This is a genomic window from Phytobacter massiliensis JC163 (assembly GCF_000321045.1).
GTDB classification, from domain to species: domain Bacteria; phylum Pseudomonadota; class Gammaproteobacteria; order Enterobacterales; family Enterobacteriaceae; genus Phytobacter_A; species Phytobacter_A massiliensis.
Genome location: NZ_HE578946.1, coordinates 628,233 through 684,619, shown reverse-complemented (window position 1 = coordinate 684,619; position 56,387 = coordinate 628,233). Strand labels below are relative to the sequence as shown.

The following is a 56,387-nucleotide window of genomic DNA, read 5'->3' as shown; positions in this document are numbered from 1 at the left end:
CGAGAATACGCTGCTTTGTCGATTTTCTTGCCGAGTCAGGCCTCTCTTTATAATCCTTATCGGCAGGCCGTGCTGGCTGAAATAATATGTTCGTTCGTGTCTGGCACAGAGCCAGCATTGCGCGGGTGAATCCAGTTTGCTAAAAAGGACTATTCATCTTTTTTTAAAGCCGGGCGTATGATGTTGAGCCAGTTCTACTCTGTGCCTTTTCCTGGTCACGCACTTTGTGCCGAAAGCACCTTCGGGCGCAATGGGCATATTTTGATGCTGCATGGCGGCGGAAAAGATCGAAAGGTTTTTTACAAGTACCGCGTCCTTATGGACCAATTAGGTTTTGGCACCACTCTGTTTGATTTTATAGGCCATGGCGAAACGGGCGGCGACATTCACGAATCGTCTCTTTACAGTCGCACGCTGCAGGCGGAAGCGGTGATTGCTCACCGGGGGCTGGCGGTTACAGGATGTATGGGCACGAGTATGGGGGCGTACAATGCGCTGCAGCTGAGTCAAAGGCTTCAACTGAAATCCCTCATACTTATGGTGCCAGGGGTCTATGCCGCCTCAGCCGGTCAGGTTAAGTTTGGCGCGGATTTTTCAAAGATCATACGCAAATTCCGCAGTTGGGAGGAAACAGACGCATGGGATATGGCCGCAGCATTCACCGGGAATTTACTGGTTATTGCCGCCGGGAAAGACGCAATCATTCCTCCTGAAATCCCGCAACGGCTTGTTTCATCAGCCATTCACGCTTCTCACAGTCAGCTTCTGACACTTCCCGAGGCGGGTCATAATAATGTCTGGGAACAGCTGATGGCCTCAGAGACATTATACGAGAGTGCGCACTCTGCCTTTGAACGGTGCTTATCCTGCTGAAATAAGTTAGGCGGCTGCCCTTTAGGGTAAACGGCCGCGATGATAGCGCGTGAACCCTATCCTCCCGCGCCGGTTTTATCGCCAATATCCCAACCCTGCGGTAAAGACGCCCGTAAAAGTTTATCTGCAACTTTGTCTTCCCGCATCCAGGTATCCAGCTTCCGTCGATCCTCAGGGGCAAGAACCGGGGTGCTGAGGCACATTTCCATAAATACAGCGAAAGGCGTGTCATGCTTTGTTCACTCATCGCCGCCATCATGGCTATTCAGAAAAGCGAATGGTACGGCAAACGCCTCCTGTCCATTGGCACGCAACCGACGTTTTACGCTACATAACGTCGCTTGCTTGAGCCGGGCACGAAGAATTATTCCCTTGCAAACCTATACAAAATACAAATTTTTGTATAAGTTTATAGTATTGCCTGCCGTGCTACGAAATTACCCGAGGAAAGTATGCCGCGTAAACCGCTACAGTTCACCGATCCCGCTCTTTTTGACGATTCACGGACCCTGAGTCAAAAAAAGATCGTGGGTTCCATTGTTCGGGAGATTCTGTATTCTGGTCTGGCATTAACCCGAAAAAATATCTGTATCAAGCTCGTTGCCTACAGTGCCAGGGCCACCACCCGGGAAGAAAAACACGCTACCGAGAGTTTACTAAAGCTGCTGTTTATAAAAAGCTGAACGTAGACCGCTTTCATTCAGAGACCGCCTGACAGCGTACTGTGATCTAATAACGATTGAGTCCGCGCATCTTCCTGCGATGAACTACAGTAAATGTAGGTAACTCATAGCAGTGGAGACGACGGTTTTGTTAAACGAAGAAAATGAGCGCCAGACCATCATAGGCGAAGCATCCCTGAGACTCGCTGTTGGCACGAAAGAAATTACAGTGACTTCACTTATTGCCGAACTGGCCATTATGGCTCGTAACGAGTTCAGTGAAGAAAAACTGGTGGGTATCGCCTCTGCCAGGCAGTGGCTGAACGCATTACGCCCACGCTTATCCGGGGGACAGCAGATTCCTTCTCTGAACATCATGCCCAGCTATAACGATAAACCGGCATGACTATGCTATGTATTACTCCTGTTGCTTCTTCTGGTGGCAGATAAAGGAGCTGTTTCACCTTTATTATTGCGAACAAAGGAGCTTTCTTACCATTAGAGCACAAGCTCCACCAATTGCACCTAAACCTGCCCCTGTCAGTACACCTTCAAGGAGTAAAAGATACTCATTTTGATTTACCCCCGAGACTAAATAAGTAAACATAACGCCTGAAGCCACAGCCAATGAGGAATGAAATAGAGATTTTTTATGTACTAAAAAACCCGTAAGGTATCCGCACAAAAACATCACGGAATAAGACTGCGAATTAAATAAAATAATTAACCAATGATTACTTCATTACCATAACCTGCATTTATTAATTATTTTTCTTAAGTTATCCCCCTTTAAGTATTGTTCTTTTTTCACTCCACAAGCAAATGCCCGCCTGAAGGCCAGGTAAGTTCTTACACATCTCGTCATCCGGCCAGACGTTGGCGAACCGGTGACCAGCGCCCGGCGTCGATTCGTCGACAAACCACGCCGCACGGCTGCGGTTGCCGTTTGCCGCGCGAGAGGCAATTACAGGTCGTGATTATTTCAGGCAGGACGTTTTACGCCTGGCTAGCCCGCAAAAAAAAGTGGGGCCATAAGGCCCCACGCGGTACAGAGTGGTTATGCCAGACGGCTACTCAGGAAGCGCGTACACCACCACCTGATCGCCCACCTGATCCTTGAGGATGGTGTTCCCGCCAGCGACGAAGGCGACATACTGACGGCCTTTGTACTCATAGACCGACGGGTTCGCTACCGCAGGCGCTTCGACCTGATCGGACCACAGCTCTTCACCGCTCTCCACCGAATAGGCGCGGACTTTGGCATCCATAGAAGCGCCGATAAAGATCACGCCGCCTGCCGTAATAGCCGGGCCGCCGATAGTGGGCGAGCCCCAGCTTTCCGGCATAAAGAAGCCATACTGCTGCGATGCGCCAACCGGACGACGCCACTTCACATCGCCCGTGTGCATATCCAGCGCGACGATTTCACCAAACGGCGGCTTCCAGCACGGCATGCCCAGCCAGTTATCCGCGACCAGCAGACGCATACCGTAAGGCGCGCCTTCCTGCGGCGCAAAGCCGCTCTCGTTGCCAGCGTTTTTATCCGCTTTATCGTAATCCTCACGGCTATAGAGCTTCACGTACTGCACAATATGCGAGGTGTTGACGATAGCGATTTGTTTTTGCGGATCGAACGCCACCCCGCCCCACTGCACGCCACCGGCGCTGTCCGGGTAGGTCAGCGCGCCTTCGCCTTTCGTGGTAGGCGGCGTGTACATACCTTCATAGCTCAGGTTATCCCACAGGCGCGAGCACTGTCCGGCCCCTACCATATCCGCCAGCTTCCAGATCTCTGGCTTCTTCGACTGATCGAGCAGCGGCGCAGGCTTCGTCGGGAAAGGCTGCGTTGGCGAGAGCGCTTCGCCCTGCACCGAACCATCGCCCTGCGGTACAGGACGCTCCTCAATAGGCCAGACATCCTCCCCTGTCAGGCGGTTCACCACAAACAGGAAGCCCTGCTTGGTAGCCTGAACCAGCGCCGGGATCTGCTTGCCGTTGACGGTGATGTCCATCAGCGTCGGCGCAGAGTTGATGTCGTAATCCCATACGTCGTGATGCACCCACTGACGAGACCAGACCACCTTGCCGGTATTGATGTCCAGTGCGGTAGTGGAGGTGCCAAGCGGAATGGGTTTAACGCGGTTGCCGCCCCAGTAGTTAGGTGACGGGGAGGAAACCGGCAGATAGACCAGACCGTTTGCCTCATCGGCAGACATGTGGGTCCAGACGTTAGCCGTACCGGTGCGTTGACGAACGTCTGCCGGAATCGCGTCAAAGGTCCACTCACGCTCGCCGGTCTGGGCATTGATCGAGAAAACCGTGCCCGGAGGCGCTTCGGCGTAAGCCCAGTCTTTACCTGCCCAGCCCACCAGCAGATGGTTACCGACCACGGTAGGCGGCTGCAGGATTGACAGCGGGAACTTGGCGTTGACCGTGTTCCACTGGTTCACATCGAGCACGCCGTTGTCAGCAAAGCCGCTGCATGGCTTACCGGAATCCGCATCCAGCGCATAGAGCTTGCCGTCCACGGTGCCCATGTAAACAATTTTCTGGCACGCCTCGCCGGCGACCGGATTTTTTGCCTGCCAGTACGATACGCCACGGTTTTTTAGCACCGGTTGGGTCAGCGCTTTGCGCGGCGATTTGGTGTCGTAGTGCCACTTCTCTTTGCCGGTACCGGGATCGAGGGCAATCAGGCGATCGAAAGGCGTACCGATATAGAGCGTTTCGTTGGCGAAAATGGGCGTAGCGGACCAGACGGTGGCCGGGGTATCACCTTTGCCGTCAGAGACGTCGCCGGTATGATACTCCCAGACTTTTTTTAATTTACTGACGTTTTCCGCCGTAATTTGCGTCAGCGGGCTGTATTTCTGCGCGTTGAGCTGGCCATGAAAACTGTCCCACGTGGCGGTTGAAGGCACCAGCGGCGTCGCCGGTTGGGCGGCAGAGGCGACTTTCTGTCCATCATTGTTGCCCGTTGAGGCCTCGTCAGTGGTTTTGGTGGTGCCCGGCGCCTGTTGATCGGCCGCATCCACGTTCAGCTTCTCCTGGGTTCCCTGCGATGCCTCAGCGGCTTTCTCCTCTGCATGTAGCGTAAGCGGAGCGACCAGCAGCGCCAGCGCCGTCATGCTGACTTTCAGTAAGGGTGAATGATTACTATGCACGGGCGGCTCCTCAGGCTCTTACGCGATGATCGGGACGAACGGAATTGCTGCTCAGCGCAATCAGACCGATAAGGCCGACTACCATTGCTGCGGGAATGGCGTACTGATGCAGCAGCGCACCGGCAAAACCAATACCGAACAACACCACGAGGGTGATAACAATCAGGAAAACGCGCATTCCTCCGCGGGAAGCACGACGCAGGAGTAAGGTCAGCAGCGCCAGCAGTACGCAGGCGACCGCCACACCCAGGGCGCCGATAGTACCGGTAACGCCGGTAAGCGGGGTCAGCCACGCATATAAAGCCACCGCGAAGCCAACCACAGCGGCCAGCAGCAGCAGAATACTGCCGAGGCGTGAGGGTTGAGATTGCAACATACCAGGAAATCCCCTATCAAAAATAAACAATTATTTATGGCGTAAAAGTGAGCGACGCGGCTGTGAATCACGCAGGGCAACCGTGGCCGCACAGCTCACTAAACGTAACTGAGTATAGAAGAAGGATTTTTGTCTGGGCGATTAGTCGTGTCTGGCCTGCACCAGCAGGAAAAAGGGATGCCCCTGCCGGGTTTCAGAGCAGCCCCTGCATATCCCAGCGGGCGGAGCCCATGACATCAAAGATATGCTGGTCGGTAAAAGGCGGGAATTTCCTTTAAAGAAAAGAGTTTGCAGTAATATGCTATGAGAATTACCTTACTTAAAGCCATGTATTTTTTATTACCCGCAGATAAAAAACAATTTTTTTAACAGCGTCACAGGGCTCTTTATTTATTGAATGAGCCTTCTCATCTGCGCTGGCGTTTTCCCGAAACGTTGCCGGAAAACGTCTATATATGCGCTGACGTTACTGTAGCCGCTCAGGGCTGCAACCTCACTGACCGGCAGATCGGCAAGCACCCACTGAAGGGAAGCCACAACTTTTGCCTGCTGTCGCCACTGGCTGAAACTCAGGCCGGTCTGCTCTTTAAACAGTCGGCTAAGGCTTCTGACGCTAAGTCCCCATTGCTGTGCCAGCTGGCTTTGATCACGCGTACTTGCCGGATTTTTTAATAGCTCGCTGGCCACATTCCGGGCGCGACGATCGGTCGGTAACGTTAACTCAAGCGGTAACGCAGCGCGCTGCGCCATCTCGTACCCTAAGAGTTTCACCAGCAGGGCGGGATACTCTTCTGCGGAGTGCGCCTGGCTATTCCGGCACCGATCCAGTAAGGCAATAATAAAGGGATCGGCGCCATACACCCCCGCATGACCCGGAAAGCGAGCGCAGGCCATAGCGTCGGGATAAAGGCTGTTTCCCGTCGCGTTTGCTGGCACCCAGGCACGGTGATGCAAACCGGGGGGAAACCACCCCACCGACCCGGGCGTAACGGTCCACTGGGCGCGCGCAGTTTCAATGATCATCATGCCCTGGCTAAGCCAGTAGAGCTGCCCGGTAGTGTGTTTATGCCAGGACGTGGTGTGCCGGGCGCTATAGCTGAATAATTGCGTTTCCATCATTATGGCCGGTTAGCCGTAAAAAGTGTCTTTATACGGATATTACCCCGTTCAGCCTTTCCCGTAGAGTGTTTCTTCTTTAAGAGGAGAGACAAATGAACAACGCAAGTAAAACGGTTATTGAGGTACTGGAAAACGTAGTCTGCCATGCAGAACATGACGAGGGCCGCATCGCCCGCTATTTTGACCCCGCTTACCAACAGACAGCGGACGGGCACCAACTGGGATACCGGGACTTTGTTAAACATATGGCGACCCTGAAGTCGTTAACCACCATGATTAACATCACCGTGAAGTCTGTTATTGCAGAGGGCGATACGGTATTTACCCACCATGTTGTCGATGTGGCAAAACGCCAGGGTGAAAAAAGCGAGTTTGAAGTCTTCGCTAAGTTCACGCTGTCGGCAGGGAAAATTATCCGCTGTGAAGAGTTAACCCGGATGATAACAGGGAACACCGCCGACCGGGATTTTGCCACAAAGCGGTAATATCCAATCGCCTACCGGGCTTTGCATATTACGCTGCAACGCTACTTATTTTTGGTATTAACAAACTGATAGTCGACGATATAGCTGCCTAAATGATTCGTCCGGGCCGTGACCCTTACCGCATTCATCCCCGGCTTGCGCCCGGACGCTAAGGCTTTTTTATTGGTGCACAGCTGGATCCAATTGCGGGTAGGCGCATCCTTGATCCACAGCCCTGCTTCGCAATGGCTGAATCTGGCGACAGCAGGCCCGGGAAAGGTAATTTCATATTCCGAATCATAGTGAACGATTTTACCGGGTGACAGGTAACTCCAGACATCAAAAATATTCAAAGAAAGCACCAGCCCCAGGCAGAAACCGCCAAAAAACACCTGAAAAATGTACCCTGACGTCTTACCAACAGGGCGAAACCAGGCCACTCTGCCTGCCGGGATAAGCCCAAAAATGCACCCCACCGTTATACTGGTCAGCCAGTCGGGAATGGATTTCATCAACACCATGCGCATGCCGATATGCGAGGCCCAAAGCAGATAACTGAATCCGCCCCCCAGAACCACGAAAAGCCCCAGCACAAAAATGTACTTTCTTGCCTTGTTTTCAAATGAGTAGTAAACCATGCACCCAGGCTCATTTATTATTGTTGGTGATGATTTTAGGAGATTTATCAACAATATTGTAGCAAAGGGGCCGGCAGTGACAGGCTGTTAAGCGAGGCCCCTCTTTGGCAGGCCATTCTGCCAAAGAGGGGGGGCGGTTAATCCCGCATATACTGGTGCATCTCGGCCGCCGTCAGGTTCCAGCGGCTGCCATCAAATGGCGGCATATAGCTTCCGTCATCCTGACCGATTTCATCGGCAATCAGCTGATTCAGCTTTTCATTCATCTCCATAATGATCTGCTGATGTTTCTGCGGCTCCATTGCCAGGTTAATGTTCTCATCCGGGTCATTAATGATATCGAACAGCTCGACATCATTATTCGCCAGCAGCGCCTCCAGCGTCTTCGGCGTATTGTGTTGCTTGAGGGAGAAGTAACGCGCGAATTTATAGCGCCCGTCGTTGATCATCCTGATGCCCGACCGATGCGAAAAATCAGGGTGCAGCTTCGCCATCTCTTTTTTGAATTCCGCATCCGGCAGCTTCTTCGCGCTCAGCGCTCTGAACTTCCTGATGTACTGTGCATCCATATATAAAATCATGCCGTAGCAATAGAGCGAGCCGGGACGAAGCGCGTTTACCCCTGCCTTTTCCGGCTGCGCCAGCAGGCGACTCATATCACGTCCTTTTCTGCCCGCCAGCACCTTATCGCGCGCGGATTTATCGCAGCCGGTTAACCCCACCAGCGTCGGCACTAAATCCAGGTGGCTGGTAATGCTGTTACAGCGAACGTTACCGGGATAAGCCGGATGGCGAATGATCATCGGCACATGGATCTGCTCTTTATAAACCGACGAGCCTTTACCGTGCAGCTGATGCGCTCCGCCTAACTCACCGTGGTCCGAGGTAAAGACAATGATGGTCTTGTCGGTGAGGGCCAAGTTATCCAGCTCATTGAGAATCGCCTCAAGGTGCTGGTCATTATCGCGGATACAGTTGAAATAATAATCCAGCAGCTTACGCCAGCGTCGATCTTCGTCGGGGAATTGCCCTTCCGTCGCCGCCCTCGCCTCCTGGTATATTTTATGGGCGGCAGGCCTGCCGGGTTCGTCCAGCGGCTGGTGGCGGTTAGCGGGCAGCGGGTAGCCCGGCCAGCTCTTTTGATAAAGCCGATTATGGGGCGGCTGTGTTGGCAGCAGCGTATGGTTTTCCGCATCCATTGGCCCTTTCCACTGAATTTTGTCGCCGGGCTCATCGGTATCAATAAACATCACGTCGTGCGGATTCACCAGATTAACGGCGGCAAACCAGGGCTTATTATCGTCATTTAATGTTCGCCCCGTATTACGCAACCAGCTTATTGTCTGCCCGGCGGTCACCGAGTCAAAAAAATAGCCCCCCTTGCTCTTGCCAATCACATCGCCAATACCGTGATAGTCAGAGAAACCATATTTATCCATAATCTGGTGCAAACGCGGCACCGGGATATCGCCGGTATCCACATCCTCATCTCGTTTACCCGCAACAGGGCTCTCTATCTCCTGCGTTAAATGCCACTTTCCTTTATAGGCGGAGTAGTAGCCTAGCTCACGCATCATATGGCCTACGGTGCGTAATTGCGGGTCGAGATCGTACTTCATCCACGGGAATCCAAGGTTATCGAACATTCGGGTCTGCGGCATATGCAGGCCGGTATACATCACCGAACGCGAAGGGGTGCACACATTGGCGGTATTTTGATGGTTGGTAAAGGTCACGCCCGTTTTCATCAGCCGTTCCCGCCCCGGCACCGGGAAGGGGTAGCGGTCGAAGAAACGCTCCTGATCGCAGGTTATCAGTAAAATGTTGTACCCCTCCGGCAGCGTTTCCGGGACAGGGCCGGTAAAAGGCACATCCCAGGCGGGTTTCTCTTTTGCGCACGCTGGCGCGGCGTTGCCTGTCTCGGGTAACAGGCTGGCAGCGGCGGCAATACCAAAGACTTTTAAGAGATCGCGACGGTTTTCGTTAATTTCGTTTTTTTGTTTCAACGTTCAAGCTCCGTTAATTTACTCACATGCTCCCGAATCTCCGGGATAAAATTCATCACCAGCGCCGGAGGTTGCTGGTTTAATAAAAGCTTTCGCATGACATTCATATAAGGGGTGATATGGCGGAAAAAGGATAAATAGCCTTCACACAGGTAATTTTGATATTCGCCGTCCTGCAAAAGCGTACGGTGTTTAGGGCACCCGCCGTGGCAGGCAAACCGCCACGGGCAGGCTTGACAGCGTGCTGAAAGCTGCGCTTTCGCCAGGCCAAACCGCTGCTGGAATGGCGAACCGGCTAACGTCGCCAGCGGGTCCTGCGTCAGGTTGCCGAGTTTGTATTCAGGTGAGACATAATGATCGCAGCTGTAGACGTCGCCATTTTTCTCCACCAGCAGGCTCTGGCCGCAGCGAGGCTGCATGGTGCACAGGGTGGCGGGCTCTCCTGCCCACACGCCAAGAAGGTCGTCGAAAAACTGAATAAAGACCTTCCCGACATCGTTTTCCAGCCACTGGTCGAAAATATCGCGCAGGAAACGTCCCCACCCCTCTGGCGTCACCGTCCAGGGCGTTTGGGCTTCTACCAGCGGAATAAACTGCAGATGACGGAGATTGAGCTCGCGGGTTAACGCGTGATACACCTCTTTCGCAAGCGGCGTTGACTGGCGGCTCACCACCACCATGGCGTTGACCGGCACCTCATGCCGCCGAAGCGCGTGGAGGGCGCGAACCACCTTGTGCCAAGTGGGTTTCCCCGCCCGGCTCTTGCGCCAGGCATCATGCAATATTGCGGGGCCGTCAATGGACAGCCCTACCAGAAAGCCGTGCTCGCGCAGAAAGCGCGCCCAGCTATCGTTAAGCAAAATGCCATTGGTTTGCAGGCTATTGTGAACCGTTTTATTGCCGCGATACTGCTGCTGTAATTCAACAACTTTTTTAAAAAAGGGCAGTCCGCATAATGTTGGTTCGCCCCCCTGCCAACAAAAGGCGACATGTTCCCCGGGCGTCGAAATAAGGGTATTGCGGATATACGCTTCTAGCGTTTTATCATCCATGACGGGATTCGCTGGCCGCGGAACAGTGTTTTGCAGATAAAAACAATATTCGCACTGCAAATTACAGAGATTACCGCCGGGTTTCGCCACGGTATTAAAAATATTTATCATCGGCCATGCTACTCGCTACTTACTATGGCGGGATAATAAGGCGATTTTCATTACCGATATAATTTCAAGTGTAACTAATAGCCCTCTAACCTGTTTTGCGTCAAACAACCTTTTTTTATGTCAATTATGTAGAGAAAACACAGGCTTACTGGCAAAAAAGTGGTCAATGCGGATAAAAAGGCGCCCGGCAGACCGGCTATTGCGCACCGGTCTGCCGTGTTGTCAGCGCCCGGCGTCGCCGCACAGAGGCTGACCATAGTGGCTGACGGCTTTTCCCAGCGCCGCAATAGCCAGCGCGACATCCGCCGCCGTTACCGACTCCGCAGGGTGGTGGCTAACGCCGCCCTTACAGCGCACAAATAGCATCCCCACCGGCCAGCGTTCGGCAATGGCGATGGCGTCGTGGCCCGCGCCGCTCGGCAGCGACAGCGATGCGCCCTGTACCGCCTGCACCGCCCCGGTCAGCAGCGTTTGAAGGCTGGCGTCGCAAGGGGTAGCGGCGATACGGTAGAACTCTTCGGCAGCGAACGTCAGCCCGCGACGCGCGGCTATCGCCTGCCCCCGATCAAGCAATGCGTTCAGCAGGGCATCCAGCGGCGCATCCTGCGGCCCACGGATATCCAGGCTTAAGGAGACCTCCCCAGGGATCACATTCACTGCGCCAGGCAGGCAGCGCAGATCCCCGACGGTGGCGACCAGGTTGCCCGCCTGCTCCAGCGTGGCGCGTTCAATGACCGTCATCCACTCGGCGGCGGCGGCCAGCGCATCTTTACGCTGGGCCATCGGCACCGTGCCCGCGTGCCCGGCCTCGCCGGTAAAACGGCAGTTCAGCCGCCGCGCGCCGTTGATAGCCTCCACCACGCCCAGCGCCAGCCCCGCCTGCTCCAGACACGGCCCCTGTTCAATATGCAGTTCCAGATAACAGCTGAATGCCTCCGGCTGGCGCGCCGCATGATGGATGCGCGCCGGATCGAGCCCGGCGGCGACCATCGCCTGCGCGACGCTGACGCCGCTGGCGTCCGTCTGCGCCAGCCAGCCCTGCGGCCAGCTCCCCGTCAGGCCGCGGCTACCGAGCAGCGTAATACCAAACCGGGTGCCCTCTTCATCGCAAAAGCCCACGATTTCGATAGCCTGCGCCAGGCGCAGCCCCTGCTGATGCAGGCTCGCCACGACCTCAATCGCCGCCAGCACGCCAAGCATCCCGTCGTAGCGCCCGGCGTTGCGCACCGTGTCCAGATGGGAGCCGAGCAGCACCGCCGGCGCGCCCTCCTGCGCGGCTTCATAGCGTCCGCAAATGTTGCCGACGCTGTCCTGCCAGACGACCATTCCCGCCTCGCTCATCCACTCCCCGACCCGCTGATTCGCCTGCAGATGCTGCGGGGAGAGGTAGACCCTGGTCAGGGCATCGGGCGTTTCGCTGATGGCCGCCAGCGCATCCGCCCGCGCCATTACGCGTTCTGCCGCCGCAAGAGAGCTAACTGGATTCATTCGGCGGTCCCGTTGCGATAGTGATCCCATGCGGCCTGCATCGCCGCCCCCTGGGCGGTGGCGAAGCCCAGATAGTGGAGCACCGACTCCAGGGCGCTGAGCGTGGTCATCACGCAGTCTTTGCGCGCGTTGTAGCCCATGGTGCCGATACGCCACACCTTGCCGTGTAGCGGGCCGAACGAGGTGCCAATCTCAATGGCGAAATCCTCCAGCATCAGCTTGCGCACCTGGTCGCCGTTGATCCCGGCGGGAATGACCACGCCAAGCACGTTATTCATTTTGTGTTTCAGGTCGCCGAAGGTCTCCAGCCCCATCGCCTGAATGCCTTTAAGCAGCGCATCGCCGTGCAGTTTGTGGCGGGCGATGCCGTTATCCAGCCCCTCCTGGAGGATTAGCCGGGCGCATTCGCGCGCGCCGAACAGGGCGGTGGTGGCTTCGGTATGGTGGTTAAGCCGCTCCGGCCCCCAGTAGTCCATTACCATGCCGAGATCGAAATAGTTGGAGTAGATCATCTCCTCTACGCCGTCGTGATGCGCGTCGGTGCGAATCCCCTCCTCCACGCATTTGCGACGGCGGATCGCCTCCTCCATGCGCGGACTCAACGTAATGGGCGACGTACCGGACGGCCCGCCCAGGCATTTCTGCATCCCGGCGGAAACGGCGTCCAGCCCCCAGGCGTCGGTTTCCAGCGGGTTTCCCCCCAGCGAAGCGGTGGCGTCGGTATAAAACAGCACGTCGTAGCGACGGCAGATCTCCCCCAGCTCCGCCAGCGGCTGCAGCATGGTCGTGGAGGTGTCCCCCTGCACCGTCAGCAGCAGACGCGGACGCACGCGTTTGATGGCGTCTTCCACCTGATCCGGGGTAAAGACTTCCCCCCACGGCACCTCAATGGTGTGCACCTCCGCCCGGCAGCGACGGGCGATTTCACACAGCAGGTGACCGAAGCGGCCAAAGACCGGCACCAGCACCCTGTCGCCAGGACGGATAGACGAAACCAGAATTGCCTCGATACCTGCGCGCGACGTCCCGTCCACCAGCATCGTCCAGCGGTTTTCCGTCCGGAACACGCCGCGATAGAGGGCCATCACCTCGTTCATGTAGTGGGTCATTGCCGGGTCATACTGGCCAAGAAGCTGGCTCGACATGGCGCGCAGCACGCGCGGGTCGGCGTTGATTGGCCCCGGCCCCATCAGCAGGCGCTGCGGCGGATTAATTTGTGCAAATTGCGTGATATCCATATGGCATTCCTCAGGTACTGGACAATGAACGGGCTACGTCGGGATGAAACAAAAGGTTCTATAAAAACGTTTCTGCAACTAATGTGCCACACATCGCGCAAGCTCACCACTGGTTAACCGTAAGAGATAGCGGGAAAAAGCCAGATCAACCGCCTGTTCGAGCGCACCAATTTAGTGCACCTTCACCGCCGTGACGCCCCATTATCGCTGCTCCAGTTCATCCAACTGCTGATACAGGTCGGCAATGCGGTGGATCCGCGGGCGGCCCCGCTCAAGCGTTTCATGTAAGAAAGCATTGGCCAGCAGATTAATCAGGCTGTTTACCGCCGCGTAGCTGTCGAAGGCCGACACGCTATCCAGCGGCGCGCAGAGCCGCCAGCGGGCGAGCGGCAGCAGGGCGTGCGCCTGCGGCTCGCACATCAGCAGCACCGGAATGCCGTCGCGCTGAAGCTGCTGGAGCAGCGGGCGGATAATGCGCGGGCGGCGGCGAAAGGCCATCACAATCACCACATCATCCGCGGTCAGGTCTACCAGTTCCTCGCTCAGGCTCTGCCCCGGCTGGGGCAGCACCTGTACCTGGCCCCGTGCCTGCAACAGCTGCTGGCGCAGGTGTAGCGCCGCAGGCCAGGAGTTACGCATGCCGATAACCACTAACCGCCGGGCCTTTACCATCCCCGCTATCGCCCCGGCAAACTGCTGCGCGTCCAGCGCGTTGACCCACTGAGTGAGGTTCGCCATCTCCTGCTTATAATGGCGGGCCAGCAGCGTATTGCCCTGCACCGCGTCCCGGTGGTCGGCAAGGGGCATCCCGCTCTGGCGCAGGGTACGCAATTCGTCGCGCATGTCCTTATACTTCTCATAGCCCAGCCGTTTAAACAGGCGGCTGACGGTGGCTTTCGAAACGCCGCTCAGCTGCGCCAGCTCTGCGCTGTTGTAACTAATGAGGTCATCAAAATGGTCGAAAATAAAATCAGCCACCCGCTGCTCCTGGGGTGATAAGGCGGCATACTGCCCCTTCAGACGTGCATCAAGCTGTTCCATAAAACCTCTGTAACTTTCGTTTCATCGCACTATACCGTTTTCTCTTTCACAATGTATGCCAGCTCCGCTCAAAATGGGCCGTGCTGGCGCAGTTGAAACTTTCGGTTCAGTTATGGAACAGCTTTTGCAACCTGCCGTTACCCGGTCTGGTTATAAGGAAGCTCAATGCAAAGTAACATCTCCACCCACGGGATGGCGGTCGCTCCCCACCATCTCGCCAGCCAGAGCGCGCTGGCAGTTCTGCGCGAAGGGGGCAGCGCCATCGAAGCGATGGTTGCCGCCGCCGCGACCATTGCGGTGGTCTACCCCCATATGAACAGTATCGGCGGCGACGGTTTCTGGCTGATTGTGCCGCCGGAAGGCGAGCCCATCGCCATTGACGCCAGCGGCGCGGCAGGTTCGCTGGCCACCCTTGCCGCCTACGGCGACGTGCGGCAAATCCCCCATCGCGGCCCGCGCTCGGCGCTCACCGTCGCCGGCACCGTCAGCGGCTGGGACGAGGCGCTCAGGGTTTCACACTCGCTTACCGGCAAGGCGCTGCCCCTGCCCCGCCTGCTGGCCGACGCCATCGGCTACGCCCGTGACGGCGCGCCGGTGACGCACTCCCAGGCCCTGGCGACCGTCGGTAAGCTGGCTGAACTGCGCGACGTGCCGGGCTTCGCCGACACCTATTTAATCAATGGGGAACCGCCTGCGGCGGGCAGCCTGTTTCGCCAGCCAGCCCTTGCCGCCACGCTACAACAGCTGGCTGAGGAGGGGCTGGACAGCTTCTATCGCGGGCCGCTGGCACAGCGCCTGGCGCGCGGTATGGCGCAGTTCGGTATGCCGGTGACGCAGGAAGATTTACAGCAGCACCGGGCGCGCCACGTCACGCCGCTGCATCTGCGCCACTCCCACGGCGACGTGTGGAACCTGGCGCCGCCCACCCAGGGGCTGGTCTCGCTGGCGATACTTGGCATCACCGATCGTCTGGCGATGGCGCAGGCCGATGACGCCGCCACCATCCACCGCATTGTTGAAGCCACCAAGCTGGCGTTTAGCCTGCGCGACAGCCATATCACCGACCCGCGTCATCTGAAAACCGACATGCAGAGCCTGCTTAGCGAAGCGGCGCTACAGGGCCTTGCGGAACAGGTCAATGAGCAGCAGGCCGCCCCCTGGGGCGCAGGCAAAGGGCCAGGGGATACCGTGTGGATGGGCACTATGGACAGCAGCGGGCTGGCCGTGTCGTTTATCCAGAGCATTTACCACGAGTTTGGCAGCGGGGTGGTGCTGCCCGATACCGGCATCGTCTGGCAAAACCGGGGGGCGTCATTCAGCCTGACCCCCAGCCACCTGCTGGCGCTGGCGCCAGGTAAACAGCCGTTCCACACCCTCAACCCCGCCGCCGCGCGGCTGAACGACGGGCGGGTGATGGTCTACGGCTCAATGGGCGGCGACGGCCAGCCGCAAACCCAGGCGGCGATTTTTACCCGCTACGTGATGCAGGGCGTGCCGCTACAGGAGAGCATCTCCCGCCCGCGCTGGCTGCTGGGGCGCACCTGGGGGCAAAGCTCGGACGCCTTAAAACTCGAAGGCCGCTTCTCTGCGCAAACCCTTGATCGCCTGCGGCAGCTGGGCCATGAGGTGGAACAGCTCGCCGATTTTACCGAGGCGATGGGCCACGCTGGCGCCATTGTCCGCCATCCTGCGGGCCTGTTTGAAGGCGCGTTCGATCCACGCAGCAACGGCGCCGCCGCCGGTTTTTAAGGAGAGCGACATGGATAACCCACAGCCCGACTGGGCAATATACCTGGCGCAGATGACCGCCATCCACGGTATTACCCTTGATGACGCGCGGCGGGCGGAACTGGTCATCCAGTTCACCCGCATTGCGGCAATGGCCGAACCGCTAATGGCCCTTGAACTGGACGACCGCCTGGAGATAGCCGGAGTGTACAGCGCATGAAGCTACATGAGATGAGTATTGCCAGCGTGCGCCAGGCGCTGGCCGCCGGGGATCTGAGCGCCCAGGAGATAGCCCGTCAGACGCTGGCGTCCATTGCCCTGGCCAACCCGCAACTCAACGCCTGGACGACGGTGACCGAATCGCGGATGCTGGACGAGGCGAAGCGTATCGATGCCCTGCGCCAGACGGGGCAGCCGCTGCCGCCGCTGGCGGGCATTCCCTGGGCGGCGAAAAACCTGTTCGACGTCGCGGGGCATACGACGCTGGCGGGGGCCGAACTGTTCAGCCAGCGCCCTGCCGCCGAACAGGACAGCTATGCCGTGCGCCAGCTCCGGCGTTCGGGCGCGCTGCTGTCGGGAATGGTCAATATGGACGCCTACGCCTACGGCTTTACCACCGAGAACAGCCACTACGGCGCAACGCGCAACCCGCACGATCTGACGCGCATTGCCGGGGGATCGTCGGGCGGCTCAGCGGCGGCGGTGGCCGCAGGGCTGGTGCACTTCTCCCTGGGCACCGACACCAATGGTTCTATCCGCGTTCCCGCCTCGCTGTGCGGCATCTTTGGCCTTAAACCCACCTTTGGCCGCCTGTCACGCGCCGGTAGCCATCCGTTCGTCGCCAGCCTCGACCATATCGGGCCGTTCGCCCGGCGGGTCAGCGACTTGGCAGCCGTCTATGATGCGCTGCAGGGCCGGGACGCCAGCGATGCCTTTCAGGCCAGCCATCCCGGTGAGGCGACGCTGCCGTTGCTGACCCGCGGGCTGGACGGGCTACGCTGCGCGGTGCTTGGCGGCTTCTTTACCCGCTGGTGCGATGACGACGCCAGAGCGGCCCTCAGCCGGGCGGCGCACGCGCTTGACGCAGGCGAAGAACTGGCGTTTGCCGAAGCGGAACTCGCCCGTTCGGCGGCCTTTATCCTCAGCGCGTCAGAAGGGGGCAACCAGTATCTTCCCGCCCTGCGCCGCGAGCCGCAGCGCTTCGAGCCGCACTCCCGCGAGCGGCTGCTGGCCGGAGCGATGATCCCGGCGGCCTGGTATATTCAGGCCCAGCGTTTTCGGCGACAAGCGCAGCAGGCAATCAGGGCGCTGTTCGACCATGCGGATGTGCTGATTGCACCGGCCACGCCGCGCTGCGCCACGCGCATTGGTGAACAGACGATGATGATTAACGGTGAGACGCTGCCCGTTCGCGCCAGCATGGGAATGCTGACGCAGCCCATCTCGTTTGTCGGCCTGCCGGTGGTGACCGTGCCGCTGCGCACCGCCTCCGGGCTGCCGATTGGCCTGCAGCTTATCGCCGCCCCCTTTAATGAACAGGCCTGCCTGCGCGCCGCCCGCGCGCTGGAAGAACAGGGCATCGCCGATGCCCGCCCTGCGGAGGTCAACTGATGCATCAGGAAATAAACCGCCCGCAGGTGCTGGCGGAGGTGACGGCGGCCTTTTACCGTTACGAAACGGCGCTGGTCAGTAATGATATTGCGGTGCTGGACGCGCTGTTCTGGCATGACCCCCGCACGGTACGGCTGGGGGCGGGTGAAAACCTTTACGGAATAGAGGAAATTCGCGCTTTCCGTGCGGCGCGCCCCGCCGCCGGGCTGGCAAGAACGCTGCGCAATACCGTGATCACCACCTTTGGCGATGATTACGCGGTGTGCAGCACCGAATTTACCCGCGAAGGCAGCGAACGCACTGGCCGCCAGCAGCAAAGCTGGGTGCGCTTTCCCGACGGCTGGCGCATCGTCGCGGCGCAGGTGAGCCTGATGGAATAACCCGGATGCGCTACGCTTATCCGGGCTACCATCTGACAGGATGTTACGTAGCCCGGATAAGGCGCAGCCGCATCCGGGAAAACAGCCTATCCCTATCTTTACGTCATTCGGGAATAAAGGTTTGTGCATTTAACCAATAAAACGGCGTTATTCCCCGCTAATATTTGGAAAATAAAATCACCCCCTCAGTTATTCGTCTACAAATAATTTCAAAGTTTTTCTTTTTTGTGAATTTATTAAAGGTTAGGTACATGCTTTAGACATACATGTTTAGAACGTTATCCTTATGTATAACGGTAAACATGCATGTATATATCAGGAGGTGTGAAACATGCAGTTGGAAGTTCTGCAAAACCTGGTCTGCCCTCAAACAAAATGCGGATTCGCTCTCGCCATCAGCGCCAATAATTTTAAATTGATCTTCTGCTACCAGGGGCCTTATTTTTTGCAACCCGGCGACACCCTGTGCACGGCACAGTTCGGGCTGGTTGTTAACGGTAAAATCAGTAGTTTAGCGATTATCCATATCTTTCCCCACTCGATTGCCTTCTGGTCTCTTCTGCGCGACAAGCTCGCCTGCCCCGGTAACCGGGAGCCGTTCTCAGGGGAGTGTGCGTTATTTCATATATGTCAGCTGGAAATATGTCCCTGGATCGGAAAAAGTAAATAACGTCAGGATAAATTCTGAATACTATGTCAGTAAAATAATATACGTTCTCCCGCCCCTGTTTGCCCGCTGGCGCACGTTTAATCCTTGTTTAACAGCGCGATGAACAAGACTATCTTAGCCATAGCGAAACAGGGAGAATGTTATGACAGTTGCAGATACGGTGTTCATCAACGGCAAAGTAGCGACAGTAGACAAACACTTTAGTTTTAAACGGGCGATCGCCGTAAAAAACGGCTGGATTATTAATGTCGGCGAAGACGACGAGATCGAGGCGCATATTGGTCCGCAGACGCAGGTCATTAACCTGGAAGGAAAACTGATTTTACCCGCCGCCCATGATGCCCACGTCCATATCGGCTGGCTTGCCGACAGCTGGCAGTGTATCAATTGCAGCGCGGTGCGTACCTTAAGCGAGCTGCATCAGCGGCTGCGCGAGCGGGCGGCGTCCACCCCGCCAGGGGAGTGGATCCGCGCCTGCGGATTGAACCCCGCCGTCATTGCCGAATGCGCGGCGCAAAACCGCTCCCTGACGCGCCAGGACATTGACCCCGTCACGCCGGATCACCCTACGATTCTGGTGCTGTGGGACGGTCACTCTTGCGTGGTCAATAGCCAGGCGCTGCTCAACGCGGGGGTGACTCGCCTTACGCCGGACCCAACAGGCGGCCACATTGGTAAATTTCCGGACGGCGAACCGGACGGCAATTTCCTCGATATTCCGGCATTGCAGCTGGTCACGCAGAATATGCCGCGCCTGACGGTGGCGCAGCTTAAAGAAAACTTTATCGCCGCCCAGCGGTTTATGAACCGAGAAGGCTACGCCAGCTATACCGAAGGCGCGATGGGGCCGGGGGAAAATACCCGCGAAGTCGGCGCGGCTGGCGAACGGGGAATTACCGCTTACCGCCAGCTTCTGGAGGAGGGAAAACTGACCGCCCGCGTCTCGATCGCCTTCTACTGTGCCGACAAGGGGGTGCAATCTTATGAGATCTTACGGCGTGAGCTGGACAATTTCACCTTCCCCATTTCCGAAGACAGAAACTGGCTGGACTGCCACACGGTCAAAATTTTCTGCGACGGCGTGCCGATGTCGCACACGGCGTGGATGAACCAGGAGTACGCCGACAAGCCGGGCTGCACCGGGCGCTCGGTATTTTGCGGCCCGACGGCCACCCCTGCGGAGCAGGCAGAGGAACTGCAGCGTATGATCCTGCTGGCGCATCAGCGCGGCTTTCAGCTGGCCGTACACGCCGTTGGCGATCGGGCGGTGAAAGAGACCATCAATGGTTTTATCACCGCGATGCAGACCTGCCCCGGCCCGAACCGTCGCCATTACGTCCTGCACGGCTCTATGGGCGATCGGGAAGATTTCGTCAGGGCAGCAAAATACGGCATTGTGCTCTCTGAACAGCCCTCCCCCAGCGGCCCGGCATATGACTATGAAGGCCGGGCGCGGACCTGCGGCATCAAAGGCGAAATCTGCAAGGGGTTAAAAGATATCATCGACCTCGGCGTGGTCGTCGCGGGCGGCTCCGACGGCATTATGGATCTGGTCAACTGGCGGCAGATGGTTCAGGCAGCCGTCACGCGGAAATCGGCCTCCAGCGGCAAAGTCATCAGGCCAGAGCTGGCGATAAGCGTTGAAGATGGCGTGCGTCTTTATACGATCAACGCGGCATGGCAGGAGTTCCAGGAGCATATTCGCGGATCGATTGAGGTCGGGAAAGTGGCGGATTTCCAGGTACTGGACAGGGATATTTTCTCCGTCGCGCATGAGGAAATTGGCGCAAGCGAAGTGCTGATGACGATGGTTGACGGCAAGATAGTCTGGCAAAAATAGCCCTCACGGCAGGCTAGCTCAGGCGGGCTTCCCCGCCTGAGACCACAAAAAGCTTACCCCCCTGATGAGGCCGCTGGCTTCACGTGAATACCTGCAACATACTCATCTTCCGCCCAGTACATCCGCTGTGCGACATACGCGCCAGGGTTGAACTTAACGCCGTTAAGTACTACCTCTTTAAAGCGCATGTAGCCGCCTTTATCAATTAAGTGCCCCATGTGCAGGTAAATTGGCTTGCCCCCTAACATCTCTTTTTCGAATTCAAAGATGTTAGGGATCACCTGCGTAATCACCTCTTCCGTTACCCAGTTGAGAAATATTTTACCCACGCGCGGCGTTTTCTTGCTGGTGCGGCCGCCAAGACGCACCTGATAAAGCTGCTCTGGCTCCCGCTGCCAGGCTAATGTCGGGCAGGCAAGCACGCACTCGCCGCAGCCGATACAGGGGGACTGTTCTTTAAACGCTTTGCCGTTTTTCAGGCTCAGGCAACCGACCGCATGGTGGCTACAGTTTTTCACGCAGGCTCCGCAGCCAATGCAGCGCTCGGCGTTAAAACGCATTCTGGCGACGCCGATAATGCCGATATCGGCCATGCTGGCTTTGGCGCAGTCGTTAGGGCAGCCGGCCAGCACCACTTTCAGATGGTAGCGGCTGGGATAGACCAACTTTTCCAGCCTGCGCGCAAGGCCGGTGGTATCAGTATTCCCTTTCTGGCAGATACGATTGCCCTGGCAGGCAACAATATTGCGGCCCCCCAGCGCCTGATACCCGGCTTTGGGGTCCGCGACCTCGACGTCGCACATCTCCATCTCGATTTCGCGGATAAACGGCTCCAGCGCGGCGTTCACCTTGTCGATATCTTCATAGCGAATACCCGGCATCGCCAGTTTCTGCCGTGTGGTTAAGTGAATCTGCCCGTTGCCCCAGGTTTGGGCAATATGCTGGGCGACGGATAAAAGATGGGCAGGCAGAATGCCGCCGGGCACCCGTACGCTGACCATCGCCTCGCCACGGACTTTGGACAGCCGGTACTCGTTATTCGCCCTGGCTTTGATAATATCGATATCCATACTCATCGTTGCGCTCCTTAATCAGCGAAAGCCTGGGCCCCGGCGTAGTTAAATACCGGGCCATCGACACAGACATACACATCGCCCATCCGGCAGTGCCCGCATTTGCCTGTTGAGCAGGCCATCCGGCGTTCATAGTCCACCCAGATTTGTTGCGGGGCAAAACCGCGATCGCGCAGCATCTGAACGGTAAATTTGATCATCACCGGCGGGCCGACAACGATAGCCTGGGTCTGCGCAAGCTGGGGTAGCGCAAGGGTTGGGAGATAATCGGTCACCCGGCCAATGCGGTGCTGCTCGTCTTCTTCGCCCTCATCAAGGGTCAGGATCAGATTGTGCGTTTTGCGCCACAGCGACATTTCATCTTTGTAGAGCACGCTGTCGCGATTTTTGTAGCCCAGAATGATATCCAGACGGGCAATTTCAGCCGGATTTTCACTGAAATAGCGCAGCAGACCTTTTACTGGCGCCACGCCCGTGCCTCCCGCTACCACCAGCAGCGGTTTGTGGCGGAACATCTCCAGCGGATAGCCGTGGCCGTAACAGCCGCGCAGCCAGAGTGAGTCGCCAACATGGAGACAAAACAGCGCGCCGGTCACTTTACCGACGTTACGGATCAGCAGATCTATCCAGCCGTCGCCGTAATCAGAAACAGAAATCGGCGCTTCACCCACCCGCGGCAAAGAGACCTCGACAAACTGGCCAGGACGGGCCGGAAGGTCGGTCGCCACGCGGAAATTCCACTCCAGCGCGGTATGTTTTTTGATATCAATAATGGTGTAAGCCGCCGGTAACAGAGGGTGTTCAGGCTTATGGAAGGTACATTGCTGGCTCATAGGTTCGCCTCCTGCGCCAGGGCTTGTTCAACGGTGTCAGTCATTTTATTGATAATCAAAGAAAATTTAATGTACTGCGGACAACGATCGTCGCAGCGGCCGCAGCCGACGCACATATGCTGCGTTCCGGCGCGCGCTTTATAATCGTTCACCTTATGGAGGGCGCGGTAGCGCAGGCGGCTCCCCGGCTGGGGGCGAAAGCCGTGGCCGCCCGCCATATCGCTGAACCCCGGTATCAGACAGCTGGCCCACTGTCGGCGGCGCTCGCCGCGCTGCGGATTTTCTTCATAGGCCACGTCAAACAGGCTGTAGCAGGTGCAGGTTGGGCAGCCGGTGGTACAGCGCCCGCAGCTGATGCAGCGCGAATCATAAGCCTGCCACAGCGGGTGGTGGGTGAGGATGTCGCGGATTTTCTGCGGATCGTCGCAAACGCTGTCCGGCGTGCGTACCTGCTCTTTATTCTGTTCGACAAAGCCGGGCGTGTAGTCGCACGCCTCGCCGAGGTTGGCGAAAAACGGCAGCAGTTCGCTCGCTTTCACGCAGACTTTCGCGCCCTCGTCGCTAAAGCGTACCGCTGCCGACCACGCCTCCGTACGGTTGCTCCCCATCGACACGCAAAAGCAGTTGTCGAAGGATTCTTCACACTCAATCAGCACAAAGCGGATTTTGTCGCGCAGCAGCTGATAGCTATAATCCGCGTTGCCGCCGTTTTGCAGATACATATAATCCAGCCGCGACATGGCGTTAATATCGCACGCGCGGGCGAATATCAGCATTGGCGTAGTATCCACCTCCGCGATTTGAATCGTCTCTTTATCAAAATAGAACAACGTTTCGGTAATCGGGGTGATTACCGTATTCGGCGACATATGTGATTTTTCCTGCCAGACAATATCTGACCACGCACTGACCGGTTGATAAATCACATTGTCGGTATCGGAAAAACGCCCGCCGCGATATTCCGCACTGGGGGCATAGACCCGCCACGCCTTATTCAGCCGACTTAAAAGCTCGCTGAATTCATCAGGCTTTATTTTCAGGTTCATTGGCATTCTCACAAAGCGAAAAAAATATTAATAATATTTATAAATTAAGCGCCCAGGCGATGCGCACCGCCTCTCTTTATCTCTTCACAAAGGATTCAAGAAAATCACAAATATCGTCGTAGTCTCTTTCGCCGCTAAAGCGTCCCCGCTCTTTGCCGTCCCTAAAGACCGCCACCACAGGAATCCCCGTAATGTGATACTGCGTTTTCAACGCTTCGTGGGTATCGATATCGACAAAGCGAACGCTAAAGCAGTCTTTAAATTCGCTGGCCAGCGCCTCTTCCAGCACCGGATGCAGCGCTTTACAGTGGACGCAGCGTTCAGCACCGAACAGCACCAGCGTCGGTTTATCGCAGGCCTCAGTTGGGGTGGCAAAGAGTGTGGTTGTCACCGGCTGGAATAACGCGGTGTCGACGCTAAACACTTTCTCCCGTGCTGCCAGATCTTCCTCATCATCGGTGGCGACACACAGAGCGACATCATTGTAATAAGGTAGCGTGCCCTCGACGTCGATCACCACTTTTGCCCCGAGCTTACCCGCGCCGGGCAGGCGATAGGTGGTGTTGTCGACGGGCGCTATCGCTGTCTCCTGCGGCTTCGGCTCCTGGGGAACGTAATCGTAGGGGTAGCGGTAAGCGCGATAGATCATATTGGTTTTTGGCCCGGTTTCGTTATGGGTGTAGTACGGCGAGATCCACTCCCAGACGATCTCTTTTTCCGGGGTCACTTCGATGACGCGGCCATCTGAACCTTCATCGATAAGCGTATTTCCGTTCGGCAAACGCTGGGCGCTGCTGACATAGGGGCTGTAAAATTTGCTGGCGTCGGTGGGCATGGTGTGGCCAAGGTCTTTCGGTGTCACCTGCCAGATAACCTTAAGGGTGGTCGGGTCAAATTCAATCACCCGGCTGTAGTCACGCAGCGCATTCTTCGCACCATGTTTTGACGAAGGGTTTGGCACCCCGTAGCCGCCCCAGCCGCCGTTATCAAACACCAGCACGTTCCCTTCCCCTGGCAGGCCGCGCGGGATCATATGGAAGTGGTGCTGGCCTATAATCCAGCCCAACTTTTTCAGCTCAGGGGTCGCATTGAAATCCGGCCCAATGCGCCAGACGATGTTGCCGCTCTCTTTATCAAGAATGGCCAGAATATTGGCTTCGCGGCAGTCGAAAATGATGTTGTCGGGTTTAAAGCGCATATCGCCGCCATCGTGCCATTTGTTAGGCCCGAGATAGCTCATGCTGTTGATGTGCAGATAGTCGCCGGTGCCGCCGTCGGATGAGCGCATATTGGGATCGCGGAACAGCACGTTTTTCGCCGCTTCATCAAAACCCAGTTCGTCAAAGTGGTCGCTGGCGCACCATTGCCACAGGATATTGCCCTGCCAGTCCACCTCATACATCACGTCATCAAGCAGTTTCTTGTCGGAAATTTTCGGATTATGAATCGTGCGGTGCGCCAGAATCAGCGTGTTGCCTTCGAGCGCTTTCGCCGCCATTCCCGGTACATAGTACCCCACCGGGTTACCTTCCCGCTGATAGTCGTGGTGACTACGCGCCATCCAGCCGTGGTCACGGCCCGGATCGTTAATTTCTTCGAATTTATTGAAACGCCAGACGACATTGCCGTCATAGTCGATCTGCTGGAGGTTGACGCCATCCTGCATCCCATAATCCGGGTGCCGAAAGCCCGACTGCCCCATGACGTAACCACCGGGCAGCAGCTTCGGCGGGAAGCCCTGCATCTTCCAACGGCGCACTTCATTGCCGTTCATATCAAACAGCAGGATGCCGTCATTAATCAGCGGCACAAGGGTGTATCCGTTGTAGCATTTTTGTGGATCGTAACGGGTAACACCATGTGGAAAAACAAGCGGTTGTCCCATGATATAACTCCTTAATGAATTGATTTACGCCTGCGTATTGAGCGGGATCGTTTTGCACTCCAGTAACGTGCCGTTTTGGTAACGGGCGAGCGCGGGGGTAGCGCTAAGTTCAAGCTGACGAAACAGCAGATCGTGCCGGGTAACATCAATGCGTCGTACCTGGCTTTGCGCCTGTAGCGCCTGTTCAATGGCGGGCAATTGAGCCTGTTGCGCGCTGCTGTACGGGTCCCAGAACAGCACCGTCATTGCGCCGGAATCGGCTGAGAGCAGGGTTGCGATATCCGCTTTTTCCTGCAGGTAGTGTTCCACCCCTGTCGCGGCGATAGCGCCGTCGGCAGCGGCTGTCACCACCTGGCGCAACGGCGTATTACGTAAATCGCCCACCGCATAGACCCCAGGACAGCTGGTTTCACAGCGGACGTTGGTGATGAGATAGCCGTGGCTGTCGCGTTTTATCCAGTCGGGAATGAAATCGGCTTGCGGCACCATGCCAATAAACATAAAAATCCCGTCTGTGGGAATGGTCGCCAGTTCGCCGGTCAGCACGTTTTGTAGCTCAAGACGCTCGACGCGCTCCCCGCCCTGAATATCGTGCAGCGTACTGTTCCAGATAAACTCGATGCGCGGATTACGCATGGCTTTTTCCGCCGCCAGCCTGTTGCAGTCGAGATGCCCCTCTTCATGAATGACGATCACCGTCACCTTGCGGGCATAGCGGGTTAACCAGTCGGCTTCCTCTATTGCCTGATCGCCAGCACCAAGCACATGGATGGCTTTATCACGATAGAACTCGCCATCGCAGGTGGCGCAGTAGGCCACGCCGCGTCCGGCAAACTCATGTTCTGCGGGAATACCGGAACCGCGGGGCCGGGTGCCGCTCGCCAGCACCAGGCTGTGGCTTAAGACACTGCCGCGCCGCCGGGTGACCACTTCAAAGAGATCGCCGCTGCGGCGAATGTCGCTGACGGTGGCCCGTAAAAATTCCACCGAGGGGAAGTTTTCCACATGCTGCTTAAACCGCTGCATTAGCCCCTCGCCACTCTCAGCGGGCACGCCGGGGTAGTTGTGAATCTCCGCCGTATCATTAATCCGCCCGCCGGCGTGGCCTTTTTCTAGTAACAGTGTTTTCAGCCCGGCACGCCCCGCATAAACAGCCGTACTTAACCCACCCGGCCCGGCGCCAATAATCAGTGTGTCGTAGATATCAGTCATTTGTTTTCCTTAACGTTTAATCGTTCTGCCCTGCGCTACAAAAAAGGGAGGTGTCCCGCGTTAAACGTCAGCCGCAGGCAGTGAAAAAGACAAGGCAGTAAAACGGACGGGCGTGGACAGCCGGGGATAGCATTCACTCACCCCATGGATAATGGCGGAGAAACGACAAAATAGCAGATAATGCGCTACCGGAGAAATAAAGCAGGGTAATTAGCGTATTGTAGTGTTCTCCTGTAACAGGATTCCTTAATATAAGGATAAAATGGCACGTCTCTTAACAACCGCCTTAAACATAATCAATTTATCCGACCTTAAGGAGAAGAAAAATATAAATTACCTATTATCGTTACCATAAATTTATATTAAAAAAATCGATATACGCGATACCAGTCACATTATTTTTCTTTGCACAATAATTAATCACGCCTCACCTGAAATATAAACCTCGTTATCATTTATTAAAATAATATTTAGGGCTGATCTATCATAAATAATGACTTATAAGGCCAGCGACATTAGCGGAGAAAAGCACGCAAAGTTTAAAATTAGCGCCACCGCCGCCCTGGATGCGCTGCGCTTATCCGGGCTACCTTATCGTAGCCCGGATAAGGCGTAGCCGCATCCGGGAAAGCAGAGCGCTAAATCAGGCCGGGTACGGGTGAACCTGCCGCCAGTGGTCGGCTATCTGCTGGCGGGTGCAGACCCACACCCGGTCATGCTGACCAATATAATCGAGGAAACGCTGCAGAGCGCGAAAGCGACCTGGCCGCCCCAGCAGGCGGCAGTGCATGCCAACCGACATCATCTTCGGCGTTGTCTCTCCTTCCGCGTACAGCACATCAAAGCTGTCTTTCAGGTAGGTGTAAAACTGCTCGGCGGTGTTAAAGCCCTGGGCGGTGGCGAAGCGCATGTCGTTGGCGTCCAGGGTATAGGGAATGATCAGGTGCGGCTTTTCGCTGCCGTCACTACAGGTGACGCGGCTCCAGAACGGCAGATCGTCGCCGTAATAGTCGCTGTCATAGTCAAAGCCGCCGTGCTCCACCACCAGCTGGCGGGTATTGGGGCTGTCGCGGCCGGTATACCAGCCGGTCGGCGCTTTACCAAACAGATCGGTTAACACCTGCACCGCCTTGTGCAGGTGCGCGCGCTCCTGCTCGCTATCCATATTCTGATAGTGGATCCAGCGCCAGCCGTGGCTCACCACATCGTAATTCGCCGCTTTAATCGCCGCGACAATCTCCGGCTGGCGGGCCAGCGCCATCGCCACGCCGAACACCGTCAGCGGCAGCCCGCGCTTAACAAACTCCTGATGAATGCGCCAGAACCCGGCGCGGCTGCCGTATTCATACAGCGAATCCATCGACATATGCCGATCCGGGTAGCTGGCCGCGCCGATGATGTCGGAGAGAAACTGCTCCGATCCGGCGTCGCCGTGCAGGACGTGGTTTTCCGCCCCTTCTTCATAGTTCAGCACGAACTGTACCGCGATGCGCGCCTGCTGCGGCCACTGCGCATGGGGCGGCTTACCGGCATAGCCGCGCAGGTCGCGCGGATAGTTGTCGTCAAAATAGCTCATCTCTCTTCCTTACATTAAGTTGTGAAATTGACCGCTCAGCGCTTTGGCTTCCGGGAAGGCCAGGTCGCCCCGTTTGCTGGTGCCAAGGCCCAGCGCCACCAGCGACTCCACCATCTTTACCGCCGCGCTGACGCCGTCGATCACCGGCACCTGCAGCTCGTGGGTCAGCTCCTGCGCCAGCGTCGCCATACCGCCGCAGCCCAGCACAATCGCCCCGCTGCCATCCTCTTTCAGCGCCTGAATGCAGCGGGCGCGCACTCTCTCCTGCGCCAGGCCGCTGCCGTCCTCCAGCGCCAGCACCGGCAAATCGATAGCGTGCAGGGCGGCGCAATGGGCCTCAAACCCGTACTGCCGTAACAGATGGCGGGCGATGATCAGCGTGCGTGGCAGGGTGGTGACGATGGAAAAGCGGGTCGCCACCAGCGTCGCCATATGCATGGCGGCCTCGGCAATGCCAACCACCGGCCCCTGCGCCAGCTCACGCGCTGCCAGCAGTCCGGGGTCGCCAAAACAGGCGATAACGTGGCCGTCCACCCCCTGCTGCCGCCCGGCTTTAATCTGTTCGAGAACGCCAATCGCGGCGATGGCCTCGTCGAAATGGCCTTCAATAGAGGGCACGCCCTGGGTGGGGCAGACCGCCAGAATATCGGTACCCGGCGCGGCGACCGCCCGGGCGGCGTCGCCTATGGTCTGCGTCATCCCCTGGCTGGTGTTGGGGTTAATCACTTGTATACAGATGCCCGCCATTACGCCTCCTTATAGTCCGCAAACAGCCGGGCGAAATCGGGCAGGCAGACGCCCGCACGCTCAAAACAGAGGCTGGCGACAATATGTTCAAAATGGTGCGTCAGCGCCGCGCTGAGCGGCGCAAGCGCTTTCTGGCGCAGCAATGTGACCAGCTCGCTATGATCGTTGCAGCGACACCCCTGCCGCCACGGCGCGCCCCAGGCGGCAATCACCAGCGACGACCGCTGGCACAGGTGGGTCACCATGGCGGTAAGTACCGGGTTGGCAGAGATAGCCTGTAGCTGAATATGAAAATCGGCGGAGTGGCGGATGGCCGCCGGGCCGTCGCCTGCCTCGTGGGCTTGCTGCTCCTGGCGAATCAGCGCCTCCAGCGCGGCAAGATGCGGCGGCTGGCAGCGGGCAAGAATATCCGGCAGATTAGCCACCTCCAGCAGGGCACGGGTACGGAAAACCGCCTGCGCCTCTTCCACCGTCGGGCTGGCGACCTGTGCACCACGTTTGGGCGTTAAGGTGACCATTTGCACAGCGGCGAGACGTTGCAGCACTTTACGGATGCCGGTACGGCTTACGCCAAACACCTCCGCCAGCGCCTCCTCCGGTAATTTGCTCCCCGGCAGAAGCTGATGTTCGACAATCGCCGTCATCAGCGCCTGGTAGATGTTTTCGTCCTTATCCTGCACGGCTGGCGCGGCCTGCGGGCTTTTTTTATTCACCATTCACTACTCCGGTTTTTTACTTTTCCGCATCGTTCCGTATACAGAAAATTCATTTATTGGATACAAAGCCAACCATTCTGGCCTGAATCCTGCACCTGCCTGTCGACTCCCTTTCAACGGGCTTTCATTCACAGGAGCAGGTTTCATGCCAAATACAGAAACACATCCGCTTAATGCCGCTGACGCCGGTGCAGGCTACAGCCCGCGGCTTTGTAATGACGATCTGGCCCCTACGCGGGATCAGAACTGGAGCTGGTACAACATCTTCTCTTTCTGGATGTCCGACGTGCACAGCATGGGGGGCTATGTGGTGGCGGCGAGCTTCTTCACCCTCGGGCTGGCAAGCTGGCAGGTGCTGCTCTGCCTGCTGGTGGGAATTTGTATCGTGCAGCTCTGCGCCAACCTGGTGGCGAAGCCCAGCCAGATGGCGGGGGTGCCGTACGCGGTTATCTGCCGACAGGCGTTCGGCGTGTTCGGGGCCAATATTCCGGCGGTGATCCGCGGGCTTATCGCCTTTGCCTGGTACGGTATCCAGACCTATCTGGCGGCCAACGCCCTGATGCTGGTACTGCTGAAATTCTGGCCCGCTCTGACGCCGCTGACCGAGGGGTCGCTGCTTGGCCTGTCGCATCTTGGCTGGCTGTGTTTTGCCATCATGTGGGTATTGCAGGCGATGGTTTTCTGGCACGGCATGAGCGCCATCAAGCGCTTTATTGATATCGCGGGGCCGGCGGTCTACGTGGTGATGCTGGCGCTGGCGGGCTGGATTGTATACAAAACCGGGATCGACGGGATCTCCTTCACCCTCGCCAGTAAATCCCTGACCGCCGGAGAGCAGACCTGGCAGATGATCACCGCCACCGCGCTGGTGGTCTCTTATTTCTCCGGGCCGCTGCTCAACTTTGGCGACTTCTCCCGCTACGGCAAAAGCATGGGCGAAATCCGCCGCGGCAACCGCTGGGGGCTGCCGTTCAACTTCCTGCTCTTCTCGCTGGTGACCGTGGTGATTGTCTCCGGCACCCAGTCGCTGTTTGGCCGTATGATCACCGACCCTATCGAGACCGTAAGCCGGGTGGGCAACGACCTGGCGGTGGCGATTGGCCTGCTGACCATGATTACCGCCACCATCGGCATTAATATCGTCGCCAACTTCGTCTCGCCCGCCTTTGATTTCTCTAACTGTTCGCCGCAGAAAATCAGTTTCCGTACCGGGGGGATGATCGCCGCCATCGGCTCGATCCTGCTGACGCCGTGGAACCTGTTCAACTCGCCGGAGCTTATCCACTACACCCTGGACGTGCTCGGCGCGTTTATCGGCCCGCTGTTCGGCATCCTGATCGCTGACTTTTACCTGATCAAGCGCGGCCAGGTGTCGGTAGACGATCTCTTTGACGACACGCCGAAAGGGAAATACTGGTATCGCAACGGCTTTAACCCGAAAGCCATCGCCGCGCTGGTGCCCTCCGTCGCCGTGGGGCTGGTGATCAGCTTTATTCCGGCGCTGCACGAGGTCGCCAACTTTAGCTGGTTTATCGGCGTGCTGCTGGGGGGCGTCACCTACCGCTGGCTGGCCCGTGACGAACGCGCCGTCGCCGCCTCACGCTTCCCCGCGCAGGTTGCGCCGCAAAAAGAGTGATCCTCTCGCCGCGACACGCCGTCGCGGCGGTTAACTGGCACCGCTTTTGCTTTATTATTTTTCCGAGGGAACTGACTAAGGTTGTAATGATGATTGACTACCATGCCGCCGTGCGCGGCGCGCTTTTTGATATCAGAGACGTCTGCGACAGTGCCGATGAGATTGCCCGCCAGGCGCGCTACCTTGATGACGGGCTGCTGTTTATCCGCGACGGGCGCATCGCCGCGCGCATGAGCTGGCAGGAGGGCGAGCAGTATCTTGACCCGCAAAAAGGCTATACCGACCTGCGCGGTCACATTCTGCTGCCAGGTTTTGTCGATGCCCACATTCACTACCCGCAGACCGAGATGATCGGCGCGTTCGGCGAGCAGCTGCTGGAGTGGCTCTCTACCTATACCTTCCCGGTGGAGAGCCAGTTTGCCGACCCGGCCTACGCGGCGGAGATCGCGCAGTTTTTTATCGACCAGTTGCTGAGCCACGGCACTACCACCGCGATGGTCTTCTGCACCCTGCACCCGGAGTCGGTCAACGCCCTGCTAACCGAAGCCTTAAAGCGCGATATGCGACTGATTGCCGGTAAGGTGATGATGGACCGCCATGCGCCGGACTACCTCACCGAAACCGCCGAACAGAGCTACCGGCAAACCCGCGAGCTTATCCAGCGCTGGCAGCACCAGGGGCGGCTGGGCTACGCCATTACGCCGCGCTTCGCCCCCACCTCTACCCCCGAACTGCTCGATGCGGTTCGCCGCCTGCGGGAGGAGTTCCCTGACACCTGGCTGCAAACGCACCTTAGCGAGAACCCTAACGAAGTAGCGTGGGTTAACGACCTCTGGCCGGAGCATGCGCGTTACCTGGATGTCTATCACCACTACCAGCTTACCGGCGAGCGCAGCGTGTTCGCCCACGGGATCCACCTCCACGCCGATGAGTGGCAGTGTCTGCACGATACCGGCTCTGCGGTGGCGTTCTGCCCCACCTCCAATCTGTTTCTTGGCAGCGGGCTGTTCCGCCTGCCCGCCTGCTGGCGGCATAAGGTACGTATGGGGATCGGCACCGACGTTGGGGCGGGAACCACATTCAGCATGCTGCGCACGCTGGGGGAGGCGTACAAGGTGGGGCAGTTGCAAAGCTATCGCCTGCGCGCCAGCGAAGCGTTTTATCACGCGACGCTTGGCGGGGCGCACGCCCTGCGGCTGGACGATAAGATTGGCAATTTCGCCGTCGGCAAAGAGGCGGATTTTATCGCTATCGACCCGGCGGTGACGCCGTTGCAGCGCCTGCGGGTCGAGCGCTGTAAGGATGTTTATGAGACGCTGTTTGTGCTGATGACCTTAGGCGACGAGCGTAATATCCGTGAGACATGGATAAACGGGCAGCGCGCCTGGGCCGCCTCAGCTACCCCGGTAGGTTGACCAGCCGCCGGGGGCTATCAAAAAACGGCAGGTGGAAATGCCCCTCTGCCGTTTCCGCCACCGTAAAATCAATCTGCGCGCAGGGAAAAATCGTCGTAATGCCCTGTGCGGCAAACCACGCCCCGGTCTGCGCCACCAGGCGGTATTGCCCCGGCGTTAACGACGCCAGCGCGCTGATTCGCCCGTTGGCATCGGTGCTCCCTTCGGCGATAACCGTTTCACCGCGCAGGAGAATCACCTTAACCCCCTGCGCCGGTTTGCCTGTTGAAATAGCCAGAATATGGGTGCTGAGAGTGCTCATTGTCCGATTGTTCCTTCCAGTCGTAATAAGGTGATGTCCCGTAACTCCCCCAGCGCCCGGGCCGTCTCTTCGGCGTCGCTGAGGGTCAGCCGCTGCGCCAGCGCCTGTAAAATCTCCTCACCGCTGCGCCCTTTGGCGCGAATCAAAAAGACCCGGCCAAAGCGCGCCTCATAGCGCGCGTTTGCCGCTTTCAGGGCCTGCGCCAGCGCGACATCATCGGCATTGACCGAGGCCTGCTCCTGGCGCGAGAGCGCGGCGTGGCGCTGCTCGCCCGTCGGCTTTTCGCCGATCCGTGGATGGGCGCTCAGTGCCTGTTCCAGTTCGGCGCGGCCCCATGTTTGCGTCAGTTCGCGCGCGGCATGATGCAGCGCGCTCAGGTCAGCGTAAGGGCGCCCGGCCGCCAGCGCCTGCGTCCACGCGGGAATAGCCACGCAGGGTTGCAGCAGCGCGCGGGCGGCGTCCTCCGCCAGCAGGTTAAAGTGACTCAGCGCGATCATCACGGCTCCCTTTTACGACCACAACGGCCTCGTGTTCTTGCGGAATAATATAGTTCAGCACAATCGCCACCAGCCCGCCGCAGGTGGCCGCCGAGCCAAACAGGTTACCGATAAGCGGCGGAAAGTGGGACAAAAAGGCCGGTACGGCTTCCACGCCCATGCCGAAGCCAAACGCCAGGCCGACAATCAGCATGTCGCGGCGGGTAAGCGGGTTCTGGGTGATGATTCGAATACCTGCCGCCACCACGCAGCCGAACATCACCATCGTCGCGCCCCCCAGCACCGGCAACGGGATCTGCCGCAGCACCTCGCCAAACGGCGGAAACAGCCCCAGTAGGATCAGAATCACCCCGATATAGCGGCCAACAAAGCGGCTGGCGACGCCGGTCATCTGGATTACGCCATTGTTCTGCGCGAACGTGGTATTAGGAAAGGCGCAGAGCATGGCGGCCACCATACAACTGATGCCGTCGGCCAGAATCCCGCCTTTCAGCCGTGAGCGAAAAGCGCCGTCTTCAATCGACTGCCGGGAGATGAGGCAGTTGGCGGTAAGGTCGCCCACCGCCTCCAGGATGCAGACCAGCGAAACCAGCGCAATGGGCAGGAAAATAGCGCCGTTAAAGTTAAAGCCAAACGGGAACAGCGCCGGGATGCGAAACCAGGCTTCACCGACGCCGCTGAAATGGAACTGGCCGGTGAATGCGGCGGCAATGCAGCCCACCGCGATACCCACCACCACCGACGAGAGGCGCAGCCAGCGGTTTTTGGCGCAGCTCAGCACCACGATAACCGCCAGCGTACCCGCGCCGAGGGCGATGTTGCTCATGCTGCCGAACGCGGCCGATTTCTCGCCGCCGCACCAGTTAAGCACGCTCACTTTAATCAGGCTGATGCCGATAAGCGCAATCACGCTGCCGGTAATAATCGGCGTAAAAATGCGCTTTAACGGTTCGATAAAGCGGCTGACCACCACCGGCACCAGCGCGGCAACGAAATTAACGCCAAAGAGCATCGCCATCACATCCTGCGGCGTGCCCCCCTGCGCTTTGACCCACATGCCTCCGGCAATGGCCACCCCCAGAAAAGCGAAGCTGGTGCCCTGCATGCAGATCATCCCCGCGCCGATTCCCCATACCCGGTTAGACTGCAAAAAGGTGCCAATTCCCGACGCCAGCAGCGACATGCTGATGAGATAAGGCATCCACTCCCCCAGCCCCAGCGTCGCGCCAATGATCAGCGGCGGCGTAATAATGCCGACCAGCCCCGCCAGTACGTGCTGCAGAGCGCTAAAGAAAGCCGGAAGCGGCGGAATACGCTGCTCCAGACCGTACAATAAAGAGCTGTTCTTTTCATCAGACATGGCGGTGACATCCCGTAGTAAGCAAAGGTGGTGGGTCTGATGCACAAAGCAGGCCAGAGTCGGCAAAGCCGCGCCCCGGCGTGAAACTTTAGATTCTTCATTGCTTTTCAGGAAATTTTTGATTCATAAAAAGGCACGTTTCACGGTGCCTTGCACCATAACTGCGCAGCCGGACGGTGAACGGGCCGGAAAACAGGCGTTGCGAACCTGGTACGCAAATTGCTGACCTCCAGAACACGTTATAAAAAGGAGAGAGCAATGAAAGCACTGGTTATCGGCGCCGGGATCGGCGGGCTGAGCGCGGCGGCGGCCTTACAGCAGGCGGGCATTGAGTGCGAGGTGTTCGAGGCGGTGAAAGAGATCAAGCCGGTGGGCGCCGCCATCTCTGTCTGGCCCAACGGCGTAAAATGTATGCGCCATCTCGGCATGGGCGACATTATGGAGACCTACGGCGGGCCGATGCGCTTTATGGCCTATAAGGATTACCGCCGGGGCGATACCCTGACGCAGTTCAGCCTCGCGCCGCTGGTTGCGCGCACCGGCGGCCGCCCCTGCCCGGTGTCGCGCACGGAGCTACAGCGTGAAATGCTCAACCACTGGGGGCGCGACAAGGTGCAGTTCGGCAAGCGGGTGGCAAGCGCGCAGGAGACCGCCGACGGCGTGCAGGTGTGGTTTACCGACGGCACTCATGCCCACGGCGATATGGTGATAGCCGCCGACGGCAGCCATTCGGCCCTGCGTCCGTTCGTGCTGGGCTATACGCCGGAACGCCGCTACGCGGGCTACGTCAACTGGAACGGCCTGGTGGAGATTGATGAAGCCATCGCCCCGGCCGAGCAGTGGACCACCTTCGTTGGCGAAGGCAAGCGGGTATCGCTGATGCCGGTCTCCGACGGGCGCTTTTACTTCTTCTTTGATGTGCCGCTGCCTGCCGGTCTGGCGGAAGATCGCAGCACCCTGCGCGCTGACCTGACCCGCTACTTTAGCGGCTGGGCGCCGCCGGTGCAGCGGCTGATCGCGGCGTTAAACCCGCAAACCACTAACCGCATTGAAATCCATGATATCGAACCCTTCGACAGGCTGGTGCGCGGGCGGGTGGCGTTACTGGGCGATGCCGGCCACAGCACCACGCCGGATATCGGCCAGGGGGGCTGCGCGGCGATGGAGGATGCGGTAGTGCTGGGAGAGTGCGTTAAACGCCACGCCGACATCGACGAGGCGCTTCGCCAGTATGAAGCGCAGCGCTGCGACCGGGTACGTGACCTGGTGCTGAAAGCCCGCAAGCGCTGCGATATCACCCACGGCAAGAATATGGCGCTGACCCAGGCGTGGTATCAGGAGCTCAGCGAGGAGACCGGCGAGCGCATTATCAACGGCCTGTGCGAAACCATTCAGGGCGGCCCGCTGGGCTAACGCCCCACGCTCTGCATCTCCTCCAGCACCAGGGTCAGTTTCTGAATCGCCATCTGCGCCGGGCGGGAAAGCTGGCGGGATGGCGCGGCGCACAGCGCCAGGGTCAGCGGCCGTAGCAGCTTATTGCGCAGCGGCACAAAGGCCAGTTCGCCACGCTGCACCTCATCCAGCACGTCCAGCAGGCTGAGCACCGTCACCCCACCCCGTCGGACCAGCGATTTAATCAGCCGGATATCGTTGCAGCTGATGCTGTTGGTCGGCGCGAAGTCGTAGTGACGGTACAACAGGCCGACGCGATCGTGAACGATCAGCGGCGCGCCGGGCAGTATATGCCGCTCCTCGCTCAGCTCCGCGGGCGACAGCGCCGTCGCGCCTGCCAGCGGATGATCCGCGGACAGCACCACCCCCATCGCCAGCTCAACAAACGCCAGCACGTTCAGCCCCGCCTGGCCCTGCGGGTCGAGGATCAGGCCGAAGTCGAGATCGGCCCGGCGCACGTTTTCGCTGACGGTATGGCTGTCCGCCACTTGCAGCACCAGTTCCAGCCACGGCTGGCTGGCGATGATATCCGCCAGCGCCGAGGCAAAGCATCCCTCCGCCAGCGCCTGCACCATCCCCACGCTGACCGTGCCGCGTTTTAGCCCCTGTAGCTCGTCAAACTTCTGACGGGTGAGCTGGAACTCTTTCTGCCAGCGCAGCAGATTGTCGTAAAACAGCTCCCCCGCCGTGGTCATTCGCAGCCCGTCAGGCAGCCGCTCAAACAGCGGCGTACCAAAGTGCTCCTCCGCCTGCAGGATCTGCCGGTTAATGGCCGACGCCGAAATATGCAGCTGCTCCGCCGCCCGGCGCAGGCTACCGCTGCGGGCGACTTCGGCGAAATAGAGCGCAAAGCGGGAAAATGGACTCATGGGGCACCTGTACACATTTTTGCAACGGGTAAGTGAATTCTTGCTGATGGATGTGAACACCCTAATGTGACAACAATAAATTTACAACAAATAAACAATGACCTTCTGTGAGCAGGAATAACGACCATGAAAACACCTTTTCCCACCCCGCCCGCCCACTGCACTTTTGAGCCGGACGACTGGCTGCGCCTGGCAAAATGCTGGCATCCCGTCGCCCGCGCCTGTGATATCGGCCCCGCCCCGGTAAAAGCGACGCTGCTGGATGAACAGCTGGTTATCTACCGCGTAAAGGGCCAGGTAGTGGTTGCGAAAGATGTCTGCCCGCACCGCGGCGTGCCGCTGACGCTCGGCTTTCATGATGAAGAGGGGATTGTTTGCCCCTACCACGGCCTGCGCTTCGGCGAGGATGGCCGCTGTAACCGCATCCCCTCCAGCCCCGACCAGCCGGTTCCGGCGAAGCTCAACCTCACCAGTTTTGCGGTTGAGGAGCGCTACGGCCTGATCTGGACCTGCCTGGCGTTCGATCCGCAGGATCCCCAGCCGTTGCCCACCATGCCCCACTGGCATGACGACGGCTTTCAGCAGATTAACTGCCCCGCGTTTGAGGTGAACGGCTTTGCCGGACGCCAGGTGGAGGGCTTTCTCGACGTCGCCCACTTCGCCTGGATCCACACCGATACCTTCGCCGATCCGGATAATCAGGTGGTGCCGGACTACAACCCGCAGGAGACCGGGTTTGGCTTTATCGCCGATTACTGGAGTTCAGTAGGCAACTACCCGGCCAGTTCAGAATTCCGCGCCCCGGAAGGGTTCCAGTGGCTGCGCCATTTCGAAATGCACCTGCCGTTTACCGCCACGCTGACCATCCATTTCCCCGGCGAGGCGCGGCTGGTGATCATGAATGCGGCCTCGCCGGTCTCCTCCCGGGTGACCCGCATGTTCGCGCCGATTGCGCGTAATTTTGACCTGCATGTTCCCGTCGAGGAGGTGCACGCCTTTAACCTGCGCGTCTTCGAAGAGGATCGCCTGATGGTGGAGACGCAGCGCCCGGAGCGGTTACCGCTGGACCTGACGCTGGAGGCGCATATTCCCGCCGACAGAAGCTCCATTGCCTACCGCCGCGGCCTGAAAAAAATGGGCTTTGGCGACTTTTTCCTCGTCTAAGGAGCAGCGTATGAGCGACGTGCTGAGCGTGGTGGTTGACGGCATCTGGCGGCAGGGCGACAGGAACCTTGCGGTGCGGCTGGTGACGGAAAACGGCGCTGCCCTTCCCGGCTGGCAGCCGGGGGCGCATATTGACGTGCATCTTCCCTGCGGCCTGATCCGCCAGTATTCACTGACCGGCGACGCGGCCCGGGCCGAAAGCTACCTGATCTGTGTTGCCCAGGAGGGCGCATCGCGCGGCGGCTCGCGCTATATCCACGAGACCCTGCGGCCAGGGCAGAAACTGCTGATTTCTCCCCCGCGCAATCTGTTCACGCTGCATGAAGATGAACCGGTTATTCTGCTGGCTGCCGGGATAGGCATCACGCCGCTTTACGCCATGCTGCTGCGCCTGGAGGCCGCTGGCCGCCCCTTCGCTCTGCACTACTTTGTGAAGCATCGCGGCAGCGCCGCGTTTTTGCCCGAGCTGACGCGCCCATTTAACCACGGCGTCTGCGTGGTGCACTGCTCCGCAGAAGGCCAAAGCCCACGTAACACGCTCGCTGAGATTTTGCCCGGTCCGGATAGCTGGCGGCATCTCTACGTTTGCGGGCCGGTCGGTTTTATGGCGGCGGTGAGAGACGCCGGGGCGGCAAAAGGCTGGCCGGAGGAACGCATCCACAGCGAAGCCTTTCAGCCCGTTGCGCCGCCCGTGGCGCTGGGCGAAGAGACCTTTACCGTTACGCTGGCCTCAAGCGGGGAGTCGTGGCCGGTGCCAGCGGGTCAGAGCATTGCCCGCGTCCTGCAGGACCACGGCGTGGCGGTGCCGCTCTCCTGTGAAATGGGAATTTGCGGCGCTTGCCTGACCCCGGTGATTGATGGCACGGTGGATCACCGCGACACGGTCCAGTCGGAGGCCGAAAAATCCGCCAGCGCGCAGCAAATAGCCTTATGCTGCTCCCGTAGCCGTTCCGCCAGATTAGTGATTGACTTATGAGTGCGCTATTGCTCAGCAGGAATAAGCGCGCCGGGAAATATATGCACGGGAATTATTGAATGCAAAAAATAAGGCACCTGACGGTGCCTTGGGCAGACCATTAATAACCTGAAAAACCACAGGGTATTATCAGATAACTTAACTCATGCTCTCATCCCCGGAAGGGGAGGCGCCTTTAAGCAATTGTTCTGCCTCGCGAATGCGCAGTATTCTCCTTTCATCTACCGCCTCGTCCGCAGTATGCCTGAGCGTATCAAGCAGGCTATCCCGGGTTATCTCCGCTCCGTTGAAGATATGGCTAATAACGGCTTCGCCTATCGCGATATAACCTTTATCGTCTTCATCAACAGACACAACGAATATCTCCTCTGGCAGCAAGTTAACGTTATAGTTGAATCATAATAAGTATAACAGCAACCGGGAAATAACAAGTTTTATTAAATCGACACAATTAAGGGGGTTATTTGTCCGCGCTGACAATTATTGCATTTTATTCATAATCAGACGGCGTGCCGCTTCGAACAGCGCAATATCGGCCGCAGAGCAGGCTTGTTGCTCCCAGCTCCACAGGGTTTTGACAATATTAGACGGGGTAACAGAATCTCGGGTATTTAACAGGTACACAGAAGCCTTGCCGATAAGAGCAAGCGTTTTCGGGTCGGCATTGTCAGAACGCTTCAAAACATCTCCATAAAACATCTCTCCTGCGACCAGCCGGGCGCATCAAAAACGAGGGGTATCACGTCCGGAGCAGGTCAAACGGTTTACGGCGCACCCCGGCGTCAGTGCTTTTTAACATCCGGGGCGGGGGGATCGCTGTTAAAGCTAGTCCGATCGTCGGCACGCGCATGCCACAGCACTTTTTTCTCCGCCGTTTTGCGCAGGTGCGCTTTTTGATAAACCTCGCCGATCGCCGCCTGAATAGCCTCCCGCCGCGCGGCGCTCTCTTCCAGCAGCAGATCCTCTTTCAGCTGCGTTACCAGCGAAGCAACCGAGATGGGCTTATCCGCTTCAACCAGTTCAAGGATTGCCTCACCCATCACAACATCCACCAGTCGTTCTTTGAAGTTCTTTAACATAATCGTACCTCTCTTCCTGGCTGCGTGGCATCTGTTAGTGAAAGCGGGCTACCGGGCCCGCTTCGACATGATTAACCGCAGAACATCCGCATAATGTGCCTTCTGCTGCAGATCGGACGCTTCTTCAATGTACACAGCGATCCTGAGTGTGATATGCGCCAGCGTAACGGCCTGGCCTGCCTGCATCAGTTCCATGACAATCGCGCCAAGCGTCTGTTCACAGCTCGCTTCGACATTCCCGCCCGGCGCTTCACCGCTATTACATTTTTCTATAGAAGAATTTGCCATATTTACGCCATACAAGAAAATATCATATACACATGCTCAACGTAAGGGATACGCAAGCGCAGCGCTTTTATATCCCTGTGCTCGCCAAACGTGATGAGCTCCTGCGCTCAGAACACCTCGGGTGTTACAGAGGCCTGGCAAATGAAGCGTATTGTGAAACAAAATTCCGCGGAATGATAACTTTTCCTTTGCTAATTCATAAATGACCTTTTTGCTGACACATACTGAAACGTTAACAGCATACTCACCTCCCTATTTTCTCAGCGGAAAATTTATTATCAGCTGTTGCTTTTATTGCATTTTGCGCAATACCAGCTTTCGCGCTGCGGCAAGAATAATTTTATGCCCGGCATCAGCTGTTTTTTCCTCTTCAAACTTAAGAAGCTGGCTCAGCTCACGTGCGGTCACCGGCTTATTATTGCGGATAAGCCAGGTGGCGGCTAAGCCTATTGCTTCACTTATTTTTTCTTCGTCAGTTAACTCATCTTTCTTTATTGTCAATTACCCTCCGGTAAAATCGATAGCGATAAGGTAATAAAAATGGATAGCCATGTGACACCGCCTCAGGCAGTGACGAAAGTGTGTCAGGCAATAAGCCTGCTAAGATGGGGGCCGTGCAGACTTATCTTTTCGCTTTGTCAGAAGAGGCGTGTTGAGCGGGGGCGTCTAAAAATGGGGTGTCAGATTCGCCCCAGCTATTATGCTCAGCCGATTTCGGGTTAATTTGCTGACTTACCTCTTGTGCGGACTGCAATATCCTGCGCCCGGACATGATATTAACGATTTTTTCATCGTTGCTTTCCTCCTCGGCGTCTCGCGTCAACATATTCATCAATGACTGTTGGGAGATCTTTTCGTTGCGATAAATATGGGTAATAACCGCCTCTCCGATAGCGACATACCCTTTCATTTCATCATCAAGTTCTGACATATATTCTCCTTTGATTGGGTTTCACATAACTAAATTATAGCCAGCGCTGCCGTCTCGAAATAATATTCAGGGCATTCTTATTCAGCGGTATGCAATGAAAGCAGGAGAGAAGTACAGGCCGGAGAGGGCAAAAAGGAGATAACGTTAAGAATATTTTGATAAAAAAACGGCCTGCGCAGGCAGGCCGTGATGGTGATGGCAGCGCTTAACAGCGGTTCACATTCAGCTCGTTAATCATGTTGTTGTAATGCTGCAACAGAGAGGAGGCATCTCTTTTCTGCTGGGGTTCCATTAGCCGGAACTGCTTCGGTTTTTTCGCCTCTTTTTCGTAGGTGCCATCTTCGGTACGCTCAATGATTTCACGACCGGTAGAAAGATAAGAGTTAGCGGTCATCTGCAAGGATGAGCAGCCTGTTTTGTTGCGTTCGCGCACTTTGCCGTCATAGGCGGTCACCATGCTATTAAACTGGTTGAGCGCGTTCCTGAAGGCCTCTTTTTTATCCCCAAGGCCGGTGCCGTCATAGACCCCGTCGGCGGCATCCATACTCTCTTTCAGGTAATAAACCATGCCGATACGGTAATGATCGATAGACCCCTTTTCACTGCTTTCGAATTCAGCTTTAATTCGCGCGCGGTCTTTTGCATCAATACCATTCAGGAAGTCGGCCTGCGCCACCACCAGCTTTTGCATGGCATCCAGATAAGCGGGCTGAATTTCGCGGCCATGCGCGCCCTCATCGCTCAGGTAGGTTTTCGCGCTGATGTAGTTATACACGTCACGACTCAGCGGGTCAGCTTTCGCCAGCGCCTCACTGTACAGGCGCGCCGATTCATCCAGTTCCGCCATCGCCGGTTTCATGGCGCGAGCTTTATCCAGTTGCTCCTGCACGCGGCTAATGCCAATGGGGTTGCTATAAAAGAGGTTTTTGTTGCGTTTTTTACCGTCGAAGACCGGCTGAATATTCTTCTGGTACTGTTCCAGATCCTGCGCGAAAGAGACAGTGGCCATATTGGCGGCTCTGACATATTCGTTATATTTTTCGACTTCCGATTGTTCGGGCGCTTTCTGAGCCTGCTCCTGCTGCGCTTTTTCAGCGCTTTTGTCATCGCAGGCCGTCAATGCGAAAAAGCACGCCAGCACCATAAGCGATCGCGCAATACATTTTGTGAACATCCCATTCTCCTTGTCCAAAATCATGCCAATTAATTATTATTCCCACGAGATAAAGCGGGCCGGGATAGATTAGCATCAAACCTGCCTTTAATTACGACCGCCACCTAATCTGGTAGGGCTAATAAACAAACCTACCAGATTTAAGGGTGCCACTATTTGTGGTTTAAGAGTAATCCTGGTAGCGCTCAAAGCAAAAAATGCGAACACTTCATAACGTTATTATCCGGGGCGACAGATAGCACAATAGTTCAGTACTGAATAAGGTAATAAGGATTAAGGGAAATGAATAAAATATATATGGCGATAGTGGTTGCGGCGGGACTCACCAGCGGCGCAGCGCTGGCGGACGATCATACGGTGTCAGTTGGCTATGCCCAAAGCAAAGTAGAAGGTTTTAAAAATATTCGCGGCGTTAATTTGCAATACCGTTATGAGTTTGACAACCCACTCAGCGTAATGGGTTCCTTCACTTATATGAAAGGCGATGACGATCAACATTATTATGCCGGTTACGACGCCGTACATAATCATATAGAAGCGAAATACTACTCGCTGCTGGCTGGCCCGGCCTGGCGCTTCAATGACTATGTCTCGCTGTATGCCCTGGGCGGGGTTGCCCGCAGTAAGGCAGACGGGAAAACCACCTGGACCAACTACCCTGACGGCTATGTGGGCCGCGACAGGATCTCTGAAAAATCCACCACGTTTGCCTATGGCGCCGGGGTGATTATCAACCCGACCGAGAATGTCGCCATCAACGCAGGCTACGAAGGCACAGACGCCGACCTGGCGGGTAATCGTTCCATCAACGGCTTTAACGTTGGGGTGGGTTACCGTTTCTGATAACGCCCCTTCTGCTGCGCCGGCTTCCTGAGATTTCCCTGCCTCTCTGGGTCAAATGAGTGATATATTTTCACGCAGTTAACCCAAGGGAGGCGGCATGTCGGATTTTGATACACTCGCACAGGAGTTGCTCGCGCAGGCTGCGGCAGAAGATAAACGTCAGTTTGAACAGGATTCAGCCTTGCTGAATCAGGTCACGGAAATTTATGGTCAGAAGTCTGTCGCCGAACAGCTGCGCAAGCTGGGCCAGAATGAATGGAGCCGGGAAAGGCTCAACCGACGCCTGAACGGCAAAGGCCCTGCCACGCCGCTGACCGCTGCCGAGGTGGCGCTGCTGCGTAAAATGCTGCCCTCACCGCCCGCCCATCATCCCCATTATGCCTTTCGTTTTATCGATCTCTTTGCCGGTATCGGCGGGATTCGCAGCGGTTTCGAGGCCATCGGCGGCCAGTGCGTGTTCACCAGCGAATGGAATAAAAACGCGGTACGCACCTATAAGGCCAACTGGTTCAATGACGAAACGGCACACCGCTTTAACCAGGATATCCGCGAAGTGACGCTAAGCGATAATCCGCAGGTGACCGAGGCCGAAGCTTACGTGCATATTGATGCGCAGATCCCCGACCACGACGTGCTGCTGGCCGGTTTTCCCTGCCAGCCGTTTAGCCTGGCGGGGGTCAGCAAAAAGAACGCCCTTGGCCGCGCTCACGGTTTTGAGTGCGAAGCGCAGGGCACCCTCTTTTTTGACGTAGCACGTATTATCAAGGCCAAACGCCCCGCTATCTTCGTGCTGGAAAACGTTAAAAACCTGAAAAGTCATGACGGCGGCAAGACGTTCCGGGTCATCATGAACACTCTGGACGAGCTGGGTTACGATGTGGCCGACGCCGGGGCAACAGGGAAGGACGATCCTAAAGTGATTGATGGCAAACATTTCCTGCCACAGCACCGGGAGCGCATTGTGCTGGTGGGCTTTCGCCGCGATTTGCACCTGAGTGAAGGGTTTTCCCTGCGCGACATCTCCCGTTTCTACCCGCAGCAGCGCCCTCTGTTCGGCGATCTGCTCGATATGACGGTGGATGCGAAGTACATTCTCTCGCCAAAGCTATGGGACTATCTCTACCACTACGCGAAAAAGCATGCGGCGAAAGGCAACGGCTTTGGCTTCGGGCTGGTGGACCCGACCCGCGCGGACAGCGTGGCCCGCACCCTCTCCGCCCGCTATCACAAAGACGGCTCCGAAATTCTGGTCGATCGCGGCTGGGATCGGGCGCTGGGCGAAGCCGACTTTACCAATCCCGACAACCAGCAGCGACGCCCGCGCAGGCTTACGCCCCGCGAATGCGCGCGCCTGATGGGGTTTGAGAAACCCGGAGAGAAGCCGTTTCGCATCCCGGTTTCCGATACCCAGGCCTACAGGCAGTTCGGTAACTCGGTGGTTGTGCCGGTTTTCGCCGCCGTCGCCAGGCTGCTGGAGCCCTACATTGCCCGCGCGGTCGCGCAGCGATAGCCGGCGTTGCGCCTCCTGCCATCAGGCAAGAGGCGCACAGCGTTAAGCCGGTCTGTTAAAGCGGCCAGCGAAAGTTTGCCACTGCGCCTGTAACGCGCTGAGATGGCTTTTCTCGACCTCGACGCTCCACGAAAGGCCGTGGTTATCATTGACCCACTGGTTAATGGATGAAAACCATGCTTCGCTGTCGTGCGAACCGGCTGTGAGGGTGAGCATTTCATTGCGGATGCGTTGTGAAGCGTGGGTGCCCGCGTTGAGCTGCGCGATAGCGTCCAGATGGTGACGGGCCTGTTCGTTATCGCCCAGGCTCTGCGCCAGCTTCGCCGCCTGGGTGAGCGCCACTTTATTGACCTGATCCGCCTGGGAAGCTTTATCACCGATAAACTGGCTGACAAAAGCACCCGCCTCGCTCTGATAATCGGACGAAACGTACTTTTCCACCACCAGATTGAGCCTGGCCTGCGTCAGGGCAAGATCCATGGCGTTGGTCGCCACGTCGCCGCCCTGGCCGGGCGATATTAGCGCGCTGTGCAGCGCGTCGGCCATCTCATCGGCATCTACCGTCGCGTGCTGGAAAAAAGCCTGAAAGCGCACGGCATCGACTGCTGTGGTCGGGTCGCTGAAAAAAGCGCTGGCGAGATCCGGCCCGGCGGGCGTGCGGGCCATCGCCTCATTGCGCAGCGCCAGCATGCGGCGCGCGTTGGCTTCCGCTTCTTCTTTCGTGAGCGGCGGCGATGATGTCTGCGCGTGAGCCATCGCCTGCGGTGAAAGGCTTACCGCAACAGAATCTTCACTGCCAGTTTCTTTACCCGTCAGCGCCTTAACCGTTTGCTGACGCATCGCCGCGAACGCCATCGAGCCGCTGCCCGCCCCTACATCCTTAACGCCCATCTCTTCTCCTTAGAACGCGTGCCAAATGTCTTTTTTATCGTCTCAGCAGAGAAAAACTTTACGGGTCTACGCCAGAAATGGGGGGGTCGCCCGGCTCAGGCGTCAGCGCCTGAGCCGGGAACTGTAGTGCAGGGGTTATTTGCGGGTTTGTACCCAGAACGCGTGGATCAGGCCCGGAATGTAGCCCAGCAGCGTCAGAATGATATTCAGAATAAAGGCCCAGCCGAAGCCTTTGCCGATAAGCACGCCCAGCGGCGGAAGAATGATTGTGAAGATAACACGCCAGAAACCCATAACTTCTCCAGATGAGTACAAAATTACAGCTTATTGTTTAACAAAGAAATAAGGGTAAAGCGTAGCCAGTTCTTAAGGCGTTGCCAGTTTCCCGCGCTGCTTTTACCCTCTTTTACCGAAGACCACATTTCATCCACAGTCGCCGTGGAAAGCCTCACCTGTACCTGCCGCCCGGTTCGCGCTAAGGTTGAATAACAAACACAATAAAGGAGAAGACAATGTTCGCTATTAATGATGTCGTACAGCCGCGTATTGGCGGCCCAAAACTGAAAGTCGTTGAAATCCACGACGACCAAATTGTCGTCGTGCCGCTGCACAATGAAGATGCGGAAAAAATCACCCTTAAAGCGGCTGATGTTTCCCTTTATAAAGAAGAGGGAGATTTCGGCGTCTGCTGATCCTCTGCGGTGGGGGAAACCCCACCGCGTCTGCTTTTTAATGCACTGTTAATGCATAAAAAACCATCGTTACAATCAGAATATTTCGCTGCCATTTGGCGTTTAATAGCATAAAAAATCCTGACCACTCTTCCATGAACGCAACGGTAGCAGGGTTTGCTACGTATCCTCCTCTACCGGGGTAAAGGATTCACTCCGTTAAAAATAACCCATTGATATATAATCAATTATTTCACTACTCCAACAAAAATCGTGCGGCAGTAAAAAAAGTGTCAGTAACGAAGCAGTTTATCCACAAAACAGTTATAAATAAAAATTATTAGCTAGTTGTAGGTTTATATCCAGACAGATAATCTATCCTCATCGCAAAGCAGCGCCTGAAACCGCTGCGACACTCCCTTTTTATCCCGGTTTATTTCTCAAGGAGCCATCATGTTCTCTTCGCAGTCCCGCCTGCGTCATGCCGCAGCAGACACCTTTGCTATGGTTGTCTATTGTTCGGTAGTGAACATGCTGATTGAAATTTTCCTCTCCGGAATGAGCTTCGAGCAGTCGCTTTCATCGCGCCTGGTGGCAATCCCTGTCAACATTATTATCGCCTGGCCCTACGGCTTTTATCGTGACGCCATTCTGCGTTACAGCCGTCGTTTAAGCCCGCGTAGCGGCGTGCGCACCCTGGCGGATGTCTTCGCCTATGTCAGCTTCCAGTCGCCTGTGTATGTCGCCATTTTGTTGACGGTTGGCGCAGGCTGGCATCAGATTATCGCCGCGGTCAGTTCCAACGCGGTGCTCTCCATGATGATGGGCGCGCTGTACGGATATTTTCTGGATTATTGCCGCCGCCTGTTCCGGGTAAGTTACCAGCAGGCGAAGGCCTGAGAAGAGCGTGACAGGCCTTCGCCTGTCACGGTTTATTGCGTTTCGCCAAACAGGCCGGACAGAAAGCGCTCCAACGCCATACGTGAACTAAAACCATGAGGAATACCGTAGTGTTCCCGTGCGTCCCCGGCTAAATAGAGCGGAAAGTTTTGATAGTGGTCGCACGTTTTGATTTCCGAGGCAGGCTCCGCAAGGGACAAACTGCGTTCTTTTAACGTGGGATGAATGATCAGCGCCGTGCGGCCCATCCGTGCCTCGCGGTTCACATACACATAGTTTTCGCCACGGCGATAGCCGTAGGTCTTGTTTGTCGCCACATCCATTTCAAAGCCCATTTTTTCCAGAACGCGCGCCACCTCATCGGGTCGTAAATACATATTTTTTCCTCGTCATCTTTTTACTGCATCGCAACCTTACATTACTCAGCATTAGCAACGCTTTCAGAAAAGTCCATAAACGAAGGTAAATACCGTACCGTTCCGTCAGAGGGCAAAATTATGGACTAAACTAAAAATCTCTTCGAAAACAAAGGAGGTTCCGATGTTTAACAGACCCAATCGCAGTGATGTGGACGATGGCGTCCAGGATATCCAGAACGACGTCAACCAACTGGCGGACAGCCTGGAAGCCGTGCTTAAGTCATGGGGCAGCGATGCAAAAGGCGAAGCGGAAGAGGCTCGCCGCAAAGCGAAATCGCTGTTAAAAGAGACCCGCGCGCGTCTGCATGGTCGTGCTCCCTCTCACCAGGCCGCTCGTGATGCGGTGAGCTGCGCAAGCACCTATGTAAAAGAAAACCCGGTTTATGCGCTGGGTGCGGTTGCCGCCGTCGGGATTTTCCTCGGCGCGCTGATCTGTAACCGTCGCTAACGGATAGCCGTCCTCTACCCCGTGCGCCCCGGCGTGCGGGGTTTTTTATTGCCTGCGCCACCGCTTTTGGCCGTCGCTTCCCCCTCCCCGCCGCGCTCATCGTTCCGGGCAAACTTATCTCAATTTACTATATATTGCGTGGTTGAAACTTTATTTAACTACATCTAGTATTCCTGTAAGTAATCGACAGACAGATGACGCGAGTTTTCGCGCCATCCCCCTACTCTAAACGGAAATACGAATCATGATCATTACCATTTACACTCGTAATAACTGTGTTCAGTGTCACGCCACCAAACGGGCGATGGAGAGCCGCGGCGTAGCTTTTGAAATGGTCGATATTGATGAGGTTCCGCAGGCGGCGGAAGAACTGCGGGCGATGGGCTTCCGTCAGCTTCCGGTAGTGGTCGCGGGCGAGACGCGCTGGTCCGGCTTTCGCCCGGACCTGATTAACCGCCTTGCGTCCATGCCACGCGCGGCCAGCGCATGAGTACCCTCGTCTACTTCTCCAGCAGTTCGGAAAACACCCGGCGATTTATTGAACGGCTGGGGCTGCCGGCGGTGCGTATACCGCTCAATGAGCGGGAGCGCATTCGGGTAGACGAGCCTTACATTCTGCTGGTTCCCAGCTATGGCGGCGGTGGAACGGCAGGGGCCGTGCCGCGCCAGGTTATCCGCTTTTTAAACGATGAGCACAACCGGGCGCTACTTCGCGGCGTGATCGCCTCCGGCAACCGCAACTTTGGCGAGGCCTACGGGCGCGCGGGAGACGTGGTGGCGCAGAAATGCGGCGTGCCTTACCTCTATCGTTTTGAACTGATTGGAACACAGCAGGATATTGAAAACGTGCGTAAAGGAGTGAGCGAATTTTGGCAACGACAACCACAGAACGCGTAACCCGCGCCGCAGCGGACTACCACGCGCTTAACGCGATGCTTAATCTTTATGATAAAGACGGGCATATCCAGTTCGACAAAGACCACCAGGCGGTAGAGGCCTTTCTCGCCTCACACGTGCAGCCTGCGACGGTGACCTTCGCAAGCCAGGATGAAAAGCTCAACTGGCTGGTGCAGGAGGGCTATTACGATGAAAGCGTCCTGGCGCGCTATGACCGCGCTTTCGTGATTTCGCTGTTCGCTCAGGCTCACGCCAGCGGTTTTCGCTTCCAGACCTTCCTGGGGGCATGGAAATTTTATACCAGCTACACCCTGAAGACCTTCGACGGCAAGCGCTATCTGGAGCATTTCGAAGACCGGGTATGTATGGTGGCGCTGACGCTGGCGCAGGGAAATGAAACCCTGGCGCGGGCGTTAACCGACGAAATGCTGACCGGCCGCTTTCAGCCTGCGACGCCGACGTTCCTCAACTGCGGCAAACAGCAGCGTGGCGAACTGGTCTCCTGCTTCCTGCTGCGCATCGAGGACAATATGGAGTCCATTGGCCGGGCGGTAAACTCCGCCCTGCAGCTCTCGAAACGCGGCGGCGGCGTCGCCTTTCTGCTCTCTAATCTGCGCGAAGCGGGGGCGCCAATAAAGCGCATTGAAAACCAGTCCTCCGGGGTCATTCCGGTAATGAAAATGCTGGAGGACGCCTTCTCTTACGCCAACCAGCTCGGCGCGCGCCAGGGCGCGGGGGCGGTCTACCTGAATGCGCATCACCCGGACATCCTGCGCTTTCTTGATACCCGGCGCGAAAACGCCGATGAAAAAATCCGCATCAAGACCCTCTCGCTGGGGGTGGTGATCCCGGACGTGACCTTCCGGCTGGCAAAAGAGAATGCCGACATGGCGCTCTTTTCCCCCTATGACGTAGAGCGCCTGTACGGCAAGCCGTTTGGCGACATCGCCATTAGCGAGCTGTACGACACGCTGGTAGCCGATGACCGGGTGCGCAAGACATACATCAACGCCCGTGATTTTTTCCAGACCCTGGCGGAGATCCAGTTCGAGTCCGGCTACCCGTACATCATGTTTGAAGATACGGTAAACCGCGCTAACCCCATTGCCGGGCGCATCAATATGAGCAATCTCTGCTCGGAAATTTTGCAGGTGAACACCCCCTCTGTGCTGGACGAAAACCTTGATTACCGTGAGGCCGGGCATGACATCTCCTGTAATCTTGGCTCGCTGAATATTGCCCATACCATGGATTCGCCGGACTTTGGCCGCACCGTAGAGATTGCGGTGCGCGGCCTGACGGCGGTATCGGATATGAGCCACATTCGCAGCGTCCCCTCAGTAGAAGCGGGCAACGCCGCTTCCCACGCGATTGGCCTGGGGCAGATGAACCTGCACGGCTATCTGGCGCGGGAGGGCATCGCCTACGGCAGCGAAGAGGGGCTGGATTTCACCAATATCTATTTTTACACCATCACCTGGCACGCCCTGCACACCTCCATGCAGATAGCCCGCGAGCGCAAGGCGCAGTTTGCGGGCTTTGACCGGTCACGCTACGCCAGCGGCGACTATTTCCGTCAGTACCTTGAGCAGACGTGGCAGCCGAAAACGGAAAAAGTGCGTGCGCTCTTCGCCCGTAGCGGCATTACCATTCCCGACCGCGCAATGTGGGCGCAGCTACGTGAGGATGTGATGCGCTACGGCATCTACAACCAGAACCTGCAGGCGGTGCCGCCCACCGGCTCTATTTCCTATATCAACCACGCCACGTCGAGCATTCACCCGATCGTATCGAAAATAGAGATCCGGAAAGAGGGCAAAACCGGGCGCGTCTACTACCCGGCGCCGTTTATGACCAACGAAAACCTGGCGCTCTATCAGGATGCTTATGAAATCGGCCCGGAAAAGATCATCGATACCTATGCCGAAGCCACCCGCCATGTTGACCAGGGGCTGTCGCTGACGCTCTTTTTCCCCGATACCGCCACCACCCGCGATATCAACAGGGCGCAAATTTACGCGTGGAAGAAAGGTATCAAGACGCTGTATTACATCCGCCTGCGCCAGCTTGCGCTGGAAGGCACAGAAATAGAAGGCTGCGTGTCCTGCGCGCTGTAAGGAGAAAAGGATGAAACCACTGTCACGCGTCCACGCGGTAAACTGGAACAAGATTCAGGACGATAAAGACCTTGAGGTCTGGAACCGTCTGACCAGCAACTTCTGGCTGCCGGAGAAAGTGCCGCTTTCCAACGACATTCCCGCCTGGCAGACGTTAAGCCCCGAACAGCAGCAGCTGACCATCCGCGTTTTTACCGGGCTGACGCTGCTGGATACCATTCAGAATACCGTTGGCGCGCCTGCGCTGATGGCCGATGCGCTAACGCCGCACGAAGAGGCGGTGTTATCAAACGTCAGTTTTATGGAGGCGGTACACGCCCGCTCTTACAGTTCGATCTTCTCCACCCTCTGCCAGAGCCGGGAGGTAGACGCCGCCTATGCCTGGAGCGAAAGTAACCTCGCCCTACAGCGTAAAGCGCAGCTTGTGCTTGAATACTATCGCGCCGACGATCCCCTCAAGAAGAAGATTGCCAGCGTCTTTCTGGAGTCGTTTTTATTCTATTCGGGCTTCTGGCTACCGATGTACTGGTCAAGCCGCGGTAAGCTGACCAACACCGCCGACCTGATTCGGCTTATCATCCGCGACGAGGCGGTGCACGGCTACTATATTGGCTATAAGTATCAGAAAGGGCTGGAGAAAGTAAGCGCCCAGCGGCGTGACGAACTTAAAAATTTCGCCCTCGAATTGCTGATGGATCTTTATGATAACGAAGTTGTCTACACCGACGATCTCTACGCCAGCTCAGGTTGGGGCGACGAGGTAAAAGCCTTTCTCTGTTACAACGCCAACAAGGCGCTGATGAACCTTGGCTATGAAGCGCTGTTCCCGCCGGAGATGGCGGAGGTCAACCCGGCGATTCTCGCCGCCCTCTCCCCCGGCGCGGACGAAAACCACGACTTTTTCTCGGGCTCCGGCTCGTCGTACGTGATGGGCAAGGCGGTAGAGACGCAGGACGACGACTGGGACTTTTAAGGCACACAGCCCGTAGCCCGGATAAGCGTAGCGCATCCGGGACACCCGACATATACCCTAAATAATTCGAGTTGCAGGAAGGCGGCGACGCAGTAACAAATTCGTCAGGAACGAATTTGAACAGCCAAAGGCTGCCTTTGGTGAGGGACATGGATGTCCCTCATCCATCCCCAGGAGCTTACTCCAGTAAGTGACTGGGGTGAGCGAGGACAAATTCGTCGGGAACGAATTTGAACGCTTCAAAGCGCCCGTCAGGGCGAGGCCCAGGGATGGGCCGAGTATTGCCAACGCGCATGCAACTTGAAGTATGACGGGTATAAATATAATGCCTGGATTTTCCGCTAATTATCTCTTCATCAACTACACTGTAATTTCCACGTCATATTCACCTGAATACTCGCGATTCAGGTGCTATTTCTCGACGGCAACAGAAAAATCTCATAAAAATTACACCCCCGCTCAGCCCTTATCTCATGGGAAATTCACGCCATTTCGTCGCCTGCAAATTCGGTCCAATGAGGATCAGAGGGTTGTCACAGAATCTCAGTATGCTAGGGTATAGCCGGTCAATTATTTTCATCAGGTAACTTATCGACACGAATAAATAACAGGAACCCTTCTATTGCATGGCAATTAAATTAGAAGTTAAGAATCTCTATAAAATATTTGGCGAGCATCCGCAGAGAGCTTTCAAATATATTGAAAAAGGACTTTCAAAAGAACAAATTCTGGAAAAGACGGGGCTATCGCTTGGCGTAAAAGACGCCAGTCTGGCCATTGAAGAAGGCGAGATATTTGTCATCATGGGATTATCCGGTTCGGGTAAGTCCACAATGGTACGCCTTCTCAATCGCCTGATTGAACCCACCCGCGGACAGGTGCTGATTGACGGCGAAGATATCGCCAGAATATCCGATGCCGAACTTCGTGAGGTGCGCAGGAAAAAGATTGCGATGGTCTTCCAGTCGTTCGCCTTAATGCCGCATATGACGGTCGTGGAAAATGCCGCATTCGGTATGGAATTAGCGGGCATTGGAGCAAGCGAGCGCGAGGCAAAGGCGCTGGAAGCATTACGCCAGGTTGGCCTTGAAAATTATGCGCATGCGTATCCGGATGAACTTTCCGGCGGGATGCGGCAGCGCGTTGGATTAGCGCGTGCGCTGGCAATCAATCCCGATATTTTATTAATGGATGAAGCCTTCTCCGCGCTCGATCCCTTAATTCGCTCAGAAATGCAGGATGAACTGGTTAAATTACAGTCGCGCCATCAGCGGACGATTGTCTTTATTTCCCACGACCTGGATGAAGCTATGCGAATTGGCGATCGGATTGCCATCATGCAGAACGGCGAAGTGGTACAGGTTGGTACGCCGGATGAGATCCTGAATAATCCGGCCAATGATTATGTGCGCACCTTCTTCCGCGGCGTGGATATTAGCCAGGTATTTAGCGCGAAGGATATCGCCCGACGCACGCCGGTGGGTCTGATTCGCAAAACGCCAGGGTTTGGCCCGCGCTCCGCGCTGAAACTGTTACAGGATGAAGACCGCGAATACGGTTACGTCATTGAACGCGGCAATAAATTTGTCGGCACTGTCTCTATCGACTCCCTGAAAACGGCGCTGAGCCAGGAGCAGGGTATTGATGCGGCGCTTATCGACTCCCCGCTCGCGGTGGAGGCCGAAACGCCGCTCAGCGAACTGCTCTCACACGTTGGCCAGGCACCCTGCGCGGTGCCGGTTATTGGGGAAGAGCAACAGTACCTTGGCATCATCTCAAAACGGATGCTGCTGCAGGCTTTAGATCGCGAGGGGGCAAACAATGGCTGAATCAAACCCGTGGGGAACCACAGAAGCGGCGGATAACGCCGCACAATCCGCAGACGCATGGGGCTCAACGCCCGCGCCCGCTGATACCGGCGGCGCAGACTGGCTGAACAGCGCCCCCGCGCCTGCCCCGGAACACTTCAATATTATGGACCCGTTCCATAAGACGCTGATCCCGCTCGACAGCTGGGTTACGCAGGGGATCGACTGGGTGGTCACCCATTTTCGTCCGGTGTTCCAGGGCATTCGCGTGCCGGTGGATTATATCCTCGGCGGTTTCCAGCAGCTGCTGCTGGGGATGCCCGCGCCGGTGGCGATCGTGCTTTTTTCACTGATCGCCTGGCAGATAGGCAGCGCCGGTATGGGTATCGCCACGCTGGTGTCGCTGATTGCCATCGGCGCTATCGGTGCCTGGTCGCAGGCGATGGTAACGCTGGCGCTGGTACTCACCGCCCTGCTCTTCTGCGTGGTGATTGGCCTGCCGCTCGGTATCTGGCTGGCCCGCAGCCAGCGCGCGGCGAAGATCATCCGTCCGTTGCTCGACGCCATGCAGACCACGCCTGCGTTTGTCTACCTGGTGCCGATTGTGATGCTGTTTGGTATCGGCAACGTGCCGGGGGTGGTGGTGACGATTATTTTCGCCCTCCCGCCGGTGGTACGCCTGACCATCCTGGGTATTAACCAGGTGCCGGAGGACCTGATCGAAGCCTCCCGCTCCTTTGGTGCCAGCCCGCGCCAGATGTTGTTCAAAGTACAGCTACCGCTGGCCATGCCCACCATTATGGCGGGGATTAACCAGACGCTTATGCTTGCCCTCTCCATGGTCGTCATCGCCTCGATGATCGCCGTCGGCGGGCTTGGCCAGATGGTGCTGCGCGGGATTGGCCGCCTTGATATGGGCCTTGCCACCGTGGGCGGCGTGGGGATCGTCATCCTCGCCATTATCCTCGACCGTCTGACCCAGGCGATGGGGCGCGATGCGCGCAGTCGCGGCAACCGCCGCTGGTACAGCACCGGCCCGGTAGGGTTGATTACCCGTCCTTTCATTAAATAAGTCTGACCGGCCCGGCGGCACTCTGCTGCCGGGCGGTAACTCCCTTCACAAAGAAAAGGAACAACGATGCGACATAGCACACTTCTTGCCACAACGTTTGCCACCCTTGTCTCCACCAGCACCTTCGCCGCCGACCTGCCGGGTAAAGGCGTTACGGTACAGCCGGTGCAAAGCACCATCTCCGAAGAGACCTTCCAGACCCTGCTGGTCAGCCGCGCGCTGGAAAAGCTGGGCTATACGGTCAATAAGCCGAGCGAGGTAGATTACAATGTTGGCTACACCTCGATTGCCTCCGGCGACGCCACCTTTACCGCCGTCAACTGGCAGCCGCTGCATGACGATATGTACGCCGCCGCTGGCGGGGATAAAAAGTTTTATCGTGAAGGGACTTTTGTCTCTGGCGCGGCACAGGGTTATCTGATCGACAAAAAAACCGCCGATAAGTACCACATCACCAATATCGACCAGCTTAAAGATCCGAAAATCGCCAGGCTGTTCGACACCAACGGCGACGGCAAGGCGGATATGATGGGTTGCTCGCCGGGGTGGGGCTGCGAAGCGGTGATTAACCACCAGAACAAAGCCTTCGATCTGCAAAAAACCGTCGACGTCAGCCACGGCAACTACTCGGCGATGATGGCGGATACCATCGCCCGCTTTAAAGAAGGGAAGCCGGTTATCTACTACACCTGGACCCCGTACTGGGTGAGCGACGTGCTGAAACCGGGTAAAGATGTAGTCTGGCTGCAGGTGCCGTTCTCTTCACTGCCTGGCGAGCAGAAAGATATCGACACCAAACTGCCAAACGGCATGAACTATGGCTTCCCGGTGAACACGATGCACATCGTTGCAAACAAAGAATGGGCGGCGAAAAACCCGGCGGCGGCGAAGCTCTTCGCGCAGATGAAGGTACCGCTGGCGGATATCAACGCCCAGAACGCGATGATGCACGCGGGCCACGCGTCCGAAGCGGATATCCAGAACCACGTCGATGGCTGGATCAAAGCTCACCAGCAGCAGTTTGACGGCTGGGTAAAAGCAGCGCTGGAAGCGCAGAAGTAAATGCATCTGCGCGGGCGAGGGGGAATTGTGCGGCCTGAGACCCTCACCCCGGCCCTCTCCCTAAAAGGGAGAGGGAGAAAACCGC

General features: G+C 57.0%; 57 protein-coding genes and 2 pseudogenes (1 of these 59 only partly in view). 28 read left to right on the top strand and 31 right to left on the bottom strand.

Going from position 1 to position 56,387, the window contains the following annotated elements; translation table 11 throughout:
• The 4 genes and pseudogenes from ENTHG_RS13685 to ENTHG_RS25600 all read left to right on the top strand — a co-directional run.
• Positions 1-53 (top strand): annotated as a pseudogene (locus ENTHG_RS13685) (LysR family transcriptional regulator) (it extends 839 nt beyond the left edge of the window).
• A 124-nt stretch (positions 54-177) separates the two neighbouring features.
• A complete protein-coding gene (locus ENTHG_RS13680; RefSeq protein ID WP_052332712.1) occupies positions 178-873 on the top strand; it encodes an alpha/beta fold hydrolase in 696 nt (231 codons plus the stop codon).
• 452 nt (positions 874-1,325) lie between these two features.
• Positions 1,326-1,556, top strand: a complete 231-nt coding sequence (locus ENTHG_RS13675; RefSeq protein WP_044180532.1) for a hypothetical protein — start codon at positions 1,326-1,328, stop codon at positions 1,554-1,556.
• 127 nt (positions 1,557-1,683) lie between these two features.
• Complete coding sequence (locus ENTHG_RS25600) at positions 1,684-1,941, top strand: hypothetical protein (protein WP_044180530.1); 258 nt, start codon at positions 1,684-1,686, stop codon at positions 1,939-1,941.
• 664 nt (positions 1,942-2,605) lie between these two features.
• On the opposite strand, the gene ENTHG_RS13665 is transcribed toward ENTHG_RS25600, so the two are convergent.
• The 3 genes from ENTHG_RS13665 to ENTHG_RS13655 form a co-directional block, all read right to left on the bottom strand.
• Positions 2,606-4,663, bottom strand: coding sequence for a pyrroloquinoline quinone-dependent dehydrogenase (locus ENTHG_RS13665; RefSeq protein WP_421957799.1), 2,058 nt, complete (start codon positions 4,661-4,663; stop codon positions 2,606-2,608).
• A gap of 46 nt (positions 4,664-4,709) precedes the next feature.
• The gene (locus ENTHG_RS13660; protein WP_044180526.1) at positions 4,710-5,075 is read right to left on the bottom strand and encodes a hypothetical protein; all 366 of its coding nucleotides are present in this window, start codon (positions 5,073-5,075) and stop codon (positions 4,710-4,712) included.
• Positions 5,076-5,465: 390 nt separating this feature from the next.
• Positions 5,466-6,194, bottom strand: a complete 729-nt coding sequence (locus ENTHG_RS13655; protein ID WP_044180524.1) for a helix-turn-helix domain-containing protein — start codon at positions 6,192-6,194, stop codon at positions 5,466-5,468.
• A gap of 92 nt (positions 6,195-6,286) precedes the next feature.
• Here ENTHG_RS13655 and ENTHG_RS13650 point away from each other — a divergent pair, with 92 nt between their 5' ends.
• Positions 6,287-6,679 (top strand): nuclear transport factor 2 family protein, encoded by a 393-nt coding sequence (locus tag ENTHG_RS13650; RefSeq protein WP_052332710.1) that lies wholly within the window; start codon positions 6,287-6,289, stop codon positions 6,677-6,679.
• Between the two features lie 41 nt (positions 6,680-6,720).
• On the opposite strand, the gene ENTHG_RS13645 is transcribed toward ENTHG_RS13650, so the two are convergent.
• The 6 genes from ENTHG_RS13645 to hpxU form a co-directional block, all read right to left on the bottom strand.
• On the bottom strand, positions 6,721-7,350 hold the full coding sequence (locus ENTHG_RS13645; RefSeq protein ID WP_237567483.1) for a hypothetical protein: 630 nt from the start codon (positions 7,348-7,350) through the stop codon (positions 6,721-6,723).
• An 83-nt stretch (positions 7,351-7,433) separates the two neighbouring features.
• Entirely contained in the window at positions 7,434-9,302 is a 1,869-nt protein-coding gene (locus ENTHG_RS13640) for a sulfatase family protein (protein ID WP_044180520.1), read from the bottom strand.
• Entirely contained in the window at positions 9,299-10,465 is a 1,167-nt protein-coding gene (locus tag ENTHG_RS13635) for an anaerobic sulfatase maturase (RefSeq protein ID WP_044180518.1), read from the bottom strand. The genes ENTHG_RS13640 and ENTHG_RS13635 overlap by 4 nt, the downstream gene beginning before the upstream one ends.
• A 222-nt stretch (positions 10,466-10,687) precedes the next feature.
• Entirely contained in the window at positions 10,688-11,953 is a 1,266-nt protein-coding gene (gene hpxK, locus ENTHG_RS13630) for an allantoate amidohydrolase (protein ID WP_044180516.1), read from the bottom strand.
• The gene (locus ENTHG_RS13625; protein WP_044180514.1) at positions 11,950-13,191 is read right to left on the bottom strand and encodes a pyridoxal-phosphate-dependent aminotransferase family protein; all 1,242 of its coding nucleotides are present in this window, start codon (positions 13,189-13,191) and stop codon (positions 11,950-11,952) included. Before ENTHG_RS13625 ends, hpxK begins: the two co-directional genes overlap by 4 nt.
• A gap of 201 nt (positions 13,192-13,392) precedes the next feature.
• Positions 13,393-14,232, bottom strand: a complete 840-nt coding sequence (gene hpxU, locus ENTHG_RS13620; RefSeq protein ID WP_044180512.1) for a MurR/RpiR family transcriptional regulator HpxU — start codon at positions 14,230-14,232, stop codon at positions 13,393-13,395.
• A 165-nt stretch (positions 14,233-14,397) separates the two neighbouring features.
• Here hpxU and ENTHG_RS13615 point away from each other — a divergent pair, with 165 nt between their 5' ends.
• The 6 genes from ENTHG_RS13615 to ENTHG_RS13590 all read left to right on the top strand — a co-directional run bounded on the left by ENTHG_RS13615 (position 14,398) and on the right by ENTHG_RS13590 (position 20,461).
• Positions 14,398-15,981 (top strand): gamma-glutamyltransferase family protein, encoded by a 1,584-nt coding sequence (locus tag ENTHG_RS13615; RefSeq protein WP_044180510.1) that lies wholly within the window; start codon positions 14,398-14,400, stop codon positions 15,979-15,981.
• 10 nt (positions 15,982-15,991) lie between these two features.
• A complete protein-coding gene (gene hpxX / locus ENTHG_RS13610; protein WP_044180508.1) occupies positions 15,992-16,180 on the top strand; it encodes an oxalurate catabolism protein HpxX in 189 nt (62 codons plus the stop codon).
• Positions 16,177-17,571 carry an AtzE family amidohydrolase gene (locus tag ENTHG_RS13605; protein WP_044180506.1) on the top strand — a complete coding sequence of 465 codons (1,395 nt, stop codon included), beginning with the start codon at positions 16,177-16,179 and terminating at the stop codon, positions 17,569-17,571. Before hpxX ends, ENTHG_RS13605 begins: the two co-directional genes overlap by 4 nt.
• On the top strand, positions 17,571-17,951 hold the full coding sequence (gene hpxZ, locus ENTHG_RS13600) for an oxalurate catabolism protein HpxZ (RefSeq protein ID WP_044180504.1): 381 nt from the start codon (positions 17,571-17,573) through the stop codon (positions 17,949-17,951). The genes ENTHG_RS13605 and hpxZ overlap by 1 nt, the downstream gene beginning before the upstream one ends.
• 331 nt (positions 17,952-18,282) lie before the next feature.
• Positions 18,283-18,621: a hypothetical protein gene (locus ENTHG_RS13595; protein WP_052332709.1), complete on the top strand. Its 339-nt coding sequence runs from the start codon at positions 18,283-18,285 to the stop codon at positions 18,619-18,621.
• A 142-nt stretch (positions 18,622-18,763) separates the two neighbouring features.
• Complete coding sequence (locus ENTHG_RS13590) at positions 18,764-20,461, top strand: amidohydrolase (protein ID WP_044180502.1); 1,698 nt, start codon at positions 18,764-18,766, stop codon at positions 20,459-20,461.
• A gap of 53 nt (positions 20,462-20,514) precedes the next feature.
• On the opposite strand, the gene asrC is transcribed toward ENTHG_RS13590, so the two are convergent.
• The 8 genes from asrC to ENTHG_RS13550 all read right to left on the bottom strand — a co-directional run bounded on the left by asrC (position 20,515) and on the right by ENTHG_RS13550 (position 29,549).
• Positions 20,515-21,537 carry a sulfite reductase subunit C gene (gene asrC, locus ENTHG_RS13585; RefSeq protein ID WP_044180501.1) on the bottom strand — a complete coding sequence of 341 codons (1,023 nt, stop codon included), beginning with the start codon at positions 21,535-21,537 and terminating at the stop codon, positions 20,515-20,517.
• A gap of 11 nt (positions 21,538-21,548) precedes the next feature.
• Positions 21,549-22,367: an anaerobic sulfite reductase subunit AsrB gene (gene asrB / locus ENTHG_RS13580; protein WP_044180498.1), complete on the bottom strand. Its 819-nt coding sequence runs from the start codon at positions 22,365-22,367 to the stop codon at positions 21,549-21,551.
• Complete coding sequence (gene asrA / locus ENTHG_RS13575) at positions 22,364-23,413, bottom strand: anaerobic sulfite reductase subunit AsrA (RefSeq protein WP_044180496.1); 1,050 nt, start codon at positions 23,411-23,413, stop codon at positions 22,364-22,366. The genes asrB and asrA overlap by 4 nt, the downstream gene beginning before the upstream one ends.
• 76 nt (positions 23,414-23,489) lie before the next feature.
• Positions 23,490-25,298 carry an aryl-sulfate sulfotransferase gene (locus ENTHG_RS13570; protein WP_044180494.1) on the bottom strand — a complete coding sequence of 603 codons (1,809 nt, stop codon included), beginning with the start codon at positions 25,296-25,298 and terminating at the stop codon, positions 23,490-23,492.
• Positions 25,299-25,322: 24 nt separating this feature from the next.
• Positions 25,323-26,510 carry an NAD(P)/FAD-dependent oxidoreductase gene (locus ENTHG_RS13565; protein ID WP_044180492.1) on the bottom strand — a complete coding sequence of 396 codons (1,188 nt, stop codon included), beginning with the start codon at positions 26,508-26,510 and terminating at the stop codon, positions 25,323-25,325.
• 643 nt (positions 26,511-27,153) lie between these two features.
• Positions 27,154-28,086: an allantoinase PuuE gene (gene puuE, locus ENTHG_RS13560; RefSeq protein ID WP_044180491.1), complete on the bottom strand. Its 933-nt coding sequence runs from the start codon at positions 28,084-28,086 to the stop codon at positions 27,154-27,156.
• Positions 28,087-28,095: 9 nt separating this feature from the next.
• Entirely contained in the window at positions 28,096-28,833 is a 738-nt protein-coding gene (gene hpxA, locus ENTHG_RS13555; protein ID WP_044180489.1) for an allantoin racemase, read from the bottom strand.
• A complete protein-coding gene (locus ENTHG_RS13550; protein WP_044180488.1) occupies positions 28,833-29,549 on the bottom strand; it encodes a GntR family transcriptional regulator in 717 nt (238 codons plus the stop codon). The genes hpxA and ENTHG_RS13550 overlap by 1 nt, the downstream gene beginning before the upstream one ends.
• A gap of 145 nt (positions 29,550-29,694) precedes the next feature.
• Here ENTHG_RS13550 and ENTHG_RS13545 point away from each other — a divergent pair, with 145 nt between their 5' ends.
• Positions 29,695-31,185: an NCS1 family nucleobase:cation symporter-1 gene (locus ENTHG_RS13545; protein ID WP_044180487.1), complete on the top strand. Its 1,491-nt coding sequence runs from the start codon at positions 29,695-29,697 to the stop codon at positions 31,183-31,185.
• Positions 31,186-31,271: 86 nt separating this feature from the next.
• Positions 31,272-32,600, top strand: a complete 1,329-nt coding sequence (gene guaD, locus ENTHG_RS13540; RefSeq protein ID WP_071825879.1) for a guanine deaminase — start codon at positions 31,272-31,274, stop codon at positions 32,598-32,600.
• Here the strand turns inward: guaD and uraH are convergent.
• From uraH to ENTHG_RS13525, 3 genes and pseudogenes are all read right to left on the bottom strand, one after another.
• Positions 32,580-32,901, bottom strand: a pseudogene (gene uraH / locus ENTHG_RS13535) (hydroxyisourate hydrolase). The gene guaD and the pseudogene uraH sit on opposite strands and share 21 nt — an antisense overlap.
• On the bottom strand, positions 32,898-33,398 hold the full coding sequence (uraD, locus tag ENTHG_RS13530; protein WP_044180485.1) for a 2-oxo-4-hydroxy-4-carboxy-5-ureidoimidazoline decarboxylase: 501 nt from the start codon (positions 33,396-33,398) through the stop codon (positions 32,898-32,900). Before uraD ends, uraH begins: the two are co-directional and overlap by 4 nt.
• The gene (locus ENTHG_RS13525) at positions 33,376-34,758 is read right to left on the bottom strand and encodes a nucleobase:cation symporter-2 family protein (RefSeq protein ID WP_044180483.1); all 1,383 of its coding nucleotides are present in this window, start codon (positions 34,756-34,758) and stop codon (positions 33,376-33,378) included. The genes uraD and ENTHG_RS13525 overlap by 23 nt, the downstream gene beginning before the upstream one ends.
• A gap of 258 nt (positions 34,759-35,016) precedes the next feature.
• Between ENTHG_RS13525 and hpxO the strand changes: the two genes are divergently transcribed.
• Positions 35,017-36,171, top strand: coding sequence for an FAD-dependent urate hydroxylase HpxO (gene hpxO, locus ENTHG_RS13520; RefSeq protein WP_044180482.1), 1,155 nt, complete (start codon positions 35,017-35,019; stop codon positions 36,169-36,171).
• Here the strand turns inward: hpxO and hpxR are convergent.
• Positions 36,168-37,079 carry a LysR family hpxDE operon transcriptional regulator HpxR gene (gene hpxR / locus ENTHG_RS13515; protein ID WP_044180480.1) on the bottom strand — a complete coding sequence of 304 codons (912 nt, stop codon included), beginning with the start codon at positions 37,077-37,079 and terminating at the stop codon, positions 36,168-36,170. The two genes, hpxO and hpxR, sit on opposite strands and share 4 nt — an antisense overlap.
• A gap of 126 nt (positions 37,080-37,205) precedes the next feature.
• Here hpxR and hpxD point away from each other — a divergent pair, with 126 nt between their 5' ends.
• Positions 37,206-38,243 carry a molybdenum cofactor-independent xanthine hydroxylase subunit HpxD gene (gene hpxD, locus ENTHG_RS13510; protein WP_044180479.1) on the top strand — a complete coding sequence of 346 codons (1,038 nt, stop codon included), beginning with the start codon at positions 37,206-37,208 and terminating at the stop codon, positions 38,241-38,243.
• A gap of 10 nt (positions 38,244-38,253) precedes the next feature.
• A complete protein-coding gene (locus ENTHG_RS13505; RefSeq protein ID WP_044180478.1) occupies positions 38,254-39,219 on the top strand; it encodes a PDR/VanB family oxidoreductase in 966 nt (321 codons plus the stop codon).
• A 138-nt stretch (positions 39,220-39,357) separates the two neighbouring features.
• Here the strand turns inward: ENTHG_RS13505 and ENTHG_RS13500 are convergent, their stop codons facing one another.
• The 7 genes from ENTHG_RS13500 to ENTHG_RS13470 form a co-directional block, all read right to left on the bottom strand.
• Complete coding sequence (locus ENTHG_RS13500; protein WP_044180476.1) at positions 39,358-39,573, bottom strand: hypothetical protein; 216 nt, start codon at positions 39,571-39,573, stop codon at positions 39,358-39,360.
• A 126-nt stretch (positions 39,574-39,699) separates the two neighbouring features.
• Positions 39,700-39,918 carry a hypothetical protein gene (locus tag ENTHG_RS13495; protein ID WP_044180475.1) on the bottom strand — a complete coding sequence of 73 codons (219 nt, stop codon included), beginning with the start codon at positions 39,916-39,918 and terminating at the stop codon, positions 39,700-39,702.
• Between the two features lie 83 nt (positions 39,919-40,001).
• Entirely contained in the window at positions 40,002-40,298 is a 297-nt protein-coding gene (locus ENTHG_RS13490) for a hypothetical protein (RefSeq protein WP_044180473.1), read from the bottom strand.
• 48 nt (positions 40,299-40,346) lie between these two features.
• Positions 40,347-40,586 (bottom strand): biofilm development regulator YmgB/AriR family protein, encoded by a 240-nt coding sequence (locus tag ENTHG_RS13485; RefSeq protein WP_044180471.1) that lies wholly within the window; start codon positions 40,584-40,586, stop codon positions 40,347-40,349.
• A 291-nt stretch (positions 40,587-40,877) separates the two neighbouring features.
• Positions 40,878-41,087, bottom strand: a complete 210-nt coding sequence (locus tag ENTHG_RS13480; RefSeq protein WP_044180469.1) for a hypothetical protein — start codon at positions 41,085-41,087, stop codon at positions 40,878-40,880.
• A 121-nt stretch (positions 41,088-41,208) separates the two neighbouring features.
• Positions 41,209-41,517 carry a hypothetical protein gene (locus ENTHG_RS13475; protein WP_044180468.1) on the bottom strand — a complete coding sequence of 103 codons (309 nt, stop codon included), beginning with the start codon at positions 41,515-41,517 and terminating at the stop codon, positions 41,209-41,211.
• Between the two features lie 205 nt (positions 41,518-41,722).
• Complete coding sequence (locus tag ENTHG_RS13470; RefSeq protein WP_044180466.1) at positions 41,723-42,691, bottom strand: DUF3829 domain-containing protein; 969 nt, start codon at positions 42,689-42,691, stop codon at positions 41,723-41,725.
• 282 nt (positions 42,692-42,973) lie between these two features.
• Here ENTHG_RS13470 and ENTHG_RS13465 point away from each other — a divergent pair, with 282 nt between their 5' ends.
• Together ENTHG_RS13465 and ENTHG_RS13460 are read left to right on the top strand one after the other, a co-directional pair.
• Complete coding sequence (locus ENTHG_RS13465; protein WP_044180465.1) at positions 42,974-43,534, top strand: Ail/Lom family outer membrane beta-barrel protein; 561 nt, start codon at positions 42,974-42,976, stop codon at positions 43,532-43,534.
• Between the two features lie 97 nt (positions 43,535-43,631).
• On the top strand, positions 43,632-45,044 hold the full coding sequence (locus ENTHG_RS13460) for a DNA cytosine methyltransferase (RefSeq protein WP_044180464.1): 1,413 nt from the start codon (positions 43,632-43,634) through the stop codon (positions 45,042-45,044).
• A gap of 42 nt (positions 45,045-45,086) precedes the next feature.
• On the opposite strand, the gene ENTHG_RS13455 is transcribed toward ENTHG_RS13460, so the two are convergent.
• The gene (locus ENTHG_RS13455; protein ID WP_044180462.1) at positions 45,087-45,935 is read right to left on the bottom strand and encodes a hypothetical protein; all 849 of its coding nucleotides are present in this window, start codon (positions 45,933-45,935) and stop codon (positions 45,087-45,089) included.
• Positions 45,936-46,070: 135 nt separating this feature from the next.
• On the bottom strand, positions 46,071-46,229 hold the full coding sequence (locus ENTHG_RS13450; RefSeq protein ID WP_044180460.1) for a YqaE/Pmp3 family membrane protein: 159 nt from the start codon (positions 46,227-46,229) through the stop codon (positions 46,071-46,073).
• Between the two features lie 218 nt (positions 46,230-46,447).
• Here ENTHG_RS13450 and ENTHG_RS13445 point away from each other — a divergent pair, with 218 nt between their 5' ends.
• Positions 46,448-46,627 carry a hypothetical protein gene (locus ENTHG_RS13445; protein ID WP_044180458.1) on the top strand — a complete coding sequence of 60 codons (180 nt, stop codon included), beginning with the start codon at positions 46,448-46,450 and terminating at the stop codon, positions 46,625-46,627.
• Between the two features lie 432 nt (positions 46,628-47,059).
• Complete coding sequence (gene alaE / locus ENTHG_RS13440; protein WP_044180456.1) at positions 47,060-47,506, top strand: L-alanine exporter AlaE; 447 nt, start codon at positions 47,060-47,062, stop codon at positions 47,504-47,506.
• Positions 47,507-47,538: 32 nt separating this feature from the next.
• Here the strand turns inward: alaE and ENTHG_RS13435 are convergent, their stop codons facing one another.
• The gene (locus ENTHG_RS13435) at positions 47,539-47,883 is read right to left on the bottom strand and encodes a DUF2002 family protein (protein ID WP_044180454.1); all 345 of its coding nucleotides are present in this window, start codon (positions 47,881-47,883) and stop codon (positions 47,539-47,541) included.
• 163 nt (positions 47,884-48,046) lie between these two features.
• Between ENTHG_RS13435 and ENTHG_RS13430 the strand changes: the two genes are divergently transcribed.
• From ENTHG_RS13430 to proX, 8 genes are all read left to right on the top strand, one after another.
• Positions 48,047-48,373 carry a DUF883 family protein gene (locus tag ENTHG_RS13430; protein ID WP_044180452.1) on the top strand — a complete coding sequence of 109 codons (327 nt, stop codon included), beginning with the start codon at positions 48,047-48,049 and terminating at the stop codon, positions 48,371-48,373.
• Positions 48,374-48,617: 244 nt separating this feature from the next.
• Positions 48,618-48,863 carry a glutaredoxin-like protein NrdH gene (gene nrdH, locus ENTHG_RS13425; RefSeq protein WP_044180450.1) on the top strand — a complete coding sequence of 82 codons (246 nt, stop codon included), beginning with the start codon at positions 48,618-48,620 and terminating at the stop codon, positions 48,861-48,863.
• Positions 48,860-49,270 carry a class Ib ribonucleoside-diphosphate reductase assembly flavoprotein NrdI gene (gene nrdI, locus ENTHG_RS13420; protein ID WP_044180448.1) on the top strand — a complete coding sequence of 137 codons (411 nt, stop codon included), beginning with the start codon at positions 48,860-48,862 and terminating at the stop codon, positions 49,268-49,270. The genes nrdH and nrdI overlap by 4 nt, the downstream gene beginning before the upstream one ends.
• A complete protein-coding gene (gene nrdE, locus ENTHG_RS13415; RefSeq protein ID WP_044180447.1) occupies positions 49,243-51,387 on the top strand; it encodes a class 1b ribonucleoside-diphosphate reductase subunit alpha in 2,145 nt (714 codons plus the stop codon). Before nrdI ends, nrdE begins: the two co-directional genes overlap by 28 nt.
• Before the next feature lie 10 nt (positions 51,388-51,397).
• Complete coding sequence (gene nrdF, locus ENTHG_RS13410) at positions 51,398-52,360, top strand: class 1b ribonucleoside-diphosphate reductase subunit beta (RefSeq protein ID WP_044180445.1); 963 nt, start codon at positions 51,398-51,400, stop codon at positions 52,358-52,360.
• 626 nt (positions 52,361-52,986) lie between these two features.
• Positions 52,987-54,189: a glycine betaine/L-proline ABC transporter ATP-binding protein ProV gene (gene proV, locus ENTHG_RS13405; protein WP_044180443.1), complete on the top strand. Its 1,203-nt coding sequence runs from the start codon at positions 52,987-52,989 to the stop codon at positions 54,187-54,189.
• Positions 54,182-55,240: a glycine betaine/L-proline ABC transporter permease ProW gene (gene proW, locus ENTHG_RS13400; protein WP_044180441.1), complete on the top strand. Its 1,059-nt coding sequence runs from the start codon at positions 54,182-54,184 to the stop codon at positions 55,238-55,240. The genes proV and proW overlap by 8 nt, the downstream gene beginning before the upstream one ends.
• A gap of 66 nt (positions 55,241-55,306) precedes the next feature.
• The gene (gene proX / locus ENTHG_RS13395) at positions 55,307-56,302 is read left to right on the top strand and encodes a glycine betaine/L-proline ABC transporter substrate-binding protein ProX (protein ID WP_044180439.1); all 996 of its coding nucleotides are present in this window, start codon (positions 55,307-55,309) and stop codon (positions 56,300-56,302) included.
• Positions 56,303-56,387 lie beyond the last annotated feature (85 nt).

Coding starts and splice junctions, on each gene's coding strand:
- ENTHG_RS13595 (WP_052332709.1), top strand. CDS start 18,283: ATGCAGTTGGAAGTTCTGCAAAACCTGGTCTGCCCTCAAACAAAATGC.
- ENTHG_RS13430 (WP_044180452.1), top strand. CDS start 48,047: ATGTTTAACAGACCCAATCGCAGTGATGTGGACGATGGCGTCCAGGAT.
- ENTHG_RS13605 (WP_044180506.1), top strand. CDS start 16,177: ATGAAGCTACATGAGATGAGTATTGCCAGCGTGCGCCAGGCGCTGGCC.
- ENTHG_RS13570 (WP_044180494.1), bottom strand. CDS start 25,298: ATGGGACAACCGCTTGTTTTTCCACATGGTGTTACCCGTTACGATCCA.
- ENTHG_RS13680 (WP_052332712.1), top strand. CDS start 178: ATGATGTTGAGCCAGTTCTACTCTGTGCCTTTTCCTGGTCACGCACTT.
- ENTHG_RS13460 (WP_044180464.1), top strand. CDS start 43,632: ATGTCGGATTTTGATACACTCGCACAGGAGTTGCTCGCGCAGGCTGCG.
- uraD (WP_044180485.1), bottom strand. CDS start 33,398: ATGATCGCGCTGAGTCACTTTAACCTGCTGGCGGAGGACGCCGCCCGC.
- asrC (WP_044180501.1), bottom strand. CDS start 21,537: ATGAGTATGGATATCGATATTATCAAAGCCAGGGCGAATAACGAGTAC.
- nrdF (WP_044180445.1), top strand. CDS start 51,398: ATGAAACCACTGTCACGCGTCCACGCGGTAAACTGGAACAAGATTCAG.
- ENTHG_RS13635 (WP_044180518.1), bottom strand. CDS start 10,465: ATGATAAATATTTTTAATACCGTGGCGAAACCCGGCGGTAATCTCTGT.
- ENTHG_RS13615 (WP_044180510.1), top strand. CDS start 14,398: ATGCAAAGTAACATCTCCACCCACGGGATGGCGGTCGCTCCCCACCAT.
- nrdH (WP_044180450.1), top strand. CDS start 48,618: ATGATCATTACCATTTACACTCGTAATAACTGTGTTCAGTGTCACGCC.
- ENTHG_RS13465 (WP_044180465.1), top strand. CDS start 42,974: ATGAATAAAATATATATGGCGATAGTGGTTGCGGCGGGACTCACCAGC.
- ENTHG_RS13525 (WP_044180483.1), bottom strand. CDS start 34,758: ATGTCTGATGAAAAGAACAGCTCTTTATTGTACGGTCTGGAGCAGCGT.
- ENTHG_RS13625 (WP_044180514.1), bottom strand. CDS start 13,191: ATGGATATCACGCAATTTGCACAAATTAATCCGCCGCAGCGCCTGCTG.
- ENTHG_RS13655 (WP_044180524.1), bottom strand. CDS start 6,194: ATGATGGAAACGCAATTATTCAGCTATAGCGCCCGGCACACCACGTCC.
- ENTHG_RS13445 (WP_044180458.1), top strand. CDS start 46,448: ATGTTCGCTATTAATGATGTCGTACAGCCGCGTATTGGCGGCCCAAAA.
- hpxO (WP_044180482.1), top strand. CDS start 35,017: ATGAAAGCACTGGTTATCGGCGCCGGGATCGGCGGGCTGAGCGCGGCG.
- ENTHG_RS13545 (WP_044180487.1), top strand. CDS start 29,695: ATGCCAAATACAGAAACACATCCGCTTAATGCCGCTGACGCCGGTGCA.
- ENTHG_RS13660 (WP_044180526.1), bottom strand. CDS start 5,075: ATGTTGCAATCTCAACCCTCACGCCTCGGCAGTATTCTGCTGCTGCTG.
- proV (WP_044180443.1), top strand. CDS start 52,987: ATGGCAATTAAATTAGAAGTTAAGAATCTCTATAAAATATTTGGCGAG.
- ENTHG_RS13490 (WP_044180473.1), bottom strand. CDS start 40,298: ATGTTAAAGAACTTCAAAGAACGACTGGTGGATGTTGTGATGGGTGAG.
- hpxD (WP_044180479.1), top strand. CDS start 37,206: ATGAAAACACCTTTTCCCACCCCGCCCGCCCACTGCACTTTTGAGCCG.
- ENTHG_RS13485 (WP_044180471.1), bottom strand. CDS start 40,586: ATGGCAAATTCTTCTATAGAAAAATGTAATAGCGGTGAAGCGCCGGGC.
- asrB (WP_044180498.1), bottom strand. CDS start 22,367: ATGAGCCAGCAATGTACCTTCCATAAGCCTGAACACCCTCTGTTACCG.
- hpxR (WP_044180480.1), bottom strand. CDS start 37,079: ATGAGTCCATTTTCCCGCTTTGCGCTCTATTTCGCCGAAGTCGCCCGC.
- guaD (WP_071825879.1), top strand. CDS start 31,272: ATGATGATTGACTACCATGCCGCCGTGCGCGGCGCGCTTTTTGATATC.
- ENTHG_RS13565 (WP_044180492.1), bottom strand. CDS start 26,510: ATGACTGATATCTACGACACACTGATTATTGGCGCCGGGCCGGGTGGG.
- nrdI (WP_044180448.1), top strand. CDS start 48,860: ATGAGTACCCTCGTCTACTTCTCCAGCAGTTCGGAAAACACCCGGCGA.
- ENTHG_RS13470 (WP_044180466.1), bottom strand. CDS start 42,691: ATGTTCACAAAATGTATTGCGCGATCGCTTATGGTGCTGGCGTGCTTT.
- alaE (WP_044180456.1), top strand. CDS start 47,060: ATGTTCTCTTCGCAGTCCCGCCTGCGTCATGCCGCAGCAGACACCTTT.
- hpxZ (WP_044180504.1), top strand. CDS start 17,571: ATGCATCAGGAAATAAACCGCCCGCAGGTGCTGGCGGAGGTGACGGCG.
- asrA (WP_044180496.1), bottom strand. CDS start 23,413: ATGAACCTGAAAATAAAGCCTGATGAATTCAGCGAGCTTTTAAGTCGG.
- ENTHG_RS13665 (WP_421957799.1), bottom strand. CDS start 4,663: ATGACGGCGCTGGCGCTGCTGGTCGCTCCGCTTACGCTACATGCAGAG.
- ENTHG_RS13505 (WP_044180478.1), top strand. CDS start 38,254: ATGAGCGACGTGCTGAGCGTGGTGGTTGACGGCATCTGGCGGCAGGGC.
- ENTHG_RS13550 (WP_044180488.1), bottom strand. CDS start 29,549: ATGGTGAATAAAAAAAGCCCGCAGGCCGCGCCAGCCGTGCAGGATAAG.
- ENTHG_RS13495 (WP_044180475.1), bottom strand. CDS start 39,918: ATGTTTTATGGAGATGTTTTGAAGCGTTCTGACAATGCCGACCCGAAA.
- proX (WP_044180439.1), top strand. CDS start 55,307: ATGCGACATAGCACACTTCTTGCCACAACGTTTGCCACCCTTGTCTCC.
- ENTHG_RS13590 (WP_044180502.1), top strand. CDS start 18,764: ATGACAGTTGCAGATACGGTGTTCATCAACGGCAAAGTAGCGACAGTA.
- ENTHG_RS13475 (WP_044180468.1), bottom strand. CDS start 41,517: ATGTCAGAACTTGATGATGAAATGAAAGGGTATGTCGCTATCGGAGAG.
- ENTHG_RS13450 (WP_044180460.1), bottom strand. CDS start 46,229: ATGGGTTTCTGGCGTGTTATCTTCACAATCATTCTTCCGCCGCTGGGC.
- hpxU (WP_044180512.1), bottom strand. CDS start 14,232: ATGGAACAGCTTGATGCACGTCTGAAGGGGCAGTATGCCGCCTTATCA.
- proW (WP_044180441.1), top strand. CDS start 54,182: ATGGCTGAATCAAACCCGTGGGGAACCACAGAAGCGGCGGATAACGCC.
- ENTHG_RS13650 (WP_052332710.1), top strand. CDS start 6,287: ATGAACAACGCAAGTAAAACGGTTATTGAGGTACTGGAAAACGTAGTC.
- ENTHG_RS13675 (WP_044180532.1), top strand. CDS start 1,326: ATGCCGCGTAAACCGCTACAGTTCACCGATCCCGCTCTTTTTGACGAT.
- hpxX (WP_044180508.1), top strand. CDS start 15,992: ATGGATAACCCACAGCCCGACTGGGCAATATACCTGGCGCAGATGACC.
- ENTHG_RS13455 (WP_044180462.1), bottom strand. CDS start 45,935: ATGGGCGTTAAGGATGTAGGGGCGGGCAGCGGCTCGATGGCGTTCGCG.
- puuE (WP_044180491.1), bottom strand. CDS start 28,086: ATGAGCTATTTTGACGACAACTATCCGCGCGACCTGCGCGGCTATGCC.
- hpxK (WP_044180516.1), bottom strand. CDS start 11,953: ATGAATCCAGTTAGCTCTCTTGCGGCGGCAGAACGCGTAATGGCGCGG.
- hpxA (WP_044180489.1), bottom strand. CDS start 28,833: ATGGCGGGCATCTGTATACAAGTGATTAACCCCAACACCAGCCAGGGG.
- ENTHG_RS13435 (WP_044180454.1), bottom strand. CDS start 47,883: ATGTATTTACGACCCGATGAGGTGGCGCGCGTTCTGGAAAAAATGGGC.